Origin of the sequence: Pontibacter populi (genome assembly GCF_040278685.1) — a bacterium.
Lineage (GTDB): Bacteria > Bacteroidota > Bacteroidia > Cytophagales > Hymenobacteraceae > Pontibacter > Pontibacter populi.
The window spans coordinates 287095-344765 of sequence record NZ_JBEOKT010000002.1 but is presented as its reverse complement, the minus strand read 5'-3'; the positions used below and the strand labels follow the sequence as shown (position 1 = coordinate 344765).

Genomic DNA, 57671 nt, shown 5'->3' with positions numbered 1-57671 from the left:
TCTTTCGGATTTGCAATCCGAAAGTACATTATCCGCGGATTTGTAATCCGCGAAAGCAAAGGCAGTGGCTCCGGGCATTAAGCGGATTACAAATCCGCAGTTATCAGCGTTCCGGATTGCAAATCCGGAACAGCATTTTAGTAAATTCATTTGCAAAACAGAGTTAAGTATAAAACAGAAACGGCAACCAACTATGGCTGCCGCTTATACTATATATAGGGACGCAATGCGTCTTAAATCAGGATATTAATACCCAAACAGCTCCTTCAGAGTCAGCTGCTTCACTTTGCCATACTTCTCCAGGGCTTTAAAGTTCAGCTTGTCTTTAGAGCCGATTACAAGTATAGCCTGTGGCTGGCCTTTAACGTACTTCTGCTGGAATTCCTTCATCTGGTCAAAGGTCATGGTGTTGGCGCTTTGGTACACATCCTGGCGAATGTCGTAGGTCAGGCCAAGCTTTTTAGCACGCTCGTAATTGAACAGGATATCGGATTTAGTGATACGCTCCGTAGAGATGCTGTTACGAAGGGCTGCCTGTGCATTCTGGAAGTTGGCATCAGCCAGTGGCATATCGGTTAACAAGGCCTGCATACCCGCCATTGCTTCTGCTAACTTATCTGCCTGAGCACCAATATACGATACCAGGTAGTTCGCACGGTCTTTTTTAGAAGCAGTACCATAGCTCGAGTAAGTTGAGTAGGCAAGCGCTTTAGACTCACGCAAGTCCTGAAACACGATACCACCCATATACTCGTTGTACAGACGCACCACCGGAATAATGTCCTTATTGTAAGGAACAGATTTGCTCACGAATAGCATCTCTGCCTGCACCATGTTATAGTCTGCCCAGTAAACAGTTGGCTGCGTAAAGTCGATTTCCTTATATACTTTCTCGGCAGGTACCGGCTTAAGTGTTGCCGGTACGTTGTGGCCTGCATTCAGTGCTGCTGTCAGATTATCCGTTTCACGTGGACCGTAGTATAACACGCGGTGCTCGTACGTCGGAATGCTCTTGATAATATTTACCAGTTCCTGTGGTTTCACAGCTTTCAGTTCCTTCTCGCTAAGTACAGTGTTGAAAGGGTTTTTAGGGCCGTACTTGGCATAATTCATCATGGCTTGCTGCAGAATAATGCCTTTGTTTTTCTTGGCATCATCACGGGCTTTCAGTATACCGGCTACCATGTCGTTCAGGGCTTGCTGGTCTGGTTTTGCATTGGCTAATACACTCTCAAACAGGTTCAGGCCTTTCTCAAAGTTCTCATCTAAACCTGTAAGGCTTACATACACCTGGTCTCCGGAAGAGAACACATCAAACGAAGTACCCAGCTTGTAGAATTCTTTCTGAAGCTCTTCTGCGCTATACTTGTCGGTGCCCAGGTACTTCAGGTAGTTCACGGCCATGCCCAGTTTAGGGTCGTTGTTGGTGCCCATGTCCAGGATGTAATATAGTTGGAACAGGCCGTTCTCTTTGTTCTTAGTATATAGCAGCGGAATGTTCTGCTTCAGTTTTGCTTCGGTAATGTCTTTTTTATAGTCGATGAACACAGGCTGCAACGGCGCTACTTCTTTCGCCATAAACGCCTTGTAGTAATCCGACTGCGCATCGCGGTTAACTGCAACCGGTGTAATGGCAGGCTTCTCAACTTTTTGAGCGTTAGGGTCTTTGCCAGTCTTCTTATAAACAAGTACATAGTTATTATTGAAGTACTTGTTAGCTACATCCATAACATCCTGCTTTGTGATCTGTGCATATTCCGCAGGGCGGCTCACAAACTTATCCCAGGGCATTTCATAAATAAAGGCCGAGACAAAGGCATCAGCGCGGTTGCTGTTATCTTCGTAGGCTTTCATGGTGTTTATCTTGTCGTTGTTCACAACAGCTTGTATCAGCGACTCATCAAACTGACCTTTTTTGATCAGCTCCAGCTGCTGCAACAACAAATCACGAACCTGATCTAAAGTCTGGCCCTGGCGTGGCATACCCGTCATCCGGAACATGCCATAGTCTTTCATTGGGGTGTCGTAAGCATAGGCCTGCAAAACTTTCTGCTGCTGGTTCAGGTTCAGGTCTACTAAACCGGCCTGTCCGTTGTAAAGCAAATTGCTGATCATCTGTATCACCAGCGCATCTTTTGAGTTGATGTCCGGGGTGCGGAAAGCGATGGATACGTTCTCAGCATCCGGTCCTAAAATTTCTTTTACAATTGGCTTCTGTATTGGCTTTTCCTGGGCAACATCGAATGAAGGTTCAGGCTGCTGCTCCATAGTTCCCCAATATTTGTCAATCAAACGGATAGTCTGATCGAAATCAATGTCGCCGCTCATGGCAATGGCCATGTTGTTCGGAACGTAGTACTTGTTATAGTACTTCTTGATCTCGGTGATAGACGGGTTTTTCAGGTGATCTATAGTTCCTATAGTTGACTGTGAACCGTACTGGTGTGTCGGGAAAAGGGCTGCGCTGATCGCTTCCTGTACTTTCCAGCCATCGTTATCCAGGGTACGGTTCTTCTCTTCGTACACTGCCTCCAGCTCCGTATGGAAAATACGTGGTACCATGTCAGCAAAGCGGTCTGCTTCCAGTTCTACCCAGCGCTCCAGTTGGTTGCTCGGGATGTCGTTCACATACACAGTCTGGTCTACCCAGGTATATGCGTTTGTTCCTTTGGCGCCAATAGCACCTAAGATCTTATCGTATTCGTTGGCGATAGCGTATGTAGCCGCTACTCCCGAAACCGAGTCGATCTGCGCATAAATCTTTTTGCGGGCAGCTTCGTCTTTGGTTGCTCTGTATTTTTCGTAAAGGGCTTCTACTTTATCCAGCTCTACTTTTTCTTTCTCCCAGTTCTGAGTGCCAAGTTCCGTAGTGCCTTTAAACACCATATGCTCCAGGTAGTGGGCAAGGCCGGTAGCATCAGCAGGGTCGTTTTTAGCGCCGGCACGCACGGCAATGTACGTTTGGATGCGCGGGGCTTCTTCGTAATCTGTCAGGTACACTTTCAGGCCATTATCCAGGGTATAGATGCGGGCGTTCAGCGGATCGTTTAGCGCTGTTTCGTAGGTATACTCTTTTTCGGTTTTGGCCTCAGCAGTAGCTTCGGTTGTTGCTTGCGTCTGGTTGATCTCATTTTTACACTGGGTTAATGTAAAAGCAGAGGCGACCAAAAAAAGCGATAATCCCTTTTTGACTGTCATAGTTTGATTGTTTGGTGATGATGTGACTATACGAAGATAGTTTATTACAGATTAAAAATCAGTATCCAGGCCAAAGCGCTGTTTCATGTCAACTATAACCGGAAATTTCTCGGCCAGGTAGTTAAATTTATCCTGCGACGTATAAAGTTTGCGGCTATCATCCTGCACTTCTATCACCTCAGCACGCAGTTTTATAGTTCTGTTACCGGTTTCGCTCCTCACTTCCCGAATTATATCCCGATAAATGGCCGAAAACTGGTCCATCATTACATGGTTCTCCAGGTGAAGTATGATCTCATTATCCGGACCAAAGTGATACTGTCGGTTGAGAAGCGTAAACTCCATCATGTTCTCTGCCTTCTTACGGCGCAGGATAGCGTGCCACACTGTTTTCAGCCTGGCTTCATCAATCGGAATTATAGCGCCATAGTTAGTATCTTCATCTTCAGCAGCTACTGCAACTTCTGCTACAGCAGCCGGGGCATTGTTCAGGTCTTTTAAGCTGGGCAGTTTGCTCAGTTTTTTTGCCGGTGGCAACTGCACTTTAGCACGCGATGGTTCCGGTACAGCTTGTGCCTTTGGCGGGGCAAGATGTGCATCCGGTGTTACCTCCTGTTGTTTAGGTGGCTGCTGCAAGCCTTCTGATGGCACATGGTCAGGCGCGTGTGGCGGCTGCATACGCTCCGACGGTACACTGCCTGGCACTGTTTGCTGCATCTGTTGCGATGGAACCGTGCCATGTGCATGGGCAGGCTGCATAGCCGCAGACGGGATGGCACCTGAAGATGCGGTAGAGGCGGGTGCCGGCGCTGCTACCTTAGCTTTTTTTACGTCTGCTCCTTCAACTGCAAAACTCAGGGCTGCATTCAGGTGTGCCAGTTTCATCAGGCACAGCTCCACGTGCAGGCGCTGGTTTTTGCTGCTCTTATAGTTGGTGTCGCAGGTACTTACCACATTTAAACCCGATAACAGGAACGAAACAGAAGACTTCTGAGACTGCTCGGCATACTTTGCCTTGATGTTATCCGATACCTCCAGTAACTGCACTGTCTGTGTATCTTTACACACCAGCAAACTACGGAAATGCTCTGCTATGCCTACCAGGAAATTATGCGCATCAAAACCATTCTTCAATATCTCATCAAACAACAATAACGCGCCTGATAAATTCTGATTCAGCAGATCATCTGTTAACCGGAAGTAATAATCATAGTCCAGGATGTGCAGGTTCTCGACAGTGGCTTTGTAGGTTACATTGCTACCCGAGAAGGTTACCATCTGGTCGAAAATAGACAAGGCGTCGCGCAGGGCACCGTCAGCTTTCTGAGAGATCAGATGCAAGGCATCCGGCTCGGCGTCTATACTTTCTTTCTGAGCAATGTTACCCAGGTGGCGCACCATGTCTTCAATCCTGATCCTGTTAAAATCAAAGATCTGGCAACGCGAAAGGATGGTTGGGATGATCTTGTGGCGCTCGGTGGTAGCTAGGATAAAGATGGCATAGCTTGGCGGCTCTTCCAGGGTCTTCAGGAAAGCGTTGAAGGCCTGGTTCGAGAGCATATGCACCTCATCTATGATATAGATCTTGTACTTGCCCGTTTGTGGCGCATAACGCACCTGTTCCACCAGGTTACGGATATCTTCTACCGAGTTATTAGAGGCGGCATCGAGCTCATGGATGTTGAACGAGCTGTTGCTGTTAAAGCTTTTGCACGATTCGCACTCGTTACAAGCCTCCGTTTCCGGGGTGATATTCTCGCAGTTTATAGTTTTGGCCAGAATACGGGCACAGGTAGTTTTACCTACTCCACGTGGGCCGCAGAAAAGGAAAGCCTGTGCCAGATGCTTGCTGCTAATGGCGTTTTTAAGGGTATTGGTTATATGGTGCTGACCCACAACACTATCGAAGGTGCTCGGGCGGTACTTACGCGCTGATACTACGAAATTTTCCATTACTACAAAGATAATCAATCTGAAGATGAGATGGGAGTGCTTTTTATCCAGTAGTTTTCCATAGAGTTATCCACTTTAAGTACGACTATAACAAAAGCTGAATTGCTGTTAAGCTGAGTCGTGTAAATAGTACTTTAAACGGGTCTTTTTGATGTCTAGCTATAGTTTTCGGTCAATACTACTACCTCCTTATGTTACTAATTGGCTTTCCTGAGACAAGTTATGTTCCTGTTAATTGGATTTTGCCTTTTTATTGATATAACTGTAATAAGCCTGCAGCCAGTACCATAACCTTTTTCATAAAAACAGGCATGTTACCTTAGCCCCTTTTTATTCCTGTTACGTGGTTTTCTGAAGTAGTAGCTTTAGTTATCAGTCATTAGCTAACCATTGCCTGTCATACTTTAAAAGCCGAGCCAATGAAAAGTCTATTCAGCCTATTTGTGAGATTTATATTGTTGCTTGTTGTCTTGTTAAAAGCTGACCTGGTAATGGGGCAGGAAGTAGCTGTTGCCAAAGATAAAGCTGAACTGTACGTGGCTGGTAAATTTCCAGATAATTTGCCTGAACCTGGGCATACTACAACTATAGCCGGAAGTAAAACAGCTATTGAGAAACAGCCTACCACGCTCGGTAATACAACAGAAACGGAGAGACTTAAACTATGGGTTGCTCATAAAGCATTCAGTACTAAAAAAGTACTGGGCTTTACTTTAAAGCAACGTGGTAACTACAAACTGGAAGTGCTTACAATGCAGGGAACTATAGTTGCGGTTCTGGCGGAGGGCTTTGGCCAGGAGAAAGAAGAGCTGATGTTCCAGTTTAAAGGAGAGAACCTGCCTGTCGGAACCTATATCGGGAGGCTGATAACAGATAGTGAAGTAACATCTACAAGGTTTGTTTTAAAGTAGTTTTACCTTACAGCTTTATAACCACCAACCACTCCTTGTTTAGAAAGCACTAGTTGCCATAGTTGGTTGTTGCGTGCCCGGAACGAGCCGGCGCTGGAGAGCAGGTAATATTTCCACATACGGTAAAAGCGCTCGCCATATTTGCCTTGCAGTTGCTCCCAGTTGCTGTTAAAGTTTTGAAACCAGGCCATTAAGGTCAGGTCGTAGTAGGGGCCGAAGTTGTGCCAGTCTTCTACTATAAAAAGATGCTCCATGGCGGCTCCCAGTTGTTTTATAGAGGGTATCAGGCAGTTTGGGAAAATGTAGGTGTCGGTAAACGGGTCGGCTGATACTTTTGAGAAGTTAACGCCAATAGTATGCAGTAAAAACAGGCCATCATCTTTCAGGCAGCGTTGCGCTACCTGCATAAAGGTTCTGTGGTTACGATAACCCACATGCTCAAACATCCCTACCGAAACGATATGGTCAAACTGCTCCCTTACATCCCGGTAATCCTGAAGGCGAATTTCAATAGGTAAACCTTTACAGATCTCACGGGCCAGTGCTGCCTGCTCTTTTGAAACCGTAACACCAACTACTTCAACGCCATAGTTCTCTGCGGCATACTTCGCGAAACTTCCCCAGCCACAACCAATATCCAGCACGCGCTGGCCGGGTTTCAGGTATAGTTTCCGACAGATCAGGTCGAGTTTGTTTTTTTGGGCCTGGTCCAGGTTATCAGTATCTTTCCAGTAGCCGCAACTATAGACCAGGCGCTTGTCGAGCATCAGCTGGTATAGTTTGTTGCCGATATCGTAGTGGCGCTGTGCGTTTTGGGCGGCTTTGCCTTTGCGCTGCATATTCCATAGTTTAGCCAGCAGCAACTGTAACACCGATCGCCACCCGAGTTTTGCCTGTCTGTACAGATCAGCCCTGATCACTTTAAAAACAAACTGGTCTATATGGTCGCAATCCCACCAGCCATCCATGTAAGACTCGCCCAGACCTAAGGTGCCTTCGGTAAGTATGCGCTTGTAAAACCTTTCGTCATGTACATGCAAATCCCATGGGTCCGGACCGTTGATCTTAACATCTGCTGTGGCTAAGATACCAGCTACCTGTTGCTTTAAATTGGTGGCGCTCATGGCTCTTTGTTAAGTATAAGATGCTGTAGTAGACTAGTTTATACTTGTAAAGGTATGAACGCGGGTTAAGCATAATGGTTGAAGTGTACTATGGTTTTGCTAAATTCTGTTGCAAAGAATGATTCGGACCTGGCAAGCCGGCTTCTTGTTATCAGATCGTATACAACGTGGCAACAACTACCACAAAACCGCTTAGCAGCATCAGGAAAGTATAAGCAAAGGCCAGCGTGAAGAACTTATAGACAGTAAGCCAGCGTGAGCCTCTATAAGTGTTGCGCATGGACCTGTAGATGTACCAAATCCCCACAACAAACCCCGCAAACATTATCCAGCCTGATAGGAAGGGTAGCAGCCATTTTAGTACAATTAGTATAGACCCAAACAGGAAAAGGAACGAATGCACGTGTATGGAGTAGACGAGGTGCTCTGCATACAACTTCTTTGATCTGAAGTTCACCATTTTCAGGATTAGGGCAAACAAGGGCAGCAGTATGAACATCATTTTAGGTAAATGGCTTGTCAGCTTATTTACAAAAAGCTGTTTGCTCAGTTCGTCATCCATCACATCCCTGTATTTAGCATTCAACGACCTGACCGGCACATCATACCCGGCTATTGTAAACCTATCTGTAGTGTCTGCTTCTGCTGCTATCGGGTTTGTAAATATGATAGTGTCGTTTTGATTACCAGTAGCTGCCCGAGAGTTGTTAATGAGGTTATACGTATTGCTTCCTGTTTTTTCAGGAAGAGCATTGCTCACAATAGTTTTTGCCTCTTCAGCTTTGGTTACCGTGTTTTCTTCTTTTGCCGTACTTTCCTCCATAATATCTTCTTTATTGCTGTTGGAGTTGGCCGTGAAAAGGAAAAAGAACAGGATGCTGATAGAGATATACATACTGAACGGGTTGAGATGCGACGCACGTCTGCCTGCAAAATACTCCTTTGTTAAGTAACCCGGTTTTGTAAGAAGCGGCACAATACTGTTAAAAAACTTCGACTCGAAATGGAAGTAATGGCCGACGCTGTGCAGCACCAGGTGAAAGAAATTCTCGTGTAGTTCCAGGTTTTCCTGGCCGCAGTTCGGGCAAAATTTATCTGCAACGGTTGTGCCGCAATTCAGGCAGTTCTTATCAGAACGATAATGTTTTTTCATAGTAGGTTTAGTATAGCGGAGCCCAAAATTAAGAATTACCTACCTTAGACAAGTGTTATACTTAAATTAATATTTAATAAACCATATGTTGCGGGATTTCAATTATATGTACTCATTAATGCTACAATCTTTTGTGTGTTAGTCGTGGGTAGGTGCAGTAATTTGAGGTGAAACTATAATGCATAAAAAACCGTGACCAGCTTCTGAATTGGCTGGCCACGGCAATAGTTTAATGCTCCGATTTAACTACTACATAGTTTAATACGGTTTAGCAGAATGCGATTTTGACTTGGCATCTTCAACTCCTTCTTCCCCGGAAACATTGCCCAACGGGCCATCGGTGCCTTCTATAATATCATGCTTCATCATTTTCTTCGCTTCCGTCACAGCACGTTGAATGCTTTCCTTCACCCGGCGGCCATAGTCTTCATCAGCCTGGGTAAAGTAGCTGAGCATTTTTTCCTGGATGCGCGGGTCGCATTTGGCCAGGTCGTTACCTAGGTTATTGATCAGCTCATCACGTTCCCAGTCTTCGAAGTTGCGGTACGTTTCGCCGGCCTGCTTAAACTGGTTAGCACGTTCAATTGGCTGGCGTACCAGGTTGGCTTCGTAGCGAGGCGTATAGTCCTTACCTGCCTTTGGAGCTTCCTGCAAACCACCTAAAATAGATGGCTCATAGTTTACGTGTATGTTCTGGCCTTCAGCAAAATCAGTGTCAAAAGCCATTTGGCCGCCGCGCTGGTTGGTTGCCACATGGGTTTTTGCCGCATTTATAGGCAACTGCAGATAGTTTGCACCAACACGGTAACGCTGTGTATCAGAGTAAGAGAAGGTACGTCCCTGCAGCATTTTGTCATCCGAGAAGTCCAGTCCGTCTACCAATACACCGGTACCAAAAGCCGACAATTCCACTTCATTAAAGTAATCGACAGGGTTGCGGTTCAGGGTCATTTTGCCAACCGGGTACCACGGAAACTGCTCTTTAGGCCACAGTTTGGTATCGTCCAGCGGGTCAAAATCCAGTTCCGGATGGTCATCATCGCTCATGATCTGCACGTTCAGTTCCCACTCAGGAAAATCGCCGCGCTCAATGGCTTCATACAGGTCCTGGGTGGCGTGATTAAAGTTCTTACCCTGTATCTCCTGTGCTTCTTTCTGGGTTAGGTTCCTGATTCCCTGCTTTACCGGCTCCCAGTGATATTTTACCAGTACGGCTTCACCATCAGCATTCACCCATTTGTATGTATTTACACCGGAGCCCTGCATTTGTCTATAATTGGCTGGTATGCCCCAGGGCGAGTACAGGAAGGTAACCATATGAGTTGCTTCAGGCGTACCCGAAAAGAAATCGAAAATACGCTCAGCGCTCTGGATGTTGGTTACAGGGTCAGGTTTCTGAGAGTGGATCAGGTCCGGGAATTTCATGGCATCACGGATGAAGAATATCTTCAGGTTATTACCTACCAGGTCCCAGTTACCATCTTCAGTATAAAATTTAACAGCAAAGCCACGCGGGTCGCGCAACGTTTCTGGAGAGTGCGTACCATGCCCTACCGTAGAGAAGCGAACAAAGGTTGGTGTTTCTTTCCCTTTCTGAAATACTTTGGCGCGGGTAAATTTCTCAACTAGGTCGTTGCCTACTTTGCCATAAGCTTTGAAAACTCCATGAGCTCCGGCACCACGCGCATGCACTACTCGCTCAGGCACACGCTCTCTGTCGAAGTGCGATATCTTCTCGATGAAGTGGTAGTTCTCCATGGTGGCAGGACCACGGTTGCCTACTGTTCTGATGTTCTGGTTATCGGTTACGGGATGTCCCTGGCGGGTGGTGAGCTGGCGGTCTTTGTTTTCTTTGCCCTTTTTGCCATTGCTTAAGCTGGCGGTGCGGTACTTTTTGTTTTCGTTCATAGCGCGATACCGGTTGATGATTAATAAGTTAACTTAACCAGTATACTCTATCTTGATAGGTTATGTTTATAGATTCTGTCTATATATAACTTCAAAAAATCTATAATCAAATTATTTAAATGAAATGTAGAAAGGCTGTTAAGGGTTATTATTATCCAATGTACGTTGCCTTTGCTGCGTGTTTTCACCAGCAAGCAGTAGACTATGTTCTATAGATTGTTGGTGAAAACACCGACGACGGCTATTTCTCTCTTTATAAACTATAAATAAAACTATAGTTGCCCTATAATTTAAAAGATGAGCTTAAATGTAGTGCCAACATTTTCTTCGCTCTCGACCTGTATAGTTCCTTTGTGAAGGTGCATGATGTGTTTTGATAAACTAAGCCCGATACCGGAACCGTCTTTATGCGAGGTAAAGAACGGTATAAAGATACTTTCGAGGAGTTCTTCAGGTATGCCGGTGCCGTTATCGTGTAGTGCTATAGTTACTTTGCCCTCCAGTTGCTGCGCTACCAGCATGATCTCCGGGTTTGCTCTTTCCCTCACTGCCCGCTGCGCATTCGTGATCAGGTTGATGAGTACTTGCTCTAGTAAGTTTACGTCGCCGTTTATAGTCAGGTCAGGTGTTGATACTTTACAGGTAAACGCAATTCCTTCTTCTTCCAGGCGCGGCCGCATCAGGGAATTTATACTTTTAAATAGCTCCTGCACGTAAATGGTGGTCAGGTTTAGTTGCTGCTGCTTATTGAGGTTCCGGTAAAACTGCGTGAAACGTAAAAGTCCTTCGCTTCGCTTTTTAATGATGCCGATGCCTTCTTCGGTGTCTTCCAATAACTCCAGGTCAACAGGTACTTCGGGCTCTGAACTATAGCGTTCCCTTTCCATGTGCAGGTGTTTGCCAAGCGTATCGGCCAGCGAGGCAATTGGAGCTACCGAGTTCATGATCTCATGCGTCATTACGCGGAGTAGTTTCTGCCAGGCTTCGGTTTCGGTGGCATCTACGGTGGCGCTCACGTTTTTAAGTACTATAAGCAGAAGGTTGCGGTGCTGCAGGGTAAAAGCCGTAGCCGAAACCAGCAACTGCGACTGACCTGTTGGCAATTTCAGCTTTACCTGGGTACTTTCTCCTGATTTTATAGTTTGCAGTGTTTCGTGCAGGGTAGGGTAGCGGTTCTCGAGGCTGTTAATGCTTTTCAGGTAGGGCACACCCAGTATCTTCTTGAACGCATCGTTTACCCATTCCACTTCGCCGGTCTCAGCATCTACAGCTATAATGCCGGTATCAACCAGCTGTAATATAGTTTGCATGTACTGGAACTGTGCCTCGCGCTCTATGTGCAGCTGCTTAAATGTGTTGTTGATCAGGTTAAAAGCTTTGTGAAGCTGTTGCAGCGATGAGTTGGTGTTTTCGTTAAACCGTTGCGAGAAATCGCGGTGCTTCACAGCTTCCAGAAACCTTGCGAGCTCGTTGTTACTACGGGTTACATAACGTGCCATTTCCCATAGTTGCGCCAGGATGACCAGTATACCCGATGTTACCTGCAGCCAGGTGTACTGCGTCAGGTACTGTACCGTAACATACATCATGCCCAGCAAAAGTATAAACCGTACAAACAGTCCGAGTTCCAGTCGCTTAGATATCATATTTGTTCAGGCGTCGGTAAAGGGCAGTGCGGGTAAGGCCAAGTTCTTTGGCTGCTCTAGAAATATTGCCTTTGTTCTTCTCTATCACACGTCGTATAGTTTCGCGCTCTATCTCGCTTAGCGGCATGTTGGTTTCTGCTGCAAATGCAGGTATAGTTTGAGTAGCAGGAGCAAGCTCCATTGCCGAGAAAGTAAAATCCTGTGGCTGTAGTATGCTATTCTCAGCCAATATAATGGCGCGCTCCACGGCATGCTGCAGTTCCCGCACATTGCCCGGCCAGCTATGCTGATTCAGTTTCTGCAGGGTAGCAGGGGCAAATTCCGGTACAGGCTTATGGTTCTTTTCGGCGTAGATGGTAGCAAAATGTCTGGCCAGTAATTCTACATCGCCATGGCGTTGGCGCAATGGTGGCAGTGTTATCTCAACAGTGTTAATACGATAGATCAGATCTTTGCGGAACAGGTTCTTAGCTGCCAACTCGTAAATTGGTTCGTTGGTTGCTGATATAAGCCGGATATCAACCGGCACAGGAGTGTTGGAGCCTAATGGTGTAACCTGCCGGTTTTGCAGCACGGTCAGCAACTTAGCCTGCATTGCCGGCGAAATGTTTCCTATTTCATCCAGGAACAGTGTGCCACCGTTGGCAGCTTCAAAACGGCCTTTGCGGTCTTCTTTGGCGTCGGTAAATGCCCCTTTCTTAAAACCGAATAATTCACTCTCGAACAAGGTATCTGTAAGGGCAGCTACATCCACACTCACAAAAGGCTTGTTTGCCCTGAAGGATTTTTCGTGAAGCGCGCGCGCCACCAGTTCTTTACCGGTACCGTTCTCGCCCAAAATCAACACGTTTGCCTCAGTAGGTGCTATTTTTTCGATCTTGTAAAGTATATCCTGAATAGCTTCTGACTGGCCAAGTATAGTTGTCTGGGAGGCTATAGTTGGAGATGACGATTTGCTCTTTCTCTGCCCTTTGGAATGTAGCGCATTGTGCAGCGTTTCAAGCAGTTTGTCGTTGTGCCAGGGCTTTACTATAAAATCGTAAGCACCTTGTTTTAAAGATCTTACCGCTAGCTCTACATCGCCATAAGCCGTGATCAGGATAACTGTAGCATCTTTGTCTTTGTCCAGGATCTGGCGTAACCAGTAAAGACCTTCGTTGCCTGTGTTCAGAGCACTTTTAAAGTTCATATCCAGGAAAATGACATCAAACCTCTCTTTGGAAAGTAAGCTTAAGAGGTTATCCGGATTTTTTTCAGTTACTACTTCCTTAACCTCGGTTTTAAGCAGCATTTTCAACGCAAAAAGTACGTCGGTTTCGTCGTCAACAATTAAAACGCTACCGGTTTTTCCTGTGGCCATAGTGCAAGCAATTCTGGTTCTGATACCGAAAGTAAACAATTTATGTGAATTTGTCTGAATCAGGATTTACAGGATTAAAAGATTTACAGGATGGTTTGTCAGAACAAGGATTAATGGGGATTTGATGGATTGACTTGAATGAAGTTTACCTAAACCGGAAACAAAAAATCTATACTCTGCCACTAATCCTGCTTATCCTGTAATCCTGTAAATCCTTGTAGTAAGGGCTCTATTTAAAGATTCAGACATAATGCTGTAGCACTACCGGACAGGTGTTCACTTGAATTGTGTATCAGAAGCGGACACTTATATAGTTAGTCGTTTTGGTAAGTTTTTGATTTATAGTTGTTTAAAAAAACTGGCATTTTAATTTCTGTTGATTTTGCAACAGGCAGTTGCTTACCTGTTACTGTTCAAAAACAAGATTTATTACCTGAGCCAATAAAATTCCAGCACTATGATCAAGAACTACATCAAAATGGCCTACCGTAACCTGATGCGCCACAAAGTTTTTTCCCTTATCAATATTTCGGGGCTGGCCTTAGGTATGACCTGTAGTATACTTATCCTGTTATGGGTGCGGGATGAGCTTAGTTTTAACCGGTTCCATAGCGACCTGGATAACCTGTACCGTGTGCGGGTTATTCAGCATTACCCGGGAGCCGATGACCTGAACACAGATGCAAACCCAGGCCCGCTGGCCGAAGCCCTGAAAGCAGATATGCCGGAAGTAAAAGAGGCTGCACGCATGAACTGGTCGTCTACACAGCTTTTTGCATACAACGACAAATCCCTGAAACTGACTGGCCGCTATGTAGACCCAGCATTTTTGAAGATGTTTACTTTCCCGGTGCAGCATGGCAGTCCGGCGCAGGCATTACAACAGCCCAATACCATGGTTATTACCGAAGAAAGTGCCATTAACCTGTTTGGCGAAGCAGAAGCGGCGCTTGATAAAATGGTGAAAGTAAATAACCAGGCAACCTATCGTATTACGGCCATTTTAAAGGATATTCCTGAAAACTCATCCCTGCAGTTCGACTACCTGATGCCTTACCAGGACCTGGCCAACGACCCGATGCATCAATGGACAAAAATGTGGGCCGCTTATGGTATCCGAACATTTGTACAACTGCAACCCGGAACTGATATTGATGCATTCAATAAAAAAGTAGAGCCTATCATCAGCAACTATAATAAAGACGATGACTCGGATGTATTTGTGCAGGCTGTTTCTGATATGTACCTATACAGCGATTTCAGAGCGGGTAAAGTTGGTGGCGGCAGAATAGAGAATGTGCGCCTTTTTACTATTGTTGCCATATTTATTCTTGTCATTGCCTGCATCAACTTCATGAACCTGGCTACGGCTCGTTCGGCTAAACGCGCCAAAGAAGTAGGCGTGCGCAAAGCTATTGGTGCCAACAAATCTGCGCTGGTAAAGCAATTTATGGTAGAGTCGGTGCTGATCGCATTTCTGGCGCTGTTCCTGGCCTTGAACCTGGCTGGTATGCTGCTGCCACAGTTCAACGACCTGACCGGAAAATTCATAGAACTTGATCTTGCAAACCCGACACTGATGGCTATGTTGCTGGGCGTGGCTGTACTTACAGGTATTATTTCGGGTAGTTACCCGGCTTTCTTCCTGTCGTCTTTTAACCCGGCAGTTGTACTGAAGGGCACTGTAAAAATGAACAAAGGTGTAGGCATATTCCGCAAAGGCCTGGTGGTTTTCCAGTTTATACTTTCAGGGCTGCTGATCATCAGTACGCTGGTAGTGTACCTGCAACTGCACTTTATCCGGACTAAAAACATTGGTATGGACCGCGAGAACCTGGTGTATGTACCCCTGGAAGGCGACTTGCGAAACCGATACGAAGTGGTAAAACGAGAGCTGATGAATACGCCGGGTATAGTTGCCGTTTCTTCAACAGACCAAAGCCCGATAGCAGTAGGTAATTCCACAAGTATAAACTGGAAAGGTAAAGATCCGAATGCCGATATCCTCTTCAGTACATTAAATGTAGATTATGACCTGCTGAAAACACTGGATGTAAAACTTAAAAGTGGCCGTGAGTTCTCAAGAGAGTTTGGTACAGACACAGCGGCTTTCATGATCAATGAAGAAGCTGCCCGACTGATGCAACTAAAAGAACCGGTAGGAGAGTGGCTGGAATGGGAGAAAAAAGGGACTATTATCGGTGTGATAAAGAATTTCCATACTGCCCCTATACAGATAAAAGTGCAGCCATTGGTCATGCGGTTAGCGCCACAGAACAACAACTTTATGCTGGCACGCATTGCTCCTGGCAAAACAACAGAGGCGCTTGCCAAAATGGAGGGTATCCTTAAAAAGCATAACCCGGCTTTCCCGTTCGAATATCATTTTATTGACGACGACTACGAGAACATCTATAAAACGGAAGCTATCATCGGGGAGCTTACCAAGTATTTTGCAGGCATCGCCATCTTCATTTCCTGCCTTGGGTTGTTTGGCCTGGCCCTGTTCACAGCAGAGCAACGCACCAAAGAGATCGGCATTCGCAAAGTGATGGGTGCCTCGGTTTCAAGTATCGTGTTCATGCTCAGCAAAGACTTCCTGAAACTGGTGCTGGTTGCCAATGTGGTCGCCTTGCCGTTGGGCTGGTACCTGATGAACGGCTGGCTGCAGGACTACGCTGATCGTACCGAACTAAGCTGGTGGATTTTTGCGGTGGCTTGTGTCTCTACCTTCATCATTGCCATGGTCACGCTCAGCTTCCATGCCATTAAAACGGCCGTAGCCAACCCGATCACATCTCTGAGAACAGAATAAGTAATTGCCCAAAGTATAAAGTAAAACCATGAAAAAGCTTTTATTACCCATCTTATTGCTGGTAGCCCTTGTGGCAAATGCACAACTACCTAATACCTTATCAGCCACCGATAAAGTATACGGGCTGTCTAAGTTCTGGCAAGAAGTAAACTATAATTTCGTGTACCTGGATAAAGTGGACCGCACCAAATGGGACAACGCCTACCGCGATGCCATTAACAACGTGCAGCAAACACCAAACGACTACGAATATTACCGTGAGCTGCAGAAGTTCTGCGCCCTGCTGAACGATGGCCATACCAATGTATACTTTCCGCAACGCATCGACACGCTGCTGTATACCAGCAACTTCGGTAAGTATAAGCTCTTCCTGACTAACATCGATAACAAAGCCATTATTACCAGAACCAACCTGAGCGCAAAGGAAGAGATACCAGTAGGCAGCGAGATCATCGAGGTGAATGGTATGCCGACCGCAGCATATCTGAAACAGCACGTGTTACCTTATATTTCTTCGTCAACGGATTATGTGCTGATGGACTGGGCTATTTCTAATATGCTGAAGGGGTTGAAGGGAGATAAGTACGACATAAAGTACAGAACACCGAAAGGCAAGGTAAAAGCACTGACGCTGACACATGCCAAAACAGCTGAAAAGGAAGTGTACCCGGCTCTTGAGAAAAAGGAACTGCTGGAGTTAAAATGGTACCCGAACCAGACTGCATACCTGGCCCTGAACGGTTTCCATGACCCGAAGATAAATGAGTTGTTCCTGGCTAAATTACCTGAACTGCGCAAAGCAAAAGCGCTTATAGTTGACCTGCGAGGTAATGGGGGTGGATCTACAGGTATAGGTGTTGAGATACTGAATTACCTAAGCCCCGATACCCTGCTTTATGGCTCGAAGAACTCAACACGCCAGCACCTGGCAAGCTTTAAGGCATGGGGCAAATTTACAGAACCCAAAGATACAGTTAACAACGAATGGGCTACTAAGTCGCTGCTGGCTTACCAGGACAAACTGATGCAAACTTTTGACTATAGCCCTACCAGGAATGAGGTTAAGCAAAGCGAGAAAGTGATCGTGCCTACCTCCATACTTATCGGACACCAGACCGCCTCTGCCGCTGAAGATTTCCTGATCTATGCCGATAACCAAGGGCACATGACCAGGATTGGTGAGAACTCTTTTGGCAGCACCGGACAGCCTTTCTTGTTCGACTTGCCGGGCGGTGGCATGGCCCGCATCTGCACTAAAAAAGATACTTACCCGGACGGGCGTGAGTTTGTAGGCTACGGCGTGAAACCGGACATAGAAGTAAAAATGACCCTGCAGGATTACACCCAGAAGAAAGACCCCGTGCTGGACCGCGCCCTGAAACACCTGAAAGGCCAGAAACTGGCAGCAAAATAAGCTAACGAGCCAGCTGACACCTGCTCTGAAGTGTTGCAAAAGCGCACAGGTGTATCGCGGGCAGGTGTATCAGAAACGAACAGGGTAAAAGTTGAAATATGTTTAAGTAGCTGATAATCAAGTGTTTTTTGTTTTTGGCATCTAAATTTCTTATAGTGTTTTTGTAGGCCACAAATTAGGAAAGCAGCTGGCATAACAAACAAAAGATGTTATCAAAACCATTACGCTCAAAAAAAAATTATCAATAAGCCATTAAGTACAATCTAAAACCATGAAAAAGTCATTATCATTTTTACTTGTGATGCTGGTGCTGGTAGCGCCTGCCATTGCTCAGAAAACCTACAAAGGCCTGCCCGTAATTGAGGCTACCAGCAAGGTTGCAGACTATAAAGTTGGCACCGAATTAGTAAAAGGAAACTGGAGTGTATCGCCACAGATTGCGATAGATGTGTTGAAGGTGCCGGTGCATAACAATAAAGTAAAGTTTACTTTTTACACCGATTCCGATTCTATCAGCTTTAATGTGAAGCCTGGCAAATCGAACCGGTTTTATGTACTGCTCAATAATAAAGACTATGCCCTGACCGAAATTAAAGGTTTTGGTTTTGAAGCCCTGGAGTTTAACGAGACAAACAAAATTCCGGCCTATACGATGCTGTATGAGCAGAATGATGGCAACATGTACCTGAACGAACTGCGTGCCAAATATAACCTGGATGCTATAGTTGCCGGCGCCGCCAACGATACCGAAAAAGCGCTGCGAATGGTAAACTGGGTGCACAAGCAATGGGAGCACAATGGCATGAACCAGCCATCAAACCCGGATGCACTGACCATACTATCCGAAGTAAAAGAGGGCAAGCAGTTCCGTTGTGTTGAGTACGGTATTGTAACAACAGCCTGCCTTAACGCCATAGGGTTGCCAGCCAGAACTATGGGCCTTAAAATGAAAGAGGTGGAAACAACAGAATTTGGCGCCGGCCACGTGCTGCTGGAAGTTTATTTGCCAGATCTTAAAAAATGGGTAATGCTGGATGGCCAGTTTGATGTGATGCCAGTGTTGAATAATGTGCCTCTAAACGCTGTGGAATTTCAGCAGGCCATTGCCAACAACTATAAAAAGCTGGAGATCAGAAGCCTGTCCGGGGCCGACAAAGCGCAGTATGTAAACTGGGTGTATCCTTACCTGTATTACTTTGATGTGAAATTTGATAACCGCGAAGGTGTGGGCTTTCCCCGCGAGACAGTGGATTCTAAAAAGTCGCTGATGCTGGTGCCAGTTGGTGCCAAGCAACCTAAAGTGTTCCAGATCCATAACCCGATAGAGTACTGCAAATACACTAATTCTATAGTTGACCTGTACCAGGCGCCAGTGATAAAGGCCAGTGCAACGACAGCAAAAAAATAAATTACCCCGAATAGTTAGATTAGTTTAGTTGAAACCCAAACCCTTCCGAGGTATGTAGTTTGCATGCCGAGGAAGGGTTGGGTATTTAATGACATTTCCTGAAACTATAGCGTTTATAGTTTAACCGGCCTGCTGAACTTTTAAGCCGTAGAAATGTGTTTAAATAATAACTTAAACGACATCAGAATGCCATAAAATTGCGTATGTTTGTGGCATACTTCTTGAAGTATAGAAATCAAGAATTCGTTCTTTAACTTATGGGGATGACCGGAATTGACAGCTTGTGCAGATTGCGTGTAAGCATGTCGGGTGATGAACGTACCACCTGTTAAAAATCCGTTCAAACAATAACTGGCGAATATAACTACGCCATGGCTGCTTAATCTAGGTATTAAGCACTAGCCATAGTCTCGTGCAGGTTTCGTGAATCTGCTTGCACATCAGAGGCTTCGATCCGATTTACTAGTTTGTGTAAAGGTGTGGTGCACAGGCGAAATTAAGCACCTAAGGAGTGCGCATTAGTTTGGTTTATACTAGCAAGCTCCCTACAATCCGAATGAACCTAAGCATGTAGAAAGCCCGTTGGTTTCCTTGTCTGGACCAGGGTTCGAATCCCTGCATCTCCACCAATAAGTATAAAAAGCCCGCAGTTTGTGAGAACTGCGGGCTTTTTGTGTTTTATGAATCCGCCATTCGTATTTTTGCTGAATTGAAATTGTAACAGTCGCTGCTATCCATGGAAATACAATACATACTTGAACTGATCGGGACGTTCGTGTTTGCGATATCGGGGGCGTTGGCTGTGGATGAAAAAGACCAGGATTGGTTTGGGGCAGGCTTTACCGGCTTTGTAACGGCCATTGGTGGAGGTACGCTGCGGGATATACTATTAGGCAGTTACCCGTTGGTCTGGATCGCAGATGTACAGTTTCTGTATGCTATTTTTGCTGGTATTCTGTTTGCGTCGGTTTTTTACAAATGGTTGCTGCGTTTGCGCCGTACCCTTTCGCTTTTCGATACGCTGGGTATAGCACTGTTTACTATAGTTGGCACTGAAAAAGCGCTGAGCCTTGGCGTTGATCCTGTTATTGCAGCCATTATGGGTATGTTTACGGCTGTTATGGGTGGCGTTATCCGCGACACGTTAACAAACGAAACACCGGTTATCTTCCAGAAAGAAGTGTATGCCAGCCCTTGCCTTGCCTGGGCGTTTGTTTACATCGGGCTGGCTAACCTGGAGGTGCACCGCACGTTTGCTTTCCTGTTATCGGTACTCTTAATTATAGTTATCAGGTTGGTGGCAGTTAAGTACAATCTGAGCCTTCCGAAATTTAAACGCATAAAATAAAGTGCAATTTTTGGTGGCGCTTTGTACACCATATTCTTTAATCAGATACTTTTGCAGCCGGATTTTCGTTCGAGTCCCAGGTATTTATAAAAGTAAAGTAATGCATTTTAAGCAAGTAGTATGGCTAATGGCCACAATAGCAGTATTAGCCTCTTGTTCATCGTCTAAAAAAGCGACAAGTAGCAGAACAGGTAAAGTTATCATAGTAGACAGTAAATCTGTGAGAATTGGTAGCGCAGGCACCACCCGCAAAGACAATGGCCTTCACAAGGGCTGGTACAAGAATCCGAATAACCCGCATCACCCAAACACAACAAACCCGGGCCACACCAAAGGAAAGGGTAAAGGCAAAGGCAAGAAAAAGTAGCGTTTTCTTAACCAGGTAAAAGGCAGGAACTATAGTTGTAAACTATACTTTCTGCCTTTTTGCTTTATTAGTGGGTATAAAATAAATTTTATTTAGAGTTGAAATAAACCAATATCCATAATCAAAGTATAAAGTAATCTCTTTTCAAGTAAAGTTTATGTTTTACCGGCATTCATGCATCAACTATAGTTTAATGCGGTTGCCAATTCACATTTTACCTATGAGAATACTTAGACACCTTTTGCTTTATACTTTTATCTGCTTACTGACTGCCTCCTGCAACCCGATGCAAGGACGTAAGGCTATACTTGTTGATGACGACGGGCAAAGCATGCGATTTGAGCGCAACCGCAAAGAGAGCAAGAACAAGAAATGGGATGCCCGGAATAAGAAGAACTTCAAAAAGAACAAGTATAGCAGGCACAACTAAACTAAGGGTTGCCTGTGGTAAGTTAACCCAGCTGTAGATGACCAACTATAGGCTTATAACAGTATGCTTATACTTTATGGCTATATATGCGTATAAGCGCCTACTATGGAACCACAAAACATACGCTACAGCCGTAACCCGCACACCGAGAAACTGAAATGGGTAAACCACATGGTGAAGTTAATGGACAATCAATTCAGGTTGCCCGGTACTAATTTCCGTTTTGGCCTTGACCCTATACTTGGCCTGTTGCCTGTAGCCGGCGACCTGGCTTCGTTTGGTGTGTCGGCAATGCTGGTAATGACGATGGCCCGACACGGGGCAAGCGGAAAACTGGTGACGCTCATGCTCATCAACATCGCGCTTGATACCGTGATCGGGAGTATACCGGTGCTGGGTAATATCTTCGACTTTTTCTTTAAAGCCAACGAGCGAAATGTGCGCCTGCTAACAAAACACTACCAGGAAGGTAAGTACCAGGGGAGTGGTAAAAACGTGATCATTGGTGTAATTATAGGCATTGTGTTGCTGTTTGCATTGCTTATCTGGGTACTCTGGGAACTGGCCGAATGGATCTACCTGCAGCTGGCAGCTATACTATAAACGGCCCAGCGCGCTGGCAACTTCTACGGCTTTCAGGGCGCTGGTTTCCTTATCTTTTATTTCCAGCATAATATCCATATCCAGGCCTTCGGTCTCGGCTAAAAAATCGTGGAAAAGCTGTTCTGAAATGCTTTGTACGTGTTTGCCTTTGCGCTCGGCGGGTGCCTGTGCACTATAGTCCATCATTAAAATGCCATCCCGGTCCGGTTGCCAGGTTGATGCTGCCATTTCAACAGCTTCGCGCATGGGTTCGCCGTTATTCACACACTCGTGGTGCAGGTTATCAAAAATAATGGGTATCCCGGTGAGCTCGTGCAAGTGCAGGCAATCCAGTAAACTATAGGTTCGGTCGTCGTTCTCTACACAAAGCCTGGCTTTTACAGCATCAGATAGTTGCGTATGATAAACTTCTGCAAAACGAGCTAACGCCGAGCCTTTATCGCCATAACCTCCGCCACCATGAATCTGTAGTTTAGCGGTAGTGTCCAGCTCCATCAAATCAAGTACTGTGCCCTGGTACACCAGTTCGGCAATGCTGTTCTTTACCGTTTGCGGGTTAGGCGAGTTAAGTACCACAAACTGGTCGGGGTGCATGGAAATGCGCAGGTTATGCTGCTTTATATAGTTGCCTAGCTGCTGAAATTGGGTTTTAAAATGCTCTTGCCAGTTATATTGATTTATCTCATGCGATGCAAAAGGCACCAGGTCGGAGGTGAGCCTGAAAAAAAGTAAGCCGTTCTGCACATTGTATTCCAGTATGCGCTGCAGGCAGCTCAGGTTCAGAGCCACCGTTTCTATCAGGCGCTCTTCAGAATAAGATGCCAGCCGGAAGGTGCGCGAAGAGGTACAGTCTAAGGACTGATTGATGCAGGGGTAACCTATTTTCATGGTGCTATAGTTTGTTTATGCTAACTATAGCTTTGCGGTTTTGTTTGGGTTTTACTGCTTTTTTTCTTGTTCGTACCCGGTGTTATCTTTAAAAAAGCGGTTATAATCTTCCTGTTCCTTCAGCTGCCGCTGCAGTTCTTGCATCAGGTAAATTTCCTGCATCTTTCGTAGTTCCTTGCCCTCTCGCGAGAACAGGTCATACAGCAAACTGATCGGGGTAAGAATAGTAGGAGGGGGCGGAGGTGGCAGTTCTACAGGTTTGGGAGGCTCTACATAAGCCGGGTTTTTTACATAGTTCGGGTCGGGGCGGTTCATGTTGCGCAGGGCACGCTGTATCATTTCTTCTGATGGCCGGTTAGTCACTTCTACTTCGCCAAGCATTACGCTGTCTTCCTGCAGCACTATATTTACACGCATCTCTGAAACAGGCAGTCGCTGAGGCAAATAAAGTAATGGTTTATACCCAACCGCCCGGATCAGCAACGTGTCCTCAGCAGCCACATCTATCAAAAATTTTCCTTCAGCATCAGAAATAACAGCCCGTGTGGTGCCATACCGGATTATGCCTGCCCCGGGTACAGGTGTTTTTTTGTCAGGCCCCAGTACAGTTCCGCTAATTCTGACATTACGCTGCGCCAGCACGGGCACAGTGGCCAGCAGCAACAGGGCAAGGGTGCAGCTAATAACGCAGAGGTACCGGTGCATGTATAGGGTTGGGTGCAGTAGCAATATATTTTGCCTTTTGTAATACGCCAAAGATGGCCAAAAAGTATGCGAGCTCCAAAATTTATAGTTAAACCTATATATAGTATGTCATAATTTTGGTTGATGCTGTATAAAACTAAAAGCCTGCAAATATGTTTGTTGCAGGCTTTTAGATGTTGTGTGCTAACTATAGTTGTTACTGATAAGGAGTCAGTCTTTTTTTCTTCTGGCTACCAGAGTTATCCGGCTGTTTATTGTAGTCTATAATTCTCTTTTCCTCGTTGCCAGATGCCCTGCTGTCAGTAGCGCCACGGCTTTCTCCGGAGGCTGTAGTGCTGGACGGTGCCATCGTTGTGCCGGATTTTTGAGTGTTATTATCGGTTTCAGCTCCTTCTTCTGCAGCCCTGCCGCCCACTAACTGAGTAGCACTAAACTGATAGTTATGAGATCTGTAGATCTCTTCCGGCTTGGTCTCATTATAGTAAGCATACACCAGTTCTGTTGCTGATAACTTGGGAGTTGGCTGGGTGCTGGTTGCGCTGTTATTTGTATTGACGTAAGCAGTTGAGTTTCCGGCAGTGCCTGGTAACGGGTAGTTTCTTATATGAGCAGGATTAACATTCTCGTTTTCGTTGGCGTCTGCCACCTCAGTGGTTGTTCCTCTATCTTCGGAACAGGCCGTAAAAAGTATAGCAACAGCCATACTCATACTATAAATTATCTTCTTCATGGTTTGTTTTCTAGCGTTATACATGTGGCACACAGGCCTCGGTAAACTATAGTTTTGCCGGTAGTGTGCCTGATTTTTTACGTGCAGCAATTGGTAAGGTTGATTAATGTATTGGAAGGAAGGCCTGTTAACTATAGTTCGGGCAAAATAAAACGGACCGGCATTGAGAGCCGGTCCGTCATTTTAAGGGTGATTTAGTTTATGTTTTTTTGAGCTCAAACACCGTAATTTCAGGTAAAAAGCCCACGCGACCCGGATAGCCGATAAAGCCCAAGCCAGTGTTTACGTACAGGTACTGCTTTCCTTTCTGGTACAAGCCTGCCCACTGTTTATAAACGTATTGCACCGGGCTCCACTTAAGGCCGGGCACATTTACGCCAAACTGCATGCCATGCGTATGCCCCGATAAAGTCAGATCTATGTCATCATATTTCTGGTTGATCTCGCCATCCCAGTGCGACGGGTCGTGCGACAACAATACTTTAAAAGGACTTTGCTCAGTGCCGGCATACGCTTTGCCCAGGTCGCCATACTTTGGAAATCCGACACGGTTACCCCAGTTCTCTACACCCAGCACAGCTATATGCTCGCCGTCTTTCTCGATCTTACGGTGTTCGTTCATCAGTATCTGCCAGCCCATTTTACCATGCGAATCTATAAGTTTGCTCAGGTTGGTGCGTTTGGCTTCAGGGCTGCTCCAGTTCACATAATCGCCATAGTCGTGGTTGCCCAGCACCGAGAACACACCATTTTTAGCTGTGATCTCTTTTAGGGTGTCGAGGTGGTTGTGTAGCTCTGTTTCCACGTTGTTTACCAGGTCGCCGGTAAAGAACACCAGGTCTGCTTCCTGCTTGTTAATTAGCCGCACTGCTTCCTGCAAAGGTTCTTTAGAATGAAAACTGCCTGTATGCAGATCCGATATCTGAAGCATCTTATAGCCATCGAACGCGGCAGGCAGGTTCGGGAATTTAAGGGTAATGCGCTTTACACGGTAATCATAAGCACCCTTTACCATGCCATAAATAAAAGCAGTAAAAGGCACCGCCGCTACCAAAAAGCCCATCTGGCTCAGGAACTTGCTGCGCGAAGGATCATACTGTACGTCTGTGTTAAGGGCACCGAGTGTTAGTTTACCCAGTCGTATCAGGTCATCTGCAAACAGGAAGAATACTATCAGCAACTTGCTGGCATATAGTATAAAAAAGATGTTGGTTGAGTATACCTTTAGTGCAGTGGATGGGTGTCTTGGTGTATTGGCAAAGATGGCAAACACGATAACCGCTGCAGCAAAAAGTACCCAGTAACCGATTTTAATGTACTGCTGTGTTACCGGATTTAAGCTCTGTATGACAGTTTTAAGCGCCTGGAACACATACAGGTCTACCAGGAACAGGAGGAGTATAAGAATTACAAAAGACATCATGCGTTGCATCATAAAAAAGAGCCAGCACTATAGCGACTGGCAGCAAAGAAAATATAATTAAAAGCAGAAGTAAAAAACACCTGCCACTGAACTAAATAAACTATAAAATACTTTCAGTATCACAGCTTTTACTTATCAAATATTGTACCGCATGAAAGACACTGACACTATTGCTGCTTACACGCCTGCGCTTAACATTAAAACCTGGGCCGAAGAAGACCGTCCGCGCGAAAAACTGCTACTAAAAGGCAAAGCTGCACTAAGCGACGCCGAACTGATTGCGATACTAATTGGCTCCGGAACGCCTAAATTAACTGCTGTAGATGTAGCCAAACTGATACTTTCTGCGGTTAACAACGATCTGAACGAACTGGCCCGCCTCTCGGTGAAAGATCTGATGAAGCATAAAGGTATAGGTGAAGCAAAAGCGATAACTATAGTCAGTGCCCTGGAGCTTGGCCGCCGCCGTAAAGAAACTGCCGCTACCGCTAAAACCCAGATCACCTGTTCCACCGACATCTACAACTATATAAAGCCGCAATTGTTGGATTTGCCGCACGAAGAATTCTGGATCATACTCTTGAACCGCGCTAACATTGTCATGAATAAGGAAAGCATTAGCGCCGGTGGTGTAGCCGGAACCGTTGCCGACCCGAAGATCATTTTCAAGAAAGCACTTGAGCAGCTGGCAAGCTCTGTTATACTGGTGCACAACCACCCAAGCGGTAACACCAAACCCAGCGCCGCCGACATCTCCCTCACCAAAAAAATGAAAGAAGCCGGCCTGTTCCTCGACCTCCCCATACTCGACCACATCATCTTCACCAACACCGACTACTATAGCTTCGCTGATGAAGGGATGCTGTAAGTTAGAAAGTTTGGAAGTTAGAAAGTTAGAAAGGGATGCAAGAAGTTAGAGTTAGTAATTTTGAGTTTGCTGAGAAGTTTAAGTTGAGGACTAAAGCTTTTGCTTTGCGTGTGTTTAAACTATTTCAGGCCTTGTCTTGTAAGCCTGATGCTCAAATTTTAGGGAAACAATTATTGCGTTCTGCAACTTCTGTGGCTGCGAATTATCGTGCTGCTTGCAGGGCACGGTCAGGTGCAGAGTTTGCTGCTAAAATAGGTATTGCTTTAGAAGAAGCAGATGAAAGCCAGTTTTGGTTAGAGTTGCTGGAAGAATCAGGAATAATTCCTTCTGATCGTCTAATGCATCTGAAAAGTGAAATTGCCGAGCTTACCGCTATCCTTACAACCATAAGAAAGAACGCTACAAAAAAAATGACTTTCTGACTTCCAAATTTTCTAACTTCTAAACTTTCTAACTTTCTAACTCCAAAATCTCCTGCACCCTTCCCACTTCGCCGGTTTCGAGTCTTACTTTTATACCGTGTGGGTGGTTAGGGGAGTTGGTGAGGATATCCTGCACGTAGCCTTCTGTGAGGTGGCCGGTGCGCTGGTCTTCCTTCATCACAATGTTTACCCGCAGGCCTGGTTTTATATTCGAGCGTTTTCTTCCGTCCATAGATTATAGGTTATAAGCAGTGCAAAGGTACACTTTATAGTTTAGTCCGAAGTTTCGGTCATAAGTTCTGAGATATGCAGACTGCGCAGCATCGATGTTTTTTTGTGCTGATGTTCCTGCATGCGGTGCATAATGTCGTGGAGCATGGTTATAGCCTCTATAATGTGCGGACCTTTGTTCAGCATTACACAATCGGCACGCTGGGCCATGGCGGCATCGGTTATCTCGGCCCTGGACGGGCGGCCTTTTTTTGCAAGGGTTTCCAGTACCTGCGTTGCCCAAACTACCGGAATATGAGAAGCCTCGCACAACCATAAGATCTCTTCCTGCACCTCGGCAAGTCGTTGCCAGCCACATTCCACCGCCAAATCGCCACGCGCGATCATGATGCCGGCAGGGTAAGTCTGCATAACCGATAGCAACAGGTGGGGCAGGTTTTTAAAGCCTTCTTTGGTCTCGATCTTCAGCATTACGGCCAGGTCTTCGGCCTTTAACTTTTTTATCTCAGCAAAAAGCGCCTCTACCATAACAGGGTGATTTGCAAACGACAAGTTCACGATGTCAGCGTTTTTGGCTATAAACTTCAGGTCCTTTTTATCTTTCTCAGTCAGGTCGTGGAGGTGCAGGTTACTCTCTGGCAGGTTTATGCCTTTGTCGGCTCTCAGAAAACTTCCTTTGTCCTTTGCAAATGTGATCTTGACCAACATCTTTTCCGGCTCCACCTCTTCTACTATACCTTCAATGGCACCATCATCAAACAGGATCGGGGCTCCGGCCTTTACCTGGCTGAATACCTCCGGTAAGGTGCAGGAAATAAAAGCAGGTGTCAGAATGTGGCCATTGGCATCGAACCGGGCCGGCTCGCCGGGTACAGGGTCTTTGTGCAGGATCAGGTAATGGTCTTTCTTTAACAGGATAGGTAATTCAATAGGAGGTAATGTGCCGACCTTCGTGGTGCTGTCGGTTATAGTTTTGTTTTTTACCGAGAGCTCAGTGCCGGTAACGATGTAAGATGTTTTAAGCAGGTGCGCCACAACGCCTTTCTTTTCCTTTCGGATCACAGACATCGTTCGTTTTCTGCCGCGGGTATCTGTAAATTTTATTTTGTCTCCTTCCTGTAATTGTGCCACCCAATCATCCTCAACAGGCAGAACCGCATCGGCCATAACCGGAGCAGGAGCCCCCGACCCTGTAAGCCAGATTGTTGCCGGAGATGTGGGTAAGCCCAGTTCATTGTGAATCTGGTGTATAGCTACTGCTTTTGGTCCTGCTTTCAGTTCGCCGGTTCGCAGTTTAGGGCCCATCAGGTCAAAAAGTATAGTGCAGGGTAAGCCGGTTTCTTTTTCTGCTTTCCTGATATTTTTGATCATGGCAGTCCAGGTTTTCTCGTTGTCGTGGGCGCAGTTAATGCGGGCGCAGTTCATGCCCGCTTTCAGCATCCGTACTACCAGGTCATAGTCTTTTGCCAGGTCCGTCGAGAAAGTTACCATAATGCGGGTAGTCCTGTTTTCAGGCAGCGGTCCCAAAAGGCTTTCGGTATGTTGTGCCAGCAGTTTCCGGTTCTCAAAAAACGAAACTGCCAGTTCTTTATGATGTGGAGCACATTTGGCCAGATGGCATAACTGCGTTCGTACGGCACTTAAACTGGCCAAGACATGCCCCTCGGCACGCCCCAACGACGAAAGCCCGATCAGTGAAAGCGATTCCTGCAGCTCGCGGATGTCATGTTGCCGTAGCGCCAGATAGTGTAAAAGGTTCTTCGCGCTTTTCTTAAAACGTGGGTGCACTTTCTTTACTGCTCCTGCAAATTTCTTTTCAAGTGCTAAAGCGTCTTCATACAGCCTGTCTATCTGGGCGATCAGTTCGTGGTGATCTATAGTTTTAGTGGCCATAGTTTATGTTCCTTTCCATCATACAAACTGCAGTAACTATAGTTTAGTTGTGCATTTGAGGCACATGTTTTCTGCAACATAGGTATTTGCATGCCAGCCGCTTATGGTTCCTTCTGCTGCTATTATAAACTATAGTTGTATTTCGGGTTTCGGGTTAAAAACCGATGTTTCGTTTTGTGTCGGAACTATAAACTGAACTTATGTTAAAAAAAATAAAATAGCCTTATAAAGCGTATAAAGCAATTTTAAAGATTTTTATATATTTCGTTTGCTTTTATATGGTTTTTATTTTTAGCTTTAAACGAAATACAAAGTAAATAATAACAATAAATTAACAATGCATTCGAAAGCATTAGAAGCAGAAGGAAGTATATTTGACAGGGATAAGTTTGTAGCGCAGTTAAAGCATGAAACAATAACCTGGGATATAATTGTGGTAGGTGGTGGTGCAACCGGGCTAGGCGTTGCTGTTGATGCGGCTTCGCGCGGGTACAAAACGCTTTTGCTGGAGCAGTCTGATTATGCTAAAGGCACGTCAAGCCGTAGTACAAAACTGGTGCATGGTGGCGTGCGTTACCTGGCACAAGGCGATGTAAGCCTGGTGTATGAAGCCCTGCGCGAAAGAGGTCTGCTATTGCAGAATGCCCCGCACCTGGTGCATGTACAACCTTTTGTGATACCCAGCTATAGTTTGTTTAACCAGGGTTTTTACGGGATCGGTCTTAAAGTTTATGACTGGATGGCCGGTAAATACAGATTTAAAAAGACAGAGCTGCTTGGCAAGAAAAAGGTGCAGGAACTGCTGCCAAACGTGGATGAAAAGGGACTGAAAGGTGGCATTATTTATTACGATGGCCAGTTTGATGATGCCCGCCTAGCTGTAAACCTTGCACAGACATGCGCTGAGCAGGGTGGGGTGCTGCTGAATTACTTTAAGGTAACAGGTCTGCTGAAAGATGCGAACGGAAAAGTTGCTGGCGTAAAAGCCCGCGACCTGGAAAGCAGCGAAGAGTATGAGTTAAAAGCGAAAGTAGTAATAAATGCTACTGGTGTGTTTGTAAACGATGTGCTGCAGATGGATAAGCCTGCACAGGACCCGCTGGTGCGACCAAGCCAGGGTGTGCACGTGGTTCTGGATAAATCTTTCCTGAAAAGCGACACGGCCCTGATGATACCGAAAACACCGGACGGGCGCGTACTTTTTGCAGTTCCTTGGCACGATCATGTATTGGTAGGTACTACCGATACGCCACTTAATACTGCCAGCCTGGAACCAACTGCACTCGAAGACGAGATTAATTTTATATTGGATACAGCTGGCCAGTACATGACGCGCAAGCCACACCGCACAGATGTGCTAAGTGTATTTGCAGGTTTACGTCCGTTGGCAGCGCCGGCTAAAGGTACCAACAGCACAAAAGAAATATCAAGAAGCCATAAGCTTATAGTGGCAGATTCCGGGCTGGTAACTATAACTGGTGGCAAATGGACTACCTATCGCAAAATGGCTGAGGATACTTTGGCTGAGGCTATAACTATAGGTAAACTGCCTGCAAAGCCATGCGTTACCGCAGATCTTAAAATTCATGGATACGCAAAACCGCAGCCTGCACCAGATTACCTGGATGTATATGGCAGCGACGCCGACGGCATTAAAGCGCTCATTAAGCAACAACCTGAATTAAGTCAGCAACTTATTGCTGAGTTCCCGAATACACAGGCGGAAGTGGTTTGGGCAGTACGACACGAAATGGCCAGAACGATAGAAGATGTGCTTGCCCGAAGAATGCGTGTGTTGTTCCTGAATGCAAAAGCAGCTATAGACATGGCCCCGGCAGTAGCAACTATCATGGCATCAGAATTGGGCCTGAGCGAAGCCTGGAAACAGAACCAGGTAAACAGTTTTATCAAGCTGGCCAACCAGTATTTACTCGAAGTTTACGACCCTACTTACACCAAAGTAAACAGCACAAGTCAGGTAGCTTAAAACTATAAAACTATAACGCAGTCAACACCATTGCGGGCAAGGTAAGTTTATAGTTGAAAGGTATTGTATAAGCTTTAATATTAGTTAATTAATATATTAAAAGAGGTTTTTTTATTCTGAAAAAGAGAGGTCAATATCTTGATTTTTAGCAAAAAATGAGATATTAGGGCACTCGTAACACAGGATATTAAATCTGAATAAGGAAATAAATAAAAAGTTGTATTCATAGGAGAGTACTATTGTTTATAGTGTTTACTGAAGAAGCTTTTATTAAAAACAGAATCGAATAGCTTAAAAAATTTACAGGATAAGTATGCGTCTTATTGCACCGGCCCCTCACACAGATCGGCTACCTTTAGAAAGAATAGATCCGGAGTATAAGCGACTGCGTCTTCAGGTTTTTATCGGGATATTTATTGGGTATGCAGGCTACTACCTCGTGCGCAAAAACTTCTCGCTTGTAATGCCCGAACTGATAGAGCAGGGATATTCGAAATCAGATCTTGGTTTTGCGCTGTCTGGGGTATCGATAGCCTATGGTCTGAGCAAGTTCCTGATGGGTAACCTCTCTGACAGGAGCAATGCAAGAACCTTCCTGAGTGTTGGTCTGGTACTTTCTGCGCTTACCATGATCTTTATGGGCTTTGTGCCTTTTGCTACCAGTTCTATAGTTGTCATGTTCACACTGCTGTTCCTGAATGGCTGGTTCCAGGGAATGGGATGGCCTCCATGCGGACGCGTAATGGTGCACTGGTTCTCTACCAAAGAGCGTGGTACTAAAATGTCGATCTGGAATGTGGCGCACAACGTGGGTGGTGGTTTAATTGGTCCGCTTTCTATTGCTGCTATCGCTATTTTCGGTACGTGGCAGAGTATCCTGTATTTCCCGGGGTTGGTAGCATTGCTTTCTGCGCTGGTAACTTATATGCTCGTTCGTGATACCCCTCAGTCCTGCGGGTTACCAACTATAGAAGAGTATAAAAACGACTACCCGAAGAATTACTCAGCCGATCACGAAAAAGAACTGAGCGCTAAAGATATTTTCTTCAAATATGTATTCAATAACCGCCTGCTATGGTACATCGCCTTTGCCAATGCTTTTGTGTACCTGGTACGCTATGGCATCCTCGACTGGGCTCCGACCTACTTAGAAGAAGCCAAAGGCTTTTCGGTAAAAGAAACAGGCTGGGCATATTTTGCTTATGAGTACGCCGGCATACCGGGCACCCTGCTTTGCGGCTGGATAAGTGATAAAGTATTTAAAGGCCGTCGCGCACCTGCCACAATTATTTATATGGTGCTGGTGTTGGTAGCGGTTATAGTTTACTGGAAAAACCCTGCCGGCAACATCTGGATCGATAACCTGGCGCTGATCGCGATCGGCTTCCTGATCTATGGCCCGGTTATGCTGATAGGTGTGCAGGCTCTTGACCTGGTAGCTAAAAAAGCAGCTGGTACTGCAGCTGGCTTAACAGGCCTTTTCGGTTACATGGGCGGCGCACTGTTTGCCAATATAGCTATGGGCTTTGTGGTAGATGAGTGGGGTTGGGATGGTGGTTTTATGGTGCTTGTAGCAGCCTGTATCCTGTCCATCTTCTTTACTGCCCTCACTTGGAATAAAGAAAAAGAAAACCTTCGAATTAACTCAATCTAGATAACTCTCAATACCAGTTTTAAACCAAATCAAATGGAAAAACTTTTACATCCGCCCAAAAAGAGCAGGAATAGTCTGACGAAAAGTCTTTGGCTATGCTCGTGCCTGCTGTTAGCAGGAAATGGCATGGCGGCAGATGCAGTGGCATCTACCGTATATGTGCAGGCTCCACAAGCCCAGAAAGTAACTGTAAAAGGAAAAGTAATTGCCGGCGACGACGGAAGTACATTACCTGGGGTAACTATTCTGGCCAACCAGCAAGCAGTTGGTATTACAAATGCAGAAGGTAACTTTAAAGTAGATGTGGAAGTTGGAACTGTTCTTTCTTTCAGGTTTGTAGGTTACCAGCCGCAGAATATAACCGTAACCAAAGCGGAAGAAAACCTGGCTGTAACACTGCCACTGGATAGCAAGCAGCTTTCAGAAGTAGTGGTAACTGCCCTTGGTATTAAGCGTGAAGAAAAAGCGCTGGGTTATGCTATATCGCAGGTAAAAGGCGAGGAACTGACTAATGCCGTTTCTAATAACTGGACAGATGCCTTATCTGGTAAAGTTGCCGGCCTGAACATGGTGAAATCTGGCGGTGGCCCGGTAGGCTCTAACAAGATAGTACTGCGCGGCGAAAACAACCTGACCGGTAATAACGAAGCCCTTATAGTGGTAGATGGTGTGGTAATGAGCAGCCCGCGTACCGGTACAGGCAGCGGTGCTTACCTGTCATCAGACAACCCTGTAGACTTTGGTAACGGACTGAATGATATCAACCCGGAAGATATTGAGAGTGTATCTGTGCTGAAAGGACCTGGTGCTGCGGCACTTTATGGTGCCAGGGGTGCTAACGGTGCGATCATCATCACTACAAAATCCGGTAATTCTAAAAAGAAAGGTATTGGCGTTACTTTTAACTCTAATACAACTATAGGCACTATCTCTAACTGGCCTGATTACCAGTATGAGTACGGTCAGGGCCTTGGTGGTCAGGATTTGTGGTACTCTTACCTGAACACCGAAGATGGTAAAAGCACTAAAAGTACCAGTTCTGCCTGGGGGCCTCGCTTTAATGGCCAGAGCTATTACCAATACGACCCGCTAACCGACTCTACAGGTGCCGAAAGAACTCCTTGGGTACCTTACAAAAATAACCGTAAAGATTTCTTCCAGTCTTCTAAAACGTTCCTGAACAGCATCAGCATCGATGGTGGCAACGAACGTACTTCAGCCCGTTTATCTTTCACAAACCTGCAGAACGAGTGGATCGTGCCGAACACTGGTTATAAGCGCAACACCATCGCAGTTTCATTAAACCATAAGGTTACTGATAAACTACAGTTCGCTACCAAAATTAACTATACCAACAATACCAGCGATAACCTGCCATCTACAGGGTATAACAACCATACCATCATGTACTTTATCAGAGGTTTATCTCCTAACCTTGACCTTAATTGGTTTAAGCCTTACTGGAAAGTAGGGAGAGAAGGAATAGAGCAGCATACTCCTTTCAGCGGTATCCTGGATAACCCTTACCTGCAGGCGCATGAAATGCTTAACAGCTCTAACCGTGATGGTATAGTTGGTAACGTATCAGCTACTTACAACTTTACAAATGATTTAAGCCTGATGGTGCGTTCATCGCTTGAATTTGCGCACGATGCACGTTCGCAGCAGCGCCCTTGGGATACACAGAAGTTCCCGTTTGGTATGTACCGCACGCAGAACATCTTCAGCCGTGAGACGAACAACGACTTCCTGTTAAGCTACAAGCGCGAAATATCTGATAAGTTTGACGGAGGTCTTTCGTTGGGTGGAAGCATGATGAGTAACCGTTATACAAGAGACGAACTTCGTGCTGAAAAACTGCTTGTACCAGGTATTTTCTCTTTTGCAAACAGCAAGGAAACCCCTATCTCCTATCCATTCCGCAGCGGTTATGATGTAAACAGTATTTATGCGCTGGGCGAGTTCAGCTACGATAATGTAATCTTCCTGGATGTTACCGGTCGTCAGGACTGGACAAGTACACTTGCCAGTAAGTCTAAACCTGAATCAAGCCCATTCTTATATTACTCAGTAAACCTGAGCGGTATTATCTCGGACATGGTACAGATGCCAAATTCTATCTCGTTCCTGAAAGTAAGAGGTTCTTATGCCGAGGTAGGTAGTGGTGGTACCGATCCTTATCTTACAGCTTACACTTATGGTGTAGAAGAAGGTTTCCCATCAGGGCTTGCTAACCCGGGTACGCTGCCAAACTATGACCTGCTGCCATTACGGACAAAGAGTACAGAATTTGGTCTGGATGTACGTTTGTTCAAGAGCCGGTTAAACTTTGATGTGTCTTTATATCAAAGTGAAACAAAAGACCAGATACTACAAGCGCCACTTGACCGCTCTACCGGTCACAGCGCACAAATCCTGAATGCCGGTCTTGTAAAGAACAAAGGCATAGAGATACAGGCTAGCGCAAAACTGGTTGAGGACTGGAATGGCTTTGACATGGGTGTATTTGCCACTTATGCTTCTAACAAAAATGAAGTTGTAGAACTTACCGATAGCCTTACTACATTAATAATGGCCTCTGGCCCACGCGGAACTATGGAAGCACGCCCGGGCGGACCAATGGGAGCAATTTATGGCCTTGGCTACGAGCGCGCCCCAGACGGACAGATCATTTACGGTGAAGACGGTTTACCGGAACTGAGCAATGAGGTGAAATACATTGGCAAAGTAACCCCGGACTGGAGAGGAAGCATCGGCACAAACCTGAAGTACAAGCAATTTGGACTGAATGTATTGTTTGATGGTCAGTTTGGTGGTAAAGCTTATTCATTAACACACGCTGTGTTAATGGAAGAAGGTAAATTAAAGAAGTCGTTGCCAGGCCGCTACAACGGTATAGTTGGTGATGGTGTGATAATGAATGCTGATGGCAGCTACCGCAAGAATGATGTACTGGTAATGAATATGGCACAGTACTATACTGCTCACTTCCAGCGCGATAACGTGGAAGCCAACACCTTCAGCACAGACTATATTAAACTTCGCGAAGTTCGCCTTGACTACCAGGTGCCTGCTACCCTGCTGCAGAAAATTAAAGTACAGCGTGCCAGCATTGGTGTATTTGGTCGCGACCTGTTCATGATCACCGAATGGCCTGCCTTCGATCCTGAAGTAGGTACATTAAGTGGAAGCGATATAGTAGGTGGATTTGAAGTAGGACAGTTCCCACCAACAAGAACATTCGGTCTGAACCTGACAGTAGGCATTTAATTAATCGGAAGAAGTCATCATGAAAAAGATAAAATTATTCGCACTTTCGGCTTTGGCGGTTACATGCCTTGCCACGTCCTCGTGTACCAAAGACTTTGAGGAACTAAATACAAACCCGAACGCATCCGAGGCTGCTACTCCTGCCTCTTTGCTGGCACCTGCGTTGCACGATGTAGTTACACGAAACAACAACCGTGCGCTGCGCCTGAACAATGAGCTGATGCAGGTACACGCAACCGTGTTAAACAACGACGAGATTCACCGCTATGTGGTAAGACCGGGTGAGTCGGATTATATGTGGAACAACTGGTATCTGCAGCGCACTAACTTTGTGGATATCTACAACAGTGCCCTGTTAACGCAAAACAAGAGCTACATGGCTATTGGTTTGATACTGGATGTATGGGTTACTTCGCTTATAACAGATATGTTCGGCGATGTGCCTTATTCAGAAGCCAACAAAGGCCGCGATGGTGTGCTTCAGCCAAAATTTGATAAGCAGGAAATAATCTACAAAGACCTGTTTGCGAAACTGGAAGAAGCAAATGCACTTCTGGCTGCCGAAATAGCTGCTGCTGAAGCTGCAGGTAAGTTTCCTACGCTTCCAGAAGCTGAAGCATCGCTGGACCCGCTGTATAATGGCAATCTGCCTTTATGGCGTAAATTTGGTAACTCGTTGTATCTGCGACTTTTAATGCGTACTTCAGGCCGCCCGGAAGCTGGTGCAGCAGGTAAGATTCGTGAGATGGTAGAAACAAACCCTGGTTTTTACCCGATCTTCTCAAATAACGAAGAATCGGCTATTCTGAGATATACCAGTACATTACCACTGGTTTCGGCATTCACAAACCTACGTGATTACGACTTTAATGGTAGTCATGGTTTGACTGAGTTCTTCATTGATAACCTGAACGAGATGGAAGATCCTCGTTTGACAAGATGGGCAACCTTGTTTGGTTCAGTCTACTCTGGTATACCTAGCGGTTATGCTGCAGGAAATATTCCGGAGCGTCAGTCAACGTATCAGGTGGCACTTAAAAATGAGCCACTTTTAGGTAACATCATCAACTATGCTGAAGTGCAATTCATTCTTTCCGAAGCTGCTCTGAGAGGTTACATTACTGCTGATCCTAAAACATATTACGACCAGGGTGTAACAGCTGCTATAACTATGTGGGACCTGGGTGTTCCGGCTGGGTACCTGGAGAAAGAGGCTGTAGCATGGAACGAAGCCGGAGGATTTGAGGACAAGCTGGAGCAGATCATGTTACAGAAATACTTTACGCTGTTCTTTACCGATTTCCAGCAGTGGTATGAATTCCGCAGAACAGGTCACCCGGTATTGCCTATTGGCCCGGGCGTGCAGAACAACGGTCTGATGCCATCTCGTTTCAGATACCCGGTAGTAGTACAGTCGCTGAATGGCGCCAACTACAACGCTGCTGTAGCAGAAATGGGTGGAGACGATATCAATACCAAAGTTTGGTGGGATATAGACTAACAGTTGTAACGAACTATAGATTTTAAAGACAAACGTCATGAAAAATAGATATTTATCATTTCTGGCCATTTGCTTAAGTGTTTTAGGTTTTACCTCGTGTGTGGAGGAAGACCCGAACCCGGCAATTGGCACGCCTAACCCGGTGGCATCTTTATATGTGGTGCGCGATGCATTTCACGAAAAAGACCTGGCTTTAGGACAAGGACCCTTATTTGGCGCTTACACTGCAGGTGGCGTTGTAGTATCAAACCCGGATGGTAAGAACTGGCCAACTGGTGTTGTTGCTATTCAGGATTCGTGGAGAGGCATGCAAAGAGGCATGTTACTTAACATTGGCGAAGAAGCTGCTGCAAACTATAGCGTAGGCGATTCTATATTGTTTGATGTAAGAGGAACTGTACTTACCCGTAAGAATGGTGTATTGCAGATAAATGGTCTGAAGCCAGCAAATATACAGGTTAAAGCTACAGGCTTGCCAGTGGCACCAAAAGCTGTTGCAGTAGGGGAATTGCTTGCAAATTTTGACAAGTATGAAAGCATGCTGGTAATGGTGACCGGCGATATGGACCCGCTCCCCGTTACCGGCGAAACTTATTCGGGCAACAAGCAGATCGGTGATGGATCAGGTAAAACGATAACACTGCATACTGCTGCTGATGCAACTTTTGCCAGTCGTAAACTGCCTGCAAGTGCAAGCTTTGTGGGTGTTCTGACAAAGTCTGAGGACGGAACACCTGTACTTCGTATGCGCACCTTGGCAGACGCGCTTAACCCAAGCGGACCTATTTACCCGAACTGGCCGGAAAGCTTTGAGTCACCTGCTGCTGCAACTAAATCGAGCTACGACATGACTTCAAAGGGCTTGACAAATGAAGTAGACCTAAGTACAGGTAACTGGACCCTTTATCAGTCTATACTTGGTGAAACCGGAGACAGAGATGTTATAGTTTCCGGAAATCAGGCAGTACGTTTCAATCAGAAAAGAACAGATGCTGCATTACTGCAGATGAACTTTGATTTGCCAAATGGTGCATCTAAAGTTACTATATGGTATGCTACATACTACACTGACCCTACCAGCAAATGGGCGTTAGAGTACTCTCAGGACCAGGGCACTACCTGGACCCAGGTGGGAGATGTTGTTGCAGACGCCGGACGTGCTCATAAGATGGCTACGTTCCTGATGGATATTACAGGACCTGTTCGTTTCAGAATAAATAAATTAGGACTTGGTACCACAGAAGCAAACGGCCGCTTAGGTGTGGATGACTTCGCAGTTTACCAGAACTAACAGCATACTATAAAAGAGGCGACCTGCTATTGTGGGGCGCCTCTTTTTACTTTCCGCAGCTGGCAACTATAGTTTGCAACTATAAAATACGAGCAGCTGCAAATCTAAACCTGATCTCTGACTATAGTTGGCGCATTTCCAGGTTAATCAGTTTTATAATACCTCTTTCGGTACTGGCAAGGTCAACTATAAACACAGGCTTTGCCAGTTCTGAAAGTAATAACATAACACCAGGTATTTCCGCCTGACAAGTTGAATAACATGCTTAAACCGATACACTTTATAGTTGCCCTGCTGTTTGTATTTGTTGGCTGCTCAAGCGACAAAACTGAACCTGCACCTATCAAACCGGAAACGGGGAAAGTGACTCCTGTTAGCGCTACGTTTCCTGCAGCGGTTTTTACAGATGTGAGCCTGGTTCAACAAAACAAAGCCTCCCTGACTATCCTGAATCAACTGATCGCCCTGATCAATGCTACCCCGAAAGATGCAACGTTACACCTGAGCATTTTTCTGTTTGATTACCCGGAACTGATACAAGCCATTAAAACCGCCAACGACAGAGGCGTTAAACTACACGTGGCCATGGATATGGGTCGCGAAGAATCTTTGGAAGTGAACCCGCTTACTTTCCATGAATTAAAAAGAGTGCTGGAAGCCAAAGGCAATGTTATCGTTCCGGTTTATAACGATGCCAGCTCCATAGCCATCAACCACAACAAATTTGTTATCTTCTCTGACCTCGAAACTACAGCTGGCAAGGTACAGAATGTGGTTTTCCAGACATCTCATAACTTTACTTTAGCCGATGCTCGCAAATTCCAGGATGCAGTGATGCTGGCGGATGCAGGTTTGTACGGTGCCTTTAAAACCTACTGGACCGATATGCAGGCGAAAGCTGCGTCGGGAATGAAGAACTATAACTATACCGAATACACGGATGCTGCAAAAGGTATTAACGGCTACTTTATGCCAAAACGCCGCAACGGAACAGCTTACGGTGATGATACGATCATAGAGTTTCTGAACAGCATACAGGATCCGGCTTCGGCAACTATAAAAATAGGCATGTCTGACTGGACAAACTCACGCCTGAACATAGTAGAGAAGCTTGCCGAACTGCAGGCGCAGGGCGCAACTATAGAAGTGGTTGTGAAGAACAAGATTGATGATAACATCATGACCGGTTTAAGGCAACTACAGCAGAAAGGCGCTTACCTGAAAGTATACGACATCTCAAAAGCCAACATCCATTCAAAATTTATACTGATAGAAGGCAACTGGTTGGGTAAAAACGCAAAGGTGTTGATAACCGGCTCGCATAACTTTACCAACAATGCCCTCCGCAACAACAACGAAGTAATGGTGCTGCTAAAGGACCACGCTCTTTTCGCGAACTATACTACCTATTTCGAAAACCTTAAAACAGTACCCGGCATTTAACCAGACACGACCATGAAGAGAAGATCCTTTCTGGAGCGCATGCTCCTTTTTTCGGGCGGACTTGTACTTAGTGGCAGCTACACAGCTGCACTGGCAACACCCTCAAAACTAACTATAAAAGGCAGGATTACGGCTGGTAGTAAAAAGCTGGCAAATGTGGTAGTGTCGGATGGGTATAGCGTGGTAAAAACAAACCGAAAAGGCAAGTACGAACTTCCGGTAAATGAGCTGGCTAAGTTTGTGTTTGTATCGGTGCCTGCCGGTTACGATTTCCCGAACGAGAATGGTATTGCCCGGCACTACCAGTACCTGGACCATAGCAGCAAACAAGACTATAACTTTGAACTGAAGCCGCTGCCAACCGACGATACAAAGCACAGCTTTATTATCTGGGCAGATCCGCAGCCTCGAAACAAAAAAGATGCACAACGCATGTTGGATGAGTCGGTTCCTGATGTGCAGAAAACATTGGCCGGTATGGCCGCCGGTACCCTCGTGCACGGCATTACAGTAGGCGATATTACCTGGGATAATCCCGAACTTTACAAACAGTATGACCAGGGCGTGGCTACGATGGGTGTTCCGTTTTTCCAGGTACTTGGTAATCACGACCAGGACCTGAACAAAGGCGGCGACGAAGTTTCGGATAAGACGTTTGAAGCTACTTATGGCCCTACCTATTATTCGTTTAACCGCGGAAAGCTGCATTACGTGGTGCTGGATGACGTGCGTTATCTGGGCAAGGACAAACAATACGACGGGTACATTACAGAGCGCCAGTTGAAGTGGTTAGAGAAGGACCTGGCCATGGTGCCGACCGATAACCTGGTTATACTTTGCTCGCATATTCCGGTGCACTGGGGCGTGAAGAACAAAGAAGAGCTTTACCCGATCCTCAAAAACCATAAAGTGCATATCATGACGGGGCACACGCACTATAACCGTAACGTAATAGAGCAGGATATTTTCGAGCACAACCACGGCACCGTGTGTGGTAACCTCTGGACCGGACCTGTTTGCGGCGATGGAGCACCGGGCGGTTATGCGGTATATGAAGTTGATGGCACAGACATGAAGTGGTACTATAAATCGACAGGGTTTGATGCAGACCACCAAATGACCATTTATATGCAGCCTGCAGAAGAGCAACAGCAGCGCATGCTGGTAAACGTCTGGAACTGGGACCCGGAATGGAAAGTAGAGTGGTGGGCCGATAACCAGTATAAAGGTACATTACAGAACATCATATCTCATGATCCGGTTGCCTGGGAACTATACCAGGGAGATCAGCTGCCGAAAGGACGTACCTATGTTGAGCCGCGCGAAACAGAACACTTTTTTGAAGCTTTTGTGCCGGCAACTGTAAAAGAGCTGAAAGTTGTAGCCACAGACCGCTTCGGCAGAAAATACGAGAACCGGAAAGCTGTTTCTTAAACTATAGTTTTACTTCGGTCAAAGAAAACGGGGTGCTAACTATAATCAAAACAAAACTATAGTTTATACCCCGATCAATACGATAGAATATACTTATGATACGTAAATTACTGCCTGTAGCGCTTGGCGCCATGCTCCTGGTAACGGGGTGTAAAAGCACAGAAACTATGACGGCACAACAAACTAACCCATCCTTCCCGGCTTTTGATACGGAAGGCCACCGTGGCGCCCGCGGCCTGATGCCTGAAAACTCTATTCCGGCCATGATGAAAGCGCTGGAACTGGGTGTGACTACCCTGGAAATGGATACCCACGTTACCAAAGACGGTAAAGTTGTTGTTACCCACGACCCGTACATCAACCACCTGTATGCCCGGACACCGGATGGCAAGGATTTGACAAAAGAGGAAAGCAAGAACTACGCGATCTACCAGCTGGATTATGAGCAGGTACGCCAGTTTGAGCTGGGCACCAAATTCTATGACACCTATCCGCATCAGGAAAAAGTAAAAACCTATATTCCGTTGCTGGCAGAGCTGATAGACTCGGTGCAAAACCATTTAAAGACCAACAACCTGCCGCAGGTATTTTATAACATCGAGACAAAATCTGTAGCTGACGGCGATAAGAAGATACACCCGGAGCCTGCCGAGTTTGTGAAGAAGCTGGTAGAAGTGCTGGAAGAGAAGAATATAACGCCCTGGGTTATAGTTCAGTCTTTTGACCCAAGAACATTGCAGGTGCTGCATCAGCAGTATCCGCATATCAAGGCTTCGCTGCTGGTAAGCAACAAGGATAGTTTTGAGGAAAACATTGCCCGCTTAGGTTTTACGCCTCAGGTTTACAGCCCCAGCTATAAACTGGTAACTCCAGAACTGCTGGCCAAAGCGCATGCCCAAAACATCAAAGTTATTCCCTGGACGGTGAATACTGTAGAAGATATAACCCGCCTGAAAGCGATGGGAGTTGATGGCATTATCTCTGATTATCCGAATTTGTTTAAGGAAGTGCAGGAGTAAAGCTATAGTTGATCATCTCCGATGTCCTTTAAAGTTAAATCCTTTTCATTTTAGGAAATAAAGTTGCTATGGCGCGAGCGTCTTCGCTCGTGTCGAACTATAGTTGGGCCTCCGGCCCAGTGGATCGCAGATCCACCATTATAGTAAGTCACGGATCACAGATCCGCGCCAGCAAAACGAAAGAATGAAACGGCCCTCTTGGAAGGGGGATGATGACCCTACCAGATAAATTAAATCAACACAACTATAAAACGATAGTACCCAACCATACCATGAAGCGAAGTACCCAACTATACATTTCTACTCTTTTCATTCTCAGCTTGCTCGCTACTAATGCCATCGCTCAGGAAAACTCAGAGTCTGAAAATGCGACAGGAATAATGGTAAAAGAAGGCACAAAACCTACAGTTGCAAAATACGACAGTACCTATCGCCCGGGGACGTACCAGGTGCAGGTGGATTATTTCAGGAAATATAAAAACTCGAAAAAGGATATCCTCTTTTTAGGAAATAGCCTGACTGCACACATAGACTGGGCTGAGCTGCTTGAAAATAAAAACGTCCGCAACCGCGGCATCTCCAGTGATATCACCTTTGGCGTGTTAGAGCGCCTGGACGAGGTAATTGAGGGAAAACCTGCTAAGGTGTTTTTATTGATCGGGATAAATGATATTTCGCGAAACGTACCCGAAGAAGTGATACTGGCTAACTATAGAAAGATAGTGCGCAGGATAAAAGCCGGCTCTCCTAAAACAAAGATTTATGTGCAAACGCTGCTGCCAACCAACAACAGTTTCGATAAGTTTAAGAAGCACTATAACAAGGAAAAACAAACCTCAACTGTAAATCAGGGAATCAAACAGATTGCCGCCGAGGAGAACGTGACGCTGATAGACCTGCACCCGAATTTTGCTGACACAGAAGGGAAACTAAAGCTGGAATACACTCACGATGGCTTGCATCTGACTATTGATGGTTACAAGGTCTGGGCTGAGATCCTGAAAAAACATCTTTAAAAGTAGGACTCTTGGTGCTCACCGCATCAGGAGGTTTTGTACGCGTATGGGGAACGCGTCTGCCTGGCGGGAGCTTTATGCACCTGTCAGGTTTTTTATACGATAGTTACTTTTATGCCCATGCCTTCCAGGGCTTTTACCGTGTAATCTGAGATACCGCTATCGGTTATGATCTGGTCTATATCATCGAAACCGCAGATCTTGCCAAACCCTCTTTTCCCGAACTTGGTGGAGTCTGCCAAAACTATAGTTTTCTGAGATACTTTGATCATCTGGCGGTTCAGGTGCGCTTCCATTACGTTTGTTGTGCTCAGCCCAAAATCCAGGTCAATTCCATCTACCCCCAAAAACAGTTTACTGCACGAAAAATCAGCCAGCACACTTTCGGCATAAGGGCCAGTAACCGACGAGGAACTTTTACGAAGTACACCGCCCAATTGCATCACCTCAATTTCGGGGTGGCGGTTAAGTTCCAATGCTATGTTGAGGGAAGAGGTGATTACTGTTAAGTTACTTTTCGGCTGAATGTTTCGTGCCAATGCCAGCACCGTGGTGCCTGATGCAATAAGTATAGAATCGTTGGGAACGAGCAAACTGGCAGCAGCCGCACCAATGCGCATCTTTTCAGTAGATTGTATCTTCTCCTTCTCATTAACCGATCGGTCTGTAGTGTAAGGGTTGTTAGCTGTAGCCCCGCCATGCGTACGGAATAGCAAGCCTTTGTCTTCCAGTAGTTTAAGATCTTTGCGTATCGTAACCGACGACACACTCAGCTTCTCGCAAAGGTCCAGCACGTTTACCTGCCCTTCCTGTTTCAGGCTGCTTAAAATATGCTGGTGTCGTTCGGCTAGAGTTAACATAGAAGGTTGTGTAGGTTTGTGATGTAAATATAGCGGGTTAGGTAGATTAATGGAAGGGGAGGAGGTTATAGTTTGGGTTTGATTTAACGGTTGGGCTATGGTGCATTTATGCACTATAGCTGGTGTTAGCGTTCTGTTTAATTCACTTCTTTATTATTTGCATAAAGCAATGAGTCGCTCAATCCACCCCCAGAATCATAGTTATAGAACATTCCATGCCGCAGGCCTTTTTGATAGTTATAAATCTGCCATTTATTGCCATTCTTCCAATACATGGTCTTTTTTCCATGCAATAGTCCATCATTCCAATAGGACTCTTCTTTTAAGTGTTTTCTATCATTGTCATACCAAAAGCGCCACAAGCCTTCCTTGCGACCATTCTTAAGCTGGCCTTCGCTACGTGGAGTCGATTTAAGGTTGGTGATATAGTAGGTTTTATCTAAAGTTAGAATCGTATCCTTCTCTGGGGTTAGTTTTACTTTTAGTTTTAAAGGGACTACCTTTTCAATTACTTCACCTTCCGCCATGCTTCTATCTACTATAGTAACTGTTATCTCATTCATTACAGTCTGTAATGGATATGTATGACGGTCGAACACTTTCATAAGCGGTTGCTCGCCGAATTGCTTAAAATAACTGGAGTCATTTCGCACCGTGACCATATAAACTTCCCCGTGATTTAAAGTATCATAGTTCGCACTAATCCTATTTATGAGCAGCGAGGGGTCGTAGGCAGGACGCTGATTGAAAGGTTTTACTATGAAAGTCACATAGAGAAGAACGCAAAAGCAGCAAATAAAGAGAAAGTTTCCTATTACCCCTATCCAAATTAATCCATGAGCTTTAGCTCTAGTTTTTCTTATCCCACTGATTAAGCCTATCAAACTTGTTATCCCTGATGTTAAAACTGGGATGGCAACTATACCATTAGTAATCAAGGTCCCTTCACGTGCTGGAGGCAATAAGTCATTAAGGAAGAAAGGTATAACTAATAACCCTATGCTTAAAAGCAACAGATAGAATGTGTTTGTTTTCATTGCTTAATATTAACGCTGACGTGCTGGTATAGCAGAGGCGTAGGGTGAGCAAGTCTTGCTGCTATACTTTGTTGGGCTATCGTTATTTTTAATCATTATCCAGAAGTTCTTCAGTTTCATCATTAATTGGACTTCCAGTCAAAAATGCGTCTATAGCAATTCTTAATCTTTCACTAAACTGGGTATAGTTATCTGGAAGATTCTTTATTTCGAATAAATCATTTTTATCAAAATGACAGCCAATTAGAAGTAAATAATATTGATTACTCTTAATTATTTTATAGGTTAAATCACGAGAAAGACTTTCTTCGTTTCTTAATTCAAATGCAAGCAATTTAATCGAATTGTAGTACTTCCAGAATGCAACTTCATTAAACGTCCATCTTTCATGTATGAAGTCAAGAAAGCTTTCATTTTCTGTAGCAGCATTGTCTTCAATAATTTTTTTAGCTTCTTCTTTATTCATTCCTTATGTGGCCCAACTATAGTATAAACGGAGTTTATTTCGTTTATACTTCCATAAACGGTGGCTAAACGAAACTGGATCAACGAATATAATATATATTCATCATAATATATAATTAAAGTAACTGCTGGATTTTCATAGCTATACCATTCCAATAACCACTGAATAATTCCACCATTTTTCCGACCTTTGCACCGGACTATAGCTACAGAAACTATGCAACGCCCAGTTAAGCTTGTGATTTTTGCCGGTATTGTGCTGGTACTTTTATACTTTATAAACGAGACCTTCCTGAGTGAAGAAAACTATATCAAACCACTTTTAAAAGAGCGTGAAGACAAAGACCTGTCGTTCAGGAGCCGGACGAATAGCCCGTTTACTGAGGATGACCGCCGCGATTTTAAAAACCTGGTATACTACGAGCCAAACGTAGCTTACAGGGTTACTGCCAAATTAGAAGACTTGCCAACACAGGATACGTTGCTGATACCGCTTACTAACGGAAGTTATGAGCCTTACCTGCGCTATGCCATTGCAAATTTTGAACTGGAAGGCCAGCCCCAGCGCCTGACATTGTATAAAAAACTGGCGAAAGAAGACAAAGACCAATGGTTTGTTCCCTTCACCGATAAGACCAACGGCTTCGAGACTTATGGCGGCGGCCGCTACCTGGATATACCTTATAAAGAAGATGCGAAGACGGTGGTGCTGGATTTTAACCGTGCCTATAGTCCGTTCTGCGCCTTCAACCCTGAGTATGTTTGTCCGGTACCACCAAAAGATAACCGCCTGACAATTGCAATTCCGGCAGGAGAGAAGACTTACGAAATAAAGAAGTAAGCCTGATTTTTGTCTGAACAAGGATTTTTAAAGACCCGGCAGTGTGCGGAACTCCTGCTAGTGTCTGATATATAGTTTTATAGTTTACGTGGTCCAACCACCCCCAATGCCTCAGAGCTACGCTCGCTACCTTCTAAAACGCTTCTCGGTAGTCTAAGGCGGGGAGCTTTTCTGCTTTGTCATCTCGAACAGCGTGAGAGATCTGGTACGGTTTAACATCCCCCTTCGCCCCCTTCAAAGGGGGACTCTCTGACTTTGCTATAGTTACGTCTATAGTTCTATAGTTACAGCCTGTCGAGCGGACAGGTCGCGACCTGTCCCTACGGAACTATGACCACGATAAAACTCGAAGCTTACCAGTTCAAACTATAATAAGGCGGTTGCTATGAGAAATATCACAGTCTTTGGGTTGAGCGCCTTGTGAATATCTGGTGGCGAAGCCATTGCGAGGCACGAGCAAAAGAGATTCGCACAGCGCGATGCCCAAAGACGGGGCCTCCCGGCCGTGAGGGCACCAAAGCCAACTATAAAACAATAGGTAAGTAAAGCTCCCAGGATGAAGAGTGGTTTGAATGAATAGCTTCAGGCAGAAAGTATAGTACAGACGCCCCGGAACAAGTCCGGGATCTTCGACTAACAGGAGCTTCGCACGCTGCTAGGTCTGGCAACTATAACCTGTAATAGATTACTCGGCTGCATTCGGGTTAAAAAATCAGAAACTATAAACCCTACAATTTCACATCACTTGCAGCACTAAACAGAATAATGCTTAATTTTGAAGTTGACTGACCTGCTGAGGCGGGTTATACTTTAAAAAGAATAAAAAATACGACATGCTGATCTCACTCGACTGGTTAAAACAGCTGATACACATAGATAAATCTGCGGAAGAAGTTGGTAGTTTGTTAACAGGTGCAGGCCTGGAAGTAGAAGGAATTCATAAACTGGAAGCCGTAAAAGGTGGCCTCGAAGGTATTGTGATTGGTGAAGTACTTACCTGCGAGCGCCACCCGGATGCTGATAAATTGAGCCTTACTACAGTTGATATCGGGACAGGTGAGCCAAGCCAGATCGTGTGTGGTGCGCCAAACGTGGCGGCTGGCCAGAAAGTGGTAGTAGCAACCGTGAACAGCACACTTTACCCAACAGGCGGCGAAGCTTTCAAGATCAAAAAGTCGAAAATACGCGGAGCAGTTTCGGAAGGGATGATCTGTGCGGAAGATGAGATCGGTATTGGTACGTCGCATGCAGGTATTATGGTTTTGGATACGGACCTTCCTAACGGAACGCCTGCCGCTGACTATTTCGGCCTGAACCCGGATGAAGTTTTTGAGATTGGTTTGACGCCAAACCGCGCCGATGCTGCATCGCATTTTGGTGTGGCCCGTGACCTGCAGGCTTTACTGAAAACCCCGGCTATACTTCCGGACACAGCTGCATTTAAAATTGAGAATACCAGCCGAACTATAACCGTTGAAGTTGAGAACCTGGAAGCCTGCCCGCGTTATGCCGGAGTAACTATAACTGGTGTAAAAGTTGGCCCATCGCCGGAGTGGTTGCAGAAACGCCTGCGTGCTATCGACCTGTCGCCGATCAACAACATTGTAGATGTTACCAACTATGTGCTGCACGAGTTGGGTCAGCCACTGCACGCGTTCGATGCCGACCAGATTGCAGGCGATAAAATTATAGTTAAAACTATAGCAGAAGGCACCACCTTTATAACGCTTGATGATGTAGAGCGCAAAATGAGGGCCAACGACCTGATGATCTGCAACGCGGAAGAGCCAATGGCGATTGCCGGTGTGTTTGGCGGTAAAAAGTCGGGTGTAACTGAAGCAACTACAACTATATTCATCGAAAGCGCTTACTTTTCACCGGATTATGTGCGCCGCACGGGTACCACGCACGGCTTAAAAACCGATGCATCGTTCCGTTTTGAGCGTGGCACCGACCCGAATATGGTAATTACTGCCCTAAAGCGTGCCGCTTTGCTGATGCAGGAAGTTGCCGGTGGGGTTATCTCATCTGATATTGTTGACGTTTATCCACAGCCGATTGAAAACACAGAGCTAAGCCTGAGCATTGAGCGCACACACCAGCTGATCGGGCAGCATATTGGCGCTGATCGCATCAAAACGATACTTACCGATCTGGGTATTGAAGTGAAAGGCGAATCTGAAACGGAGCTCCAGCTTTCTGTTCCGCCATTTAAAGTGGATGTGAAGCGTGAAGCCGATGTGGTGGAAGAAGTGCTGCGTATCTATGGTTTCAATAACATTGAGATGAGCGGGCACATGGCCAGCGACTATATGGCCAGCTTCTCGAAGCCTTATCCCGAGGATGTAACCGATACCATCATGGATTACATCGCCGATAATGGTTTCCTGGAAATCATCACCAACTCTATTACAAACTCAAACTACTATAAACCGGCCGGCGATGCTGAAATGGCAGGACTGGTAAAGGTAGTAAACTATAACTCCGAAGACCTGGATGTGCTACGCAAAAGCATGGTGTTTTCGGGGCTGGAGGTGCTGCGCCGCAATATTAACCGCCGCCAGCGCGACCTGAAATTATTTGAGCTGGGCAAAATTTACCAGCAACTGGAAGACGGCACAACCAAAGAAAGCCGCCGATTGGCATTATACATGGCTGGTAACTTAACTGCCGAAAGCTGGAAACAGCCGGGCGCTAAAATGGCTTTCCACGACCTGGCCGCTGTGGTGCAGAACGTGCTACGCAAGCTGAACGCCTCGGACTACGAAACACAGCCGCTGCAGCCAAATCCGTACATGAAACAGGGCATAGCTTATGTGAAGAACGGAACAGTGCTGGCCGAGATCGGCCCGTTGGATACCGGTGTAGCCAGGTTTATGGAAGTGAAGGAGCAGATTTGGTACGCCGAACTGAACTGGGATTACCTGCTGAAGAAGTACAAAGCCAACCTTACTGCCGAAGAACTGCCGAAGTTTCCGGAAGTGCGCCGCGACCTGTCGCTGGTATTGGATAAGAATGTTACCTTTGACCAGGTGAAGCACATTGCCTTCAGAACGGAGCGCAAGCTGCTGCAGGATGTGAACGTGTTTGACGTGTACGAAGGCGATAAGATAGAGCAGGGCAAAAAAGCCTATGCCATCAGCTTTACCTTGCTCGACAAACAGCAGACCCTGACCGATAAAGTAATTGACTCCACGATGACACGCCTGATGCAGCAATTTGAGAAACAGTTAGGAGCTTTTATCCGCAAATAAGCCATGCCAAAGGACGCGCAACTGCAACAACTCCAGCATATTGAAGATAAGCTGAGAAAACTCATAAGCCGCTACACCGAGGTGCAGCAGCGGTTAAGCAGTGCCCAGGAAGAAATAAAACTTCTGGAAACACAGCTGGAAGAGAAAGATCAGCAAATAAAAAATTTTCAAAATCAGGAGAATATTGTTAAAATTGTAGACACGATAGCAGGAAACCCTGCAAATTCGACTGAGTTAAAGCTCAAGCTAAACGAATATATCAGAGAAATTGATAAGTGTATTGCTTACCTGCGCGACTAAAGTATATGAGTAACAGCGCAGAAAAGGTGAGCAGTAACTATAAAAAACGCAACGGATGAGTGAATTATCAATAAAGATTCGCATCGCAGAACGCGAGTATCCGATGCGTGTAAAGGAAGAAGAAGAAGAAAGGCTCCGAATTGTGGGCAAGTTGCTGAACGAGCGACTAAAATTCTTTAAGGATCAGTTTGGGATCCAGGATAAGCAGGACCTTCTGGCTATGGTTGCGTTTGAAACTATGGTAGAGAAACTGAAACTGGAGGAAGAAAAAAACAAACATCTTTCTAAAGTAGGCCAGCAACTAAATGTGCTGGATGATCTTCTGTCGTCGGTAAAGTAATTCTTTTGTCGAGCAGCCTTTAACGTGTTAGCTATTTTACCGCTTTAACCCCGTCTGTTTGCAGTTACTGCTAATGTGTTTTAATAAACCTTAAAACATGTTAACATGTCCGATATTCTATTAATTCTAATCACCGCCATTGTAGCGCTCGCTGTGGGCGTGTACATTGGGCGTTTGCTGCTGCAAAAGGTATACAAGCAGCAGGAAGTAGCCGCCCGCCAAAAGGCAAAAGCTATTATTCGTGAGGCGGAGATCAACGCCGAAGCCATCAAAAAAGACCGCATGCTGGAAGCTAAGGAGAAATTCCTGAAGCTGAAATCTGAGTTTGAAGAAGAATCAAACAAGAAAAAGAACATTATCATCCAGAACGAGAACAAGGTAAAGCAGCGCGAGCAGCACGTTACCAAGCAGATGGAAGATAACAAGCGCCGTGAGAACGAATTGAACAAAGAAAAGGAGGCCCTTAACTTACAGTTAGAGCACCTGCACAAGCGCAAAGAAGAAGTAGAGAACCAGCACAAAGAAGTTGTTAGCCAACTCGAGAAAATTGCCGGCCTTACTGCGTCTGAAGCCCGCGAACAATTGGTTGATGCCCTGAAGAGCGAAGCTACTACACAGGCATCTTCTCACATTAAAGACATCGTAGCGCAGGCCAAACTTACCGCTACCAAAGAAGCTAAGAAAATTGTAATCGAAACTATACAGCGCACGGCAGCAGAGCATGCTATCGAGAACTGCGTTTCGGTATTCAACATCGAAAGCGATGATATTAAAGGTAAGATCATTGGTCGTGAAGGACGTAATATTCGCGCTCTTGAAGCTGCCACTGGCGTTGAAATTATAGTTGACGATACTCCTGAAGCCATCATTATCTCTGGTTTCGACCCGGTTCGTCGCGAAATTGCACGTCTGTCGTTGCACCGCCTGGTAGCGGATGGTCGTATTCACCCGGCCCGTATCGAAGAGGTAGTTACCAAAACACGCAAAAACATTGAAGAAGAGATCGTAGAGATCGGTGAGCGTACCGCTATCGATCTTGGTATCCATGGTCTGCACCCTGAGCTGATCAAGATGGTGGGTCGTATGCGCTTCCGTTCATCTTATGGCCAGAACTTACTGCAGCACTCTCGTGAAGTTGCTAACCTTTGCGCAACTATGGCTGCTGAGCTTGGCCTGAACGTGAAACACGCGAAACGTGCCGGCTTACTACACGATATTGGTAAAGTAACGCCAGACGAGCCGGAATTGCCGCACGCGATCATCGGTATGGAGCTTGCCAAGAAATACAAGGAACATCCGGATATTTGTAACGCCATCGGTGCTCACCACGATGAGATCGAAATGACAGCGATGATATCACCATTGATTCAGGCATGTGATGCTATCTCTGGTTCAAGGCCAGGTGCTCGTCGCGAGATCATGGAGTCATACATCAAGCGTCTGAAAGATCTGGAAGCAGCAGCTATCTCTTTTGAAGGTGTGAACCAGTGTTACGCCATTCAGGCTGGCCGTGAACTTCGCATTATGGTGGACGCTGATAATGTAACTGACGAGAAAGCCGCACAGCTGTCGTTTGATATTTCGCAGAAGATCGAGAAGGAAATGCAATACCCTGGTCAGATCAAGATTACGGTTATCCGTGAGATGAGAGCGATCAGCTACGCCAAATAGTTTTATACTTTTAGCCAAAGTAGGCCGCCTGTTGTACCAGTTACAGCAGGCGGTTTTTGGTTTTATAGTTGCTTATTTGTCATTTCGAACAGTGTGAGAAATCTGAATTCTATAGTTTGATTATCTACGTTCTGCACCGGTTGCTCTTTAGGATTTGTAATCCTAAATCACCTACTATGAGGATTTTAAATCCGGCTTTTAGCAGCATCTCAACAGCTGGTTATGTGTAAAACCGGATTATAAATCCGGATAGTAATATACTTTCAGATTGCAAATCCGAAAGAGCGGTGGTAGGGGTAGTTGGATCAACCCAACTATAAGACTATAACCAGCCATGTCGCCAGGCTTGTCCTTTCCGGACCAGTTGAGTCACAAATTCAACCTTATAGTTTGGCACGAGTTAAAAACTCGCGCCAGCAGTAGTACTACAACTATAGAACTATTGTGTTAACTATAAACTACAACAGCCTTATTCTGCAAATCTGTTAATCCTGAAAATCCTGATTCAGACAAACAAAAAAACGCCTGCAGAAACTACAGGCGCTTTCGATTTATAGATTAGTTGTATTAGTTTCTAACGTACGATCTTGCTAAGGCCAACTACAACGGCAGCTACGCGGATCGCATCGAAAATGCGTGGCTCAGTGGTACCCAGGTGTAGCACAGAGTTTTCGTGGGAAGTGATGCAGCGCTCACAACCGTTAATAGCTGAAATAGCTAAGCTCATCAGTTCGAAAAACTCTTTACCGAGAACAGGCTTCAGCATAATATTCATCTTTACACGTGCAGGAAGCTGTTCATAAATATCCTTGTTGGCAAAGTGGCGGAAACGGTAAAGAATATTGTTAGTAGCCAGCAGCGATGCACAGGCAATGGCTTCCGATACTTCGCCAAGGTCGGCACCGTTTTCCAGGGCTTTCTCCTCAAATGCTTTGCTTAGTACATCATTTTCTTCGTTGGCAGCGGCAGCAAGCGCTAACAAATAAGCTTCTTTAGGGGACAGTTTTTCGCCTGCAAGAGCCGATTTAAGGTTTACGCGCAGGTCGCGGAGATAACGCGATTCGGTTTCGGTCAGTTTTTCCAGGGCCGTGAAAGTGCTGTCTTCGGATAAGCCAAGGTCGCGAAGCAGGTCTGTTTTAGTTTCTTGTGTTGCAGTTAGCATAATGTATGTCTATAGTTTGAGTTAACAGTTGCGGTTGCAGCCCAACTATAGCTGCGCCGCTTCCGCCTCTGTTTCACTCACACCTTATTTTTATAGTTTTTAAACAGCGATCGTTTCTTCGCCTTTTGTCCAGTTGCAAGGGCAAAGCTCGTCAGTTTGCAGGGCATCCAGCACGCGCAGTACCTCAGCCACGTTACGGCCCACGCTCAGGTCGTTCAGGCTCACCCAACGGATAATGCCCTGCGGGTCCACGATGTAAGTAACGCGGTAAGCCACTTTCTCATTGGCTTCCAAAATACCCAACTCTTCGGCCAGCGATTTAGAAGTATCGGCCAGCATCGGGAAACGCAGTTTGTTCAGGTCTTCATGGTTCTGGCGCCACGCCAGGTGTACAAATTCAGAGTCGGTAGAGGCGCCAACAAGCAGGGTGTCGCGGTCACGGAACTCGTCGTAGTTCTTGTTGAATTCAGCTATTTCGGTAGGGCAAACAAATGTGAAGTCTTTCGGCCACCAGAACATCACCATCCACTGGTCGTTGTTTTTGTGGTCTTCGCTGGTGATGTCAGCAAACTCTTTTCCTTTTTCTAATGATACCACAGCCTGTTTTGTAAAAGCCGGGAACGTAGAGCCTACAGATAATATTCTGTTCTGTGTCATGATATGTATTTGGGGTGAATTATAAATTGATTTATAGTTTGGATTAGCTCAGGAAAGCGTTCAGCATCCAGAGTGTTTTTTCGATCTCATTAATGTCTTCGCTTAGCAGGCTTATAGTTCCTTCATCGCCGGTTTCAGCAGCAAGGGCCATGATTTCGCGCTCCAGGTTAAGTATGGCTGTCAGGTTCTGATGTGTGGTGGTTACTGTTTCGGTGTCGCTGCTTAGGTTTGTAGCCTCTTTTATAGTTGACACCCGCAGGTAGTTAGAGAAGGTGTGCAACGGCGGCTGGCCTATCGTTAAAATGCGTTCTGCAATGGCATCAATGCGCGATAAGGCATTATTGTATAGTTCCTCGAATTTAGCATGCAACTGAAAGAAGTTCGCACCCTTGATATTCCAGTGGAAACCGCGCAGGTTCTGATAGTATAAGTGATAGTTTGCAAGCAGTTCATTCAGCTTATCGGCTATCTGTATAGAATCTTCTTTTTGCAATCCTATGTTTGTCAGCTTTGTCATAGTTTCTATAGTTTGAGATATTATTTTCTGTATGATGCTACAAAGGTTATTTTTAAGGCTTCATAAATCAAATTGATTGTTTTTATGATTTGATAGTTGTAAACTATAATATACCTTTGTAATCAACTATTGCTCATTTTATATATTCTTGTAGCTTAATTTTTCTGGTTTATGACTCTTGTTCAATTGGAATACCTGGTAGCGGTAGATACTTACAGGCATTTTGCCACGGCCGCAGAGCATTGCTTTGTAACCCAGCCAACACTTAGTATGCAGCTGCAAAAGCTGGAGGAAGAACTAGGTGTGCAGTTGTTCGACAGAAGCCGGGTGCCCGTGAGACCAACAGAAATAGGGAAGGAGATTATTACGCAGGCGCGGCTTGTACTTGCCGAGTCGAAGAAGATACAGGAGATCGTGCAGAACCAGAAACAGGAACTGAGCGGTGAGCTGAGAATTGGCGTGATACCAACCCTGGCACCTTACCTGATGCCGCTTTTTATCACCAGCTTTTTAGAAAATTACCCGCAGGTAAGAGTGGTGGTGCAGGAGTTGCTGACAAATGAGATCGTAGAGAAGCTGAACCATGAGCAGCTGGATGTTGGCCTGCTTGTTACACCCCTCGAAAATAAAACTATAAAAGAGTTGCCCCTGTTTTACGAAGCCTTTATGGTGTATGTAAACCCGAAGCACGCGCTGGCCAAGCAAAAAGAAATAGACCCCGCAGAGCTGTTGCCTGATGACCTGTGGGTGCTGAACGAAGGCCATTGTTTCCGAAGCCAGGTATTGAACATCTGTAACCGTGGTGGCAAAATTGGCGGATTTGAAGGAGCAAACCTGGACTACAGAAGCGGCTCCCTGGAAACCCTGAAACGCATTGTAGAAACGCAACACGGCCTCACGTTGCTCCCTGAGTTGTCGGTACTGGAAATGCCCGAAGATAAAAAGCAACTGGTAAGACCGTTTAAAGAACCACAACCATTGCGCGAAGTAAGCCTGGTGGTGCACAAAAGTTTCCTGAAAAAGAAGTTGGTAGAAGCACTACAAAAAGAGATAATTTCGTCGGTACCTGAAACTGTAGTTAACCGGAAAAAGCAACGGGTGGTGGGGATAAGTTAGAGAGTTTAAGAGTTAAAAAGTTAGAAAGGTATGGAACCTAGCAGCGTGCGCAGCTCCTACTAGTGTCTGGCAGTAACTATAAACTTAAGCCTATACTGGCGCCGGTATCTATCCGGTGACGTGCAGTGTACGCGAGTCTCCAGACTCGCTGTTTCTATTTGCACAAGTGAGTCTGGAGACTCACACCCACTTAAAGACACCGGTTGGATACCAGCGCCAGCAAATAAGTCTAAACTATAAAAACAAAAAAGACTGCCCGGTTAAGAGCAGCCTTTCTTTATAACTGTAATGTTATGTCAAACTATGCAGTGATGCCGGCTTGCTGAAGGGCAGCAACCATGGCTTCACCGATCTCAGCAGGAGACTCCACTACGTGGATACCGTTCTCGCGCATGATCTTCATTTTAGCAGCTGCAGTATCGTCAGCGCCGCCAACTATAGCACCAGCGTGGCCCATTCTGCGACCAGCAGGAGCCGTCTGGCCTGCTATGAAACCAACTACCGGCTTCTTGTTACCAGTTTCGCTGATGTACTGCGCAGCCATAGCTTCGTAGTTACCACCAATCTCACCAATCATTACGATAGCATCTGTCTCAGGGTCTTCCATCAATAACTGAACTGCATCTTTTGTAGGCGTACCAATAATCGGGTCACCACCGATACCGATAGCAGTAGAAACACCTAAGCCGGCTTTCACGATCTGGTCAGCAGCTTCGTAAGTAAGTGTGCCTGATTTAGAAACGATACCGATACGACCTGGCTTGAACACGAAACCTGGCATGATACCAACTTTTGCTTCACCTGGCGTAATAACACCCGGGCAGTTTGGTCCGATAAGCGTTACATTTTTAGACTTGATGTAGTTTTTAGCAGCCACCATGTCTTTAACAGGAATACCTTCTGTGATACACACGATCACTTTAATACCCGCATCAGCAGCTTCCATAATAGCATCAGCAGCAAAAGCTGGTGGCACGAAAATGATAGATACATCAGCACCAGTTCTTTTTACAGCGTCTGCTACCGTGTTAAAAACCGGCAGGTCTAAGTGGTTGTTGCCACCTTTGCCCGGAGTAACACCACCAACAACGTTAGTACCGTACTCGATCATCTGAGATGCGTGGAAAGAACCTTCAGAACCTGTAAAGCCCTGTACGATCACTTTCGAATCTTTATTTACTAAAACACTCATGTGTATCTTATTTAGTTGTGTATAACCGTCTAATAATAAGGATGTGCAAAAATAGGCTTTTTTATGGCGCGTACAAAAAATAGTTAGAGCTAATATAGTTGATAGTTGCTGGTTATTTGTTGCTCAATGGTAGTAGCTCTTTTCTTTAAAAAGACGATACACATCAGTTTAAGTTAGTCTGTAAACTATAGTTGCCGGAACACTATACGCTGTTTATGGTGTTGTGTCTGCAGTAGGTGCCTGCGATCCTGCTGAAAACATAATTTTAATTACGTACCTTTGCACCCGAGAATTCAAAAATACCTCACATGAAGTATCTGAACCATATAACCGAAGCGATCGGTAACACCCCTCTTGTAAAACTTAACAGTGTTGCAAAAGAAACAAAGGCTACCATTCTGGCCAAAGTAGAATATATGAACCCGGGTAACTCTGTAAAAGACAGAATGGCGATCCGGATGATTGAAGATGCTGAGAAAGCGGGCATTCTGAAGCCGGGCGGCACTATTATAGAAGGCACATCCGGTAACACCGGTATGGGGCTTGCTCTGGCAGCCATTGCCAAAGGCTACAAGTGTATCTTTACGCTTTCTGATAAGCAGAGCAAAGAGAAAATGGATATTTTGCGTGCGGTAGGAGCCGAAGTTATCGTTTGCCCTACCAACGTAGCACCAGAGCACCCGGATTCTTATTACTCAATTGCTAAGCGCCTGAACAAGGAAATACCAAACTCGTTTTACCCGAACCAATACGATAACCTGTCGAACTGGAAAGCGCATTACGAAAGCACCGGTCCGGAAATTTGGGAGCAGAGCGAAGGTAAAGTAACGCACTTTATTACAGGTG

At 45.6% G+C, this 57671-nt stretch carries 45 protein-coding genes, 1 other RNA gene and 1 pseudogene (1 of these 47 running past the window's edge); 27 read left to right on the top strand and 20 right to left on the bottom strand.

Going from position 1 to position 57671, the window contains the following annotated elements:
• Window positions 1-246: 246 nt before the first annotated feature.
• Together ABS362_RS03360 and ABS362_RS03355 are read right to left on the bottom strand one after the other, a co-directional pair.
• Window positions 247-3198: a M16 family metallopeptidase gene (locus ABS362_RS03360; protein ID WP_350410876.1), complete on the bottom strand. Its 2952-nt coding sequence runs from the start codon at window positions 3196-3198 to the stop codon at window positions 247-249.
• Window positions 3199-3249: 51 nt separating this feature from the next.
• Window positions 3250-5151: a DNA polymerase III subunit gamma/tau gene (locus tag ABS362_RS03355; protein WP_350410875.1), complete on the bottom strand. Its 1902-nt coding sequence runs from the start codon at window positions 5149-5151 to the stop codon at window positions 3250-3252.
• Window positions 5152-5594: 443 nt separating this feature from the next.
• On the opposite strand from ABS362_RS03355, the gene ABS362_RS03350 reads away from it, so the two are divergent.
• Complete coding sequence (locus ABS362_RS03350; protein WP_350410874.1) at window positions 5595-6062, top strand: hypothetical protein; 468 nt, start codon at window positions 5595-5597, stop codon at window positions 6060-6062.
• Between the two features lie 2 nt (window positions 6063-6064).
• Here ABS362_RS03350 and cfa read toward each other — a convergent pair whose 3' ends face one another.
• The 5 genes from cfa to ABS362_RS03325 form a co-directional block, all read right to left on the bottom strand.
• Window positions 6065-7186 (bottom strand): cyclopropane fatty acyl phospholipid synthase, encoded by a 1122-nt coding sequence (gene cfa, locus ABS362_RS03345; RefSeq protein WP_350410873.1) that lies wholly within the window; start codon window positions 7184-7186, stop codon window positions 6065-6067.
• Between the two features lie 151 nt (window positions 7187-7337).
• Entirely contained in the window at window positions 7338-8339 is a 1002-nt protein-coding gene (locus tag ABS362_RS03340; protein WP_350410872.1) for a DUF3667 domain-containing protein, read from the bottom strand.
• A gap of 258 nt (window positions 8340-8597) precedes the next feature.
• Window positions 8598-10247, bottom strand: a complete 1650-nt coding sequence (locus ABS362_RS03335) for a catalase (RefSeq protein WP_350410871.1) — start codon at window positions 10245-10247, stop codon at window positions 8598-8600.
• 290 nt (window positions 10248-10537) lie between these two features.
• Window positions 10538-11893: a sensor histidine kinase gene (locus ABS362_RS03330; protein ID WP_350410870.1), complete on the bottom strand. Its 1356-nt coding sequence runs from the start codon at window positions 11891-11893 to the stop codon at window positions 10538-10540.
• Entirely contained in the window at window positions 11883-13253 is a 1371-nt protein-coding gene (locus tag ABS362_RS03325) for a sigma-54-dependent transcriptional regulator (protein ID WP_350410869.1), read from the bottom strand. Before ABS362_RS03325 ends, ABS362_RS03330 begins: the two co-directional genes overlap by 11 nt.
• Before the next feature lie 457 nt (window positions 13254-13710).
• Here ABS362_RS03325 and ABS362_RS03320 point away from each other — a divergent pair, with 457 nt between their 5' ends.
• The 8 genes from ABS362_RS03320 (at window position 13711) to ABS362_RS03285 (ending at window position 21638) form a co-directional block, all read left to right on the top strand.
• Window positions 13711-16068: an ABC transporter permease gene (locus ABS362_RS03320; protein WP_350410868.1), complete on the top strand. Its 2358-nt coding sequence runs from the start codon at window positions 13711-13713 to the stop codon at window positions 16066-16068.
• Between the two features lie 28 nt (window positions 16069-16096).
• Window positions 16097-17482 carry a S41 family peptidase gene (locus tag ABS362_RS03315; protein WP_350410867.1) on the top strand — a complete coding sequence of 462 codons (1386 nt, stop codon included), beginning with the start codon at window positions 16097-16099 and terminating at the stop codon, window positions 17480-17482.
• Between the two features lie 271 nt (window positions 17483-17753).
• Window positions 17754-18890 (top strand): transglutaminase-like domain-containing protein, encoded by a 1137-nt coding sequence (locus ABS362_RS03310; RefSeq protein WP_350410866.1) that lies wholly within the window; start codon window positions 17754-17756, stop codon window positions 18888-18890.
• 259 nt (window positions 18891-19149) lie between these two features.
• Window positions 19150-19519: a transfer-messenger RNA gene (gene ssrA / locus ABS362_RS03305) on the top strand.
• A 107-nt stretch (window positions 19520-19626) separates the two neighbouring features.
• Complete coding sequence (locus ABS362_RS03300; RefSeq protein WP_350410865.1) at window positions 19627-20238, top strand: trimeric intracellular cation channel family protein; 612 nt, start codon at window positions 19627-19629, stop codon at window positions 20236-20238.
• Window positions 20239-20365: 127 nt separating this feature from the next.
• Entirely contained in the window at window positions 20366-20605 is a 240-nt protein-coding gene (locus ABS362_RS03295; RefSeq protein WP_350410864.1) for a hypothetical protein, read from the top strand.
• A 220-nt stretch (window positions 20606-20825) separates the two neighbouring features.
• On the top strand, window positions 20826-21035 hold the full coding sequence (locus ABS362_RS03290) for a hypothetical protein (RefSeq protein ID WP_350410863.1): 210 nt from the start codon (window positions 20826-20828) through the stop codon (window positions 21033-21035).
• A 105-nt stretch (window positions 21036-21140) separates the two neighbouring features.
• Window positions 21141-21638 carry a DUF4112 domain-containing protein gene (locus ABS362_RS03285; protein WP_350410862.1) on the top strand — a complete coding sequence of 166 codons (498 nt, stop codon included), beginning with the start codon at window positions 21141-21143 and terminating at the stop codon, window positions 21636-21638.
• Here the strand turns inward: ABS362_RS03285 and uvsE are convergent.
• The 4 genes from uvsE to ABS362_RS03265 form a co-directional block, all read right to left on the bottom strand.
• On the bottom strand, window positions 21633-22526 hold the full coding sequence (gene uvsE / locus ABS362_RS03280) for a UV DNA damage repair endonuclease UvsE (RefSeq protein WP_350410861.1): 894 nt from the start codon (window positions 22524-22526) through the stop codon (window positions 21633-21635). The two genes, ABS362_RS03285 and uvsE, sit on opposite strands and share 6 nt — an antisense overlap.
• Before the next feature lie 51 nt (window positions 22527-22577).
• Window positions 22578-23231 carry a carboxypeptidase-like regulatory domain-containing protein gene (locus ABS362_RS03275; RefSeq protein WP_350410860.1) on the bottom strand — a complete coding sequence of 218 codons (654 nt, stop codon included), beginning with the start codon at window positions 23229-23231 and terminating at the stop codon, window positions 22578-22580.
• A 196-nt stretch (window positions 23232-23427) separates the two neighbouring features.
• Entirely contained in the window at window positions 23428-23961 is a 534-nt protein-coding gene (locus tag ABS362_RS03270) for a hypothetical protein (protein WP_350410858.1), read from the bottom strand.
• Between the two features lie 199 nt (window positions 23962-24160).
• Window positions 24161-25396 (bottom strand): metallophosphoesterase, encoded by a 1236-nt coding sequence (locus ABS362_RS03265; protein WP_350410857.1) that lies wholly within the window; start codon window positions 25394-25396, stop codon window positions 24161-24163.
• Between the two features lie 139 nt (window positions 25397-25535).
• Here ABS362_RS03265 and radC point away from each other — a divergent pair, with 139 nt between their 5' ends.
• Both radC and ABS362_RS03255 read left to right on the top strand, forming a co-directional pair.
• Window positions 25536-26252, top strand: coding sequence for a RadC family protein (radC, locus tag ABS362_RS03260; protein ID WP_350410856.1), 717 nt, complete (start codon window positions 25536-25538; stop codon window positions 26250-26252).
• Window positions 26253-26287: 35 nt separating this feature from the next.
• Entirely contained in the window at window positions 26288-26674 is a 387-nt protein-coding gene (locus tag ABS362_RS03255) for a four helix bundle protein (protein ID WP_350410855.1), read from the top strand.
• Between the two features lie 28 nt (window positions 26675-26702).
• Here ABS362_RS03255 and ABS362_RS03250 read toward each other — a convergent pair whose 3' ends face one another.
• The gene (locus tag ABS362_RS03250; RefSeq protein ID WP_350410853.1) at window positions 26703-26906 is read right to left on the bottom strand and encodes a YwbE family protein; all 204 of its coding nucleotides are present in this window, start codon (window positions 26904-26906) and stop codon (window positions 26703-26705) included.
• Between the two features lie 41 nt (window positions 26907-26947).
• Entirely contained in the window at window positions 26948-28798 is a 1851-nt protein-coding gene (locus ABS362_RS03245; protein ID WP_350410852.1) for a pyruvate kinase, read from the bottom strand.
• 337 nt (window positions 28799-29135) lie between these two features.
• Between ABS362_RS03245 and ABS362_RS03240 the strand changes: the two genes are divergently transcribed.
• The 9 genes from ABS362_RS03240 (at window position 29136) to ABS362_RS03200 (ending at window position 43413) form a co-directional block, all read left to right on the top strand.
• Window positions 29136-30785, top strand: coding sequence for a glycerol-3-phosphate dehydrogenase/oxidase (locus ABS362_RS03240; protein WP_350410851.1), 1650 nt, complete (start codon window positions 29136-29138; stop codon window positions 30783-30785).
• 313 nt (window positions 30786-31098) lie between these two features.
• Window positions 31099-32439 (top strand): glycerol-3-phosphate transporter, encoded by a 1341-nt coding sequence (glpT, locus tag ABS362_RS03235; protein WP_350410850.1) that lies wholly within the window; start codon window positions 31099-31101, stop codon window positions 32437-32439.
• A gap of 33 nt (window positions 32440-32472) precedes the next feature.
• Window positions 32473-35709 carry a SusC/RagA family TonB-linked outer membrane protein gene (locus ABS362_RS03230; RefSeq protein WP_350410849.1) on the top strand — a complete coding sequence of 1079 codons (3237 nt, stop codon included), beginning with the start codon at window positions 32473-32475 and terminating at the stop codon, window positions 35707-35709.
• Window positions 35710-35728: 19 nt separating this feature from the next.
• On the top strand, window positions 35729-37210 hold the full coding sequence (locus tag ABS362_RS03225; protein WP_350410848.1) for a SusD/RagB family nutrient-binding outer membrane lipoprotein: 1482 nt from the start codon (window positions 35729-35731) through the stop codon (window positions 37208-37210).
• A 37-nt stretch (window positions 37211-37247) separates the two neighbouring features.
• Window positions 37248-38501, top strand: a complete 1254-nt coding sequence (locus ABS362_RS03220; RefSeq protein WP_350410847.1) for a DUF5689 domain-containing protein — start codon at window positions 37248-37250, stop codon at window positions 38499-38501.
• 261 nt (window positions 38502-38762) lie between these two features.
• Entirely contained in the window at window positions 38763-39944 is a 1182-nt protein-coding gene (locus tag ABS362_RS03215) for a phospholipase D-like domain-containing protein (RefSeq protein WP_350410846.1), read from the top strand.
• A gap of 12 nt (window positions 39945-39956) precedes the next feature.
• The gene (locus tag ABS362_RS03210) at window positions 39957-41378 is read left to right on the top strand and encodes a calcineurin-like phosphoesterase C-terminal domain-containing protein (protein WP_350410845.1); all 1422 of its coding nucleotides are present in this window, start codon (window positions 39957-39959) and stop codon (window positions 41376-41378) included.
• Between the two features lie 95 nt (window positions 41379-41473).
• Window positions 41474-42397 (top strand): glycerophosphodiester phosphodiesterase family protein, encoded by a 924-nt coding sequence (locus tag ABS362_RS03205; protein ID WP_350410844.1) that lies wholly within the window; start codon window positions 41474-41476, stop codon window positions 42395-42397.
• Window positions 42398-42669: 272 nt separating this feature from the next.
• Window positions 42670-43413 carry a GDSL-type esterase/lipase family protein gene (locus ABS362_RS03200; protein ID WP_350410843.1) on the top strand — a complete coding sequence of 248 codons (744 nt, stop codon included), beginning with the start codon at window positions 42670-42672 and terminating at the stop codon, window positions 43411-43413.
• Between the two features lie 95 nt (window positions 43414-43508).
• On the opposite strand, the gene ABS362_RS03195 is transcribed toward ABS362_RS03200, so the two are convergent.
• From ABS362_RS03195 to ABS362_RS03185, 3 genes are all read right to left on the bottom strand, one after another.
• Window positions 43509-44273 (bottom strand): DeoR/GlpR family DNA-binding transcription regulator, encoded by a 765-nt coding sequence (locus tag ABS362_RS03195; protein ID WP_350410842.1) that lies wholly within the window; start codon window positions 44271-44273, stop codon window positions 43509-43511.
• 137 nt (window positions 44274-44410) lie between these two features.
• On the bottom strand, window positions 44411-45310 hold the full coding sequence (locus ABS362_RS03190) for a toxin-antitoxin system YwqK family antitoxin (protein ID WP_350410841.1): 900 nt from the start codon (window positions 45308-45310) through the stop codon (window positions 44411-44413).
• An 88-nt stretch (window positions 45311-45398) separates the two neighbouring features.
• Window positions 45399-45776, bottom strand: coding sequence for an Imm41 family immunity protein (locus ABS362_RS03185; protein ID WP_350410840.1), 378 nt, complete (start codon window positions 45774-45776; stop codon window positions 45399-45401).
• Between the two features lie 216 nt (window positions 45777-45992).
• Here ABS362_RS03185 and ABS362_RS03180 point away from each other — a divergent pair, with 216 nt between their 5' ends.
• From ABS362_RS03180 to rny, 5 genes are all read left to right on the top strand, one after another.
• Window positions 45993-46616, top strand: coding sequence for a DUF1684 domain-containing protein (locus tag ABS362_RS03180; RefSeq protein ID WP_350410839.1), 624 nt, complete (start codon window positions 45993-45995; stop codon window positions 46614-46616).
• A gap of 833 nt (window positions 46617-47449) precedes the next feature.
• Window positions 47450-49870 carry a phenylalanine--tRNA ligase subunit beta gene (gene pheT, locus ABS362_RS03175; RefSeq protein ID WP_350410838.1) on the top strand — a complete coding sequence of 807 codons (2421 nt, stop codon included), beginning with the start codon at window positions 47450-47452 and terminating at the stop codon, window positions 49868-49870.
• Between the two features lie 3 nt (window positions 49871-49873).
• Window positions 49874-50170, top strand: a complete 297-nt coding sequence (locus tag ABS362_RS03170) for a hypothetical protein (protein WP_350410837.1) — start codon at window positions 49874-49876, stop codon at window positions 50168-50170.
• A gap of 55 nt (window positions 50171-50225) precedes the next feature.
• Window positions 50226-50510 (top strand): cell division protein ZapA, encoded by a 285-nt coding sequence (locus ABS362_RS03165; protein WP_350410836.1) that lies wholly within the window; start codon window positions 50226-50228, stop codon window positions 50508-50510.
• A 105-nt stretch (window positions 50511-50615) separates the two neighbouring features.
• Window positions 50616-52181, top strand: coding sequence for a ribonuclease Y (rny, locus tag ABS362_RS03160; protein ID WP_350410835.1), 1566 nt, complete (start codon window positions 50616-50618; stop codon window positions 52179-52181).
• Window positions 52182-52755: 574 nt separating this feature from the next.
• Here the strand turns inward: rny and ABS362_RS03155 are convergent.
• The 3 genes from ABS362_RS03155 to ABS362_RS03145 all read right to left on the bottom strand — a co-directional run bounded on the left by ABS362_RS03155 (window position 52756) and on the right by ABS362_RS03145 (window position 54517).
• Entirely contained in the window at window positions 52756-53343 is a 588-nt protein-coding gene (locus ABS362_RS03155) for a carboxymuconolactone decarboxylase family protein (protein WP_350410834.1), read from the bottom strand.
• Window positions 53344-53442: 99 nt separating this feature from the next.
• Entirely contained in the window at window positions 53443-54000 is a 558-nt protein-coding gene (locus tag ABS362_RS03150) for a peroxiredoxin (protein ID WP_350410833.1), read from the bottom strand.
• A 43-nt stretch (window positions 54001-54043) separates the two neighbouring features.
• On the bottom strand, window positions 54044-54517 hold the full coding sequence (locus tag ABS362_RS03145) for a Dps family protein (protein WP_350410832.1): 474 nt from the start codon (window positions 54515-54517) through the stop codon (window positions 54044-54046).
• A 171-nt stretch (window positions 54518-54688) separates the two neighbouring features.
• On the opposite strand from ABS362_RS03145, the gene ABS362_RS03140 reads away from it, so the two are divergent.
• The gene (locus ABS362_RS03140) at window positions 54689-55633 is read left to right on the top strand and encodes a hydrogen peroxide-inducible genes activator (RefSeq protein WP_350410830.1); all 945 of its coding nucleotides are present in this window, start codon (window positions 54689-54691) and stop codon (window positions 55631-55633) included.
• Window positions 55634-55934: 301 nt separating this feature from the next.
• Here ABS362_RS03140 and sucD read toward each other — a convergent pair whose 3' ends face one another.
• On the bottom strand, window positions 55935-56825 hold the full coding sequence (gene sucD / locus ABS362_RS03135) for a succinate--CoA ligase subunit alpha (protein ID WP_350410829.1): 891 nt from the start codon (window positions 56823-56825) through the stop codon (window positions 55935-55937).
• A gap of 308 nt (window positions 56826-57133) precedes the next feature.
• Here sucD and ABS362_RS03130 point away from each other — a divergent pair.
• Window positions 57134-57671: pseudogene (locus ABS362_RS03130) on the top strand (PLP-dependent cysteine synthase family protein) (its annotated part continues 446 nt past the right edge of the window); the annotation flags it as partial.

Bases quoted from the DNA above. Each gene is read 5' to 3' on its own strand.
- ABS362_RS03360 (WP_350410876.1), bottom strand. From the start codon at position 3,198: ATGACAGTCAAAAAGGGATTATCGCTTTTTTTGGTCGCCTCTGCTTTT.
- ABS362_RS03355 (WP_350410875.1), bottom strand. From the start codon at position 5,151: ATGGAAAATTTCGTAGTATCAGCGCGTAAGTACCGCCCGAGCACCTTC.
- cfa (WP_350410873.1), bottom strand. From the start codon at position 7,186: ATGAGCGCCACCAATTTAAAGCAACAGGTAGCTGGTATCTTAGCCACA.
- ABS362_RS03340 (WP_350410872.1), bottom strand. From the start codon at position 8,339: ATGAAAAAACATTATCGTTCTGATAAGAACTGCCTGAATTGCGGCACA.
- ABS362_RS03335 (WP_350410871.1), bottom strand. From the start codon at position 10,247: ATGAACGAAAACAAAAAGTACCGCACCGCCAGCTTAAGCAATGGCAAA.
- ABS362_RS03330 (WP_350410870.1), bottom strand. From the start codon at position 11,893: ATGATATCTAAGCGACTGGAACTCGGACTGTTTGTACGGTTTATACTT.
- ABS362_RS03325 (WP_350410869.1), bottom strand. From the start codon at position 13,253: ATGGCCACAGGAAAAACCGGTAGCGTTTTAATTGTTGACGACGAAACC.
- ABS362_RS03320 (WP_350410868.1), top strand. From the start codon at position 13,711: ATGATCAAGAACTACATCAAAATGGCCTACCGTAACCTGATGCGCCAC.
- ABS362_RS03315 (WP_350410867.1), top strand. From the start codon at position 16,097: ATGAAAAAGCTTTTATTACCCATCTTATTGCTGGTAGCCCTTGTGGCA.
- ABS362_RS03310 (WP_350410866.1), top strand. From the start codon at position 17,754: ATGAAAAAGTCATTATCATTTTTACTTGTGATGCTGGTGCTGGTAGCG.
- ABS362_RS03300 (WP_350410865.1), top strand. From the start codon at position 19,627: ATGGAAATACAATACATACTTGAACTGATCGGGACGTTCGTGTTTGCG.
- ABS362_RS03295 (WP_350410864.1), top strand. From the start codon at position 20,366: ATGGCCACAATAGCAGTATTAGCCTCTTGTTCATCGTCTAAAAAAGCG.
- ABS362_RS03290 (WP_350410863.1), top strand. From the start codon at position 20,826: ATGAGAATACTTAGACACCTTTTGCTTTATACTTTTATCTGCTTACTG.
- ABS362_RS03285 (WP_350410862.1), top strand. From the start codon at position 21,141: ATGGAACCACAAAACATACGCTACAGCCGTAACCCGCACACCGAGAAA.
- uvsE (WP_350410861.1), bottom strand. From the start codon at position 22,526: ATGAAAATAGGTTACCCCTGCATCAATCAGTCCTTAGACTGTACCTCT.
- ABS362_RS03275 (WP_350410860.1), bottom strand. From the start codon at position 23,231: ATGCACCGGTACCTCTGCGTTATTAGCTGCACCCTTGCCCTGTTGCTG.
- ABS362_RS03270 (WP_350410858.1), bottom strand. From the start codon at position 23,961: ATGAAGAAGATAATTTATAGTATGAGTATGGCTGTTGCTATACTTTTT.
- ABS362_RS03265 (WP_350410857.1), bottom strand. From the start codon at position 25,396: ATGATGCAACGCATGATGTCTTTTGTAATTCTTATACTCCTCCTGTTC.
- radC (WP_350410856.1), top strand. From the start codon at position 25,536: ATGAAAGACACTGACACTATTGCTGCTTACACGCCTGCGCTTAACATT.
- ABS362_RS03255 (WP_350410855.1), top strand. From the start codon at position 26,288: ATGCAAGAAGTTAGAGTTAGTAATTTTGAGTTTGCTGAGAAGTTTAAG.
- ABS362_RS03250 (WP_350410853.1), bottom strand. From the start codon at position 26,906: ATGGACGGAAGAAAACGCTCGAATATAAAACCAGGCCTGCGGGTAAAC.
- ABS362_RS03245 (WP_350410852.1), bottom strand. From the start codon at position 28,798: ATGGCCACTAAAACTATAGATCACCACGAACTGATCGCCCAGATAGAC.
- ABS362_RS03240 (WP_350410851.1), top strand. From the start codon at position 29,136: ATGCATTCGAAAGCATTAGAAGCAGAAGGAAGTATATTTGACAGGGAT.
- glpT (WP_350410850.1), top strand. From the start codon at position 31,099: ATGCGTCTTATTGCACCGGCCCCTCACACAGATCGGCTACCTTTAGAA.
- ABS362_RS03230 (WP_350410849.1), top strand. From the start codon at position 32,473: ATGGAAAAACTTTTACATCCGCCCAAAAAGAGCAGGAATAGTCTGACG.
- ABS362_RS03225 (WP_350410848.1), top strand. From the start codon at position 35,729: ATGAAAAAGATAAAATTATTCGCACTTTCGGCTTTGGCGGTTACATGC.
- ABS362_RS03220 (WP_350410847.1), top strand. From the start codon at position 37,248: ATGAAAAATAGATATTTATCATTTCTGGCCATTTGCTTAAGTGTTTTA.
- ABS362_RS03215 (WP_350410846.1), top strand. From the start codon at position 38,763: ATGCTTAAACCGATACACTTTATAGTTGCCCTGCTGTTTGTATTTGTT.
- ABS362_RS03210 (WP_350410845.1), top strand. From the start codon at position 39,957: ATGAAGAGAAGATCCTTTCTGGAGCGCATGCTCCTTTTTTCGGGCGGA.
- ABS362_RS03205 (WP_350410844.1), top strand. From the start codon at position 41,474: ATGATACGTAAATTACTGCCTGTAGCGCTTGGCGCCATGCTCCTGGTA.
- ABS362_RS03200 (WP_350410843.1), top strand. From the start codon at position 42,670: ATGAAGCGAAGTACCCAACTATACATTTCTACTCTTTTCATTCTCAGC.
- ABS362_RS03195 (WP_350410842.1), bottom strand. From the start codon at position 44,273: ATGTTAACTCTAGCCGAACGACACCAGCATATTTTAAGCAGCCTGAAA.
- ABS362_RS03190 (WP_350410841.1), bottom strand. From the start codon at position 45,310: ATGAAAACAAACACATTCTATCTGTTGCTTTTAAGCATAGGGTTATTA.
- ABS362_RS03185 (WP_350410840.1), bottom strand. From the start codon at position 45,776: ATGAATAAAGAAGAAGCTAAAAAAATTATTGAAGACAATGCTGCTACA.
- ABS362_RS03180 (WP_350410839.1), top strand. From the start codon at position 45,993: ATGCAACGCCCAGTTAAGCTTGTGATTTTTGCCGGTATTGTGCTGGTA.
- pheT (WP_350410838.1), top strand. From the start codon at position 47,450: ATGCTGATCTCACTCGACTGGTTAAAACAGCTGATACACATAGATAAA.
- ABS362_RS03170 (WP_350410837.1), top strand. From the start codon at position 49,874: ATGCCAAAGGACGCGCAACTGCAACAACTCCAGCATATTGAAGATAAG.
- ABS362_RS03165 (WP_350410836.1), top strand. From the start codon at position 50,226: ATGAGTGAATTATCAATAAAGATTCGCATCGCAGAACGCGAGTATCCG.
- rny (WP_350410835.1), top strand. From the start codon at position 50,616: ATGTCCGATATTCTATTAATTCTAATCACCGCCATTGTAGCGCTCGCT.
- ABS362_RS03155 (WP_350410834.1), bottom strand. From the start codon at position 53,343: ATGCTAACTGCAACACAAGAAACTAAAACAGACCTGCTTCGCGACCTT.
- ABS362_RS03150 (WP_350410833.1), bottom strand. From the start codon at position 54,000: ATGACACAGAACAGAATATTATCTGTAGGCTCTACGTTCCCGGCTTTT.
- ABS362_RS03145 (WP_350410832.1), bottom strand. From the start codon at position 54,517: ATGACAAAGCTGACAAACATAGGATTGCAAAAAGAAGATTCTATACAG.
- ABS362_RS03140 (WP_350410830.1), top strand. From the start codon at position 54,689: ATGACTCTTGTTCAATTGGAATACCTGGTAGCGGTAGATACTTACAGG.
- sucD (WP_350410829.1), bottom strand. From the start codon at position 56,825: ATGAGTGTTTTAGTAAATAAAGATTCGAAAGTGATCGTACAGGGCTTT.